Origin of the sequence: Ensifer sp. ENS06 (assembly GCF_014852205.1) — a bacterium.
In the GTDB taxonomy this organism is placed as follows: domain Bacteria; phylum Pseudomonadota; class Alphaproteobacteria; order Rhizobiales; family Rhizobiaceae; genus Ensifer; species Ensifer adhaerens.
Window position 1 is genome coordinate 1 of record NZ_JACVBC010000020.1, and the last position, 57,671, is coordinate 57,671.

Below are 57,671 nucleotides of genomic sequence, written 5' to 3' on the forward strand. Positions count from 1 at the left end.
CAATGGTTATGGACCTATAACAACGAACGCCCCAATATGGGCATCGGCGGCATCACACCCGCACAGAAACTGAAAATGGCCGCGTGAATTCTACAATAGCGCCCCGTTAAAAACGGGAGGATTACCGTAGGATATCCATTTCAGGAGCCGGTTTCTCCCGAAGGGAGTGCCGCCGTGGTGCTCGAGGCAAAATCGCTACTGGGCGACGCGCGCATCTTAGCAAGGGGGCATGCGGTGACGCCAAAACACGCGTCAATGGCGAACGCGTGCTCGGCGATTAGCGCCCGCTCGGTTGAGTGCCAGTGGGCCAGGGGCGATTCAAACGAAGACGGTTGGAAGAACCGGGATGACGTCCTCGTACAACCGGACCACTATCGACAGCAAAGTCTTCACGCCGTCTACTGGAGCGCATTTGCAGCATCGCAGGCACTTGTAAGAGAAGCGCTGATCTCCAAGCTGTCGGAGGATTCACTCACTTCGGCTATGCTTTGGGAACTGCGCGCCCAGCTGCGCGGCCAGGGCGCATTATCTCTGGCATCCCTCGGTTATGTGAATCCCGTTTTTGAGATGGAAGTCTTCGATATGGCCGGAAGGAAGCCGGAGACCTCTACAGGCGCCGATTTCGCTTTGATCATCACCAGCAACTTCGGCGACGGTCTTCGCTGCCGCTACCTCGTTGCTCAGATGAAAAACAGCGACGACGGAACAGCCTCCATCTACCGCGGCGACAAAGCGAGGCAATTTACGAATCTTAGAACGCAAAGGCCGCAGCCTTCTACGGCTTTTTCCAGCGACAAGATTCCGGAGATGGCGGGGCTGCCCGCCCGGCCATAACCTTCCGACCCTATCAGTCGGTTGCAGATGAGATACATTCGCGCCTTCCGCGTGATGAGCGAGGCAAACGGACTGAGCCGTCCGAACTTGCACAGAAAGATTGGAACGTGAACACGTTCGCGGGGGCCTATGATCTCCCCTCGCTGATGGCTTTTGCATTTGTGTCTGATCAAAGTCCATTTTGCGCCTCCGCGGGGGACGCAATCTCGGCTCTCCATGCCATGGCGGGTGGAGACACGGAAACAGCCAAGTCCATGGTGGACCTCGTGGCGGTGTGTTCCCTAGGCCATTCCCTGGATCCGGGGTTGTTCCGCGCCGCGACAAAACTCGCGATTACCCGTCTCTCTCCGCCGCCGCCGCCGGAACCCGAATTGGCCAGCACCGGTCCCCGCCGCTAGGCGTGCGCGCGGACGCCATCGGTCGGCAACCGGGCGATAGTCCAACATTCGGTCTGCGGTTGCGGCTTCGCATGCCTCGGAAAGCCTACTTGGTTTCCCGGTGTTACTTCTAGTTGTTCGCGTAGAAGTTATGTGTTTTAGTGAATTCTGAAAGTAGCTCCGGAGCGGCAGTCCACCACGCCAGCGGAGCGCGTTCCGCTCGCGCGCATACGCTCGTTCGACCGACCGAAGAACAACTCGGGCCTACTCCTGATTTAACGCATCGAACGTAAACACATTGTTGGAGGCAATGATGGGGCCGTTGTTCAAGCATTTCGGACTTCCTGTCTATCACGATGCGATGTTGTTCGTGCAAATGAAACCGCAGCCGCAACATCGAACGTTCGAGTCTGCGCTAGCCGTTGCACGCGCGCCGCTTGGCGCAGGACTCCAGGCCCTCGCTTTTTTTGAACGTGCCGGACTAGTCAAAAGAGTGACGCCCGTTTCGAAGGAGTCGCCACATTATGCCAGCAGGATGCTTGTGAGACCGGCGATCGCGCGGGGAGCAATGCCGGAGCTCGTAGGGGTGGCGGGAGAGAACGTTGACGGGTGGTCAGCACCGACATTGAACCTCAACGCTGCGTTGGACCAGCGGACGCCCGGTGGCGCCACGAGCCTGATAGAACTGGCGAGCGACGCGGACGTGCGGCAACTTCAGCTGTCGCTTGCGGCAGACCCGACGGTCGCCTCAGTTGCGAGGGTGCCCGCACGCTATCTGACAGCGAAGTCTCCAAGCCGATCCTCGTCGTCGCTCAGAAAGAAGGCGCCTGTGGCACCCGGCGGTAGAATTGCCGCCGTGCCCCCGTCAGCCAACACGATGTGGAATCTCCAAAAGATCAAGTGGAACGAGGCACGGGGCCTGCACGGCTTCAAAGAGGCGGATAGCATCAGAGTTGCAGTTCTCGACACAGGTATTGATCACCAACACCCTGATCTCGTCGATCAGATCGGAGGCTACACATATGAGCACCCGGATCTTCCTGGAGCGAGCTCGGCACAGGATCTCATCGGTCATGGGACTCATGTGGCGGGTACCATCGCTGCAGCGATAAACAACGACCTGGGTATCAATGGAGTATCGCGCGCCACGATCCACGCGTGGAAAATCTTCGACGACCGACCAGACCTCCTGAAGTATTCGGACGGTACCGCGGAGTATGCCTACGTAGTCGACCCCGTGATGTATCTTCGTGCGCTCATCGATTGCGCCGACGAAGGCGTCGATGTCATCAACCTGTCGATAGGCGGCGGAGGCCGTCCCGATCCGACGGAAAGCGCGGCGTTCGAGGCTCTCCTCGCCAACGGAACAACAATCGTTGCGGCGATGGGAAACGAGAGGCGCGACGGCAGTCCGATATCCTATCCAGCAGCCATTCCCGGCGTGATCGCGGTCGGTGCAACGAATCTGCAGGATCGCGTGACCAACTTCTCCAATCGCGGGAATCATATAACGATCGCTGCGCCAGGAGATGCAATCTGGTCGACGCTGCCGACCTATCCCGGCCAGATGGGCTGGAGAGCTGAACGCGGACCAGACGGTGGCTGGAGGCAGGGCAAAGCTGACGTTCGCGAAACAGATTACGACGCTTGGCCCGGCACATCCATGGCAACCCCTCATGTTGCAGGCGCCGTTGCGCACTATCTTGCCAATGGCGGCACCAGAAATGCGGCGGCCGTAAGGAATGCATTGGCTGCGAGCGCCGACAAAGTCCCGGCGATGGGTGGTCAAGACTTTACGCCCGATTTCGGTTATGGTCGCTTGAACTTGGAGCAGCTTATCGTCGGCATAGGGCAATGACTGACATAATGTTTACAATTCGGGCAGGTGTCAGCCTCGAGCAACGAGCCCGACTCCTTAGTCGTATCCAAGGTATCCCGGGAGTCGAGCTCGCAGCCCCGCTTAAGCGTGACACGAGCAACGAGGCGCTCCAGCGCATTCACTTCGCCAGGTTGACGGAAGCGTCGGAAGTCACCAACTGCCTGTCCGCCATCAAGGAAATGCCCGAAGTAGAGAATGCGAGCTTACCTGCGCGACGGAGCATATGAACCGGCGTCTAGACGCTCGACTACCCGTGCCATCACCACGTGACGTCTCCGTCCACCCCTCTGCATCTGCATTCGTGCGCAATTTAAGCGATTGGAAAAACAGACAGCCCTACTTCTCCTCTGGATTGCATTCACCGGATGTGCAATTATCCAGGCAGGCTCGGCCGGCTGCCTGCGCAAAGACAGTCGGGGCAGGTCAGAGGTATTGTTTTCCAAGCTTGGCAAGGTTCAAGCGCTTCACTCGGTGGGGCGTCGCGGGGGGGCTGTGCGCAGATGCTCGCGTCGCAAATCGATTTAGCTGCGTCTGAAAAAGGGCGACGAAAACCGAACCTGTAGTGGCGATAAGTTCATGCATTCCGCCCTGCACACGTGGCTGGGCGATCTGGCGAGGAGGGGGCAAACGGTGAATCGCGAGAACCGAATAAAATCCTACCTTGAATTGATCGGCGGCACTGACGACGTGGAAACCATCGCTGCCGGCTCGGCGCCCGGCGTTCAGCGCAATGATGGTCCTGAGTCCGGTCGCAGCCTCGCGGCCGAAGCAATCCGAAAGCTGGCTCGCAGCAGGCCGCTGAGCGCCGATGAGCAATTCAACGTCGAGGCGATTATCATACCGGACCTCAGGCCAGCGGTTCGCATTCACAACAGCACCTACAAAATCGATCATCACGCATGGATGCATTTGAACGAGGAAGCCACCAAGTCTGTCATCTCGAAGGCGATCCCGTCCGTCGGGCGGGTGGAACTCCCTGAGCATCCCAGTCTTCCATATGGGGGAACCGGTTTCGTCGTTGGCGACAACCTTCTGATGACCAACCGCCATGTAGCGGAGATCTTCGCTGCAGGATTGGGAAACAAAGGGCTGAGCTTCATCCCCGGTCGGCGTGCAGGCGTCGATTTTCGCAGGGAAGACGAAGACGACGCTCCCGACTACCTCGACGTTCGCGCGGTCGTCCTGATACACCCGTACTGGGACATGGCGCTCCTTTCGGTGGAAGGACTCAGTCCACACCGCCGGCCTATTCCATTGAGCCTCGTTCACATGGACGACCTTAGGGGCAGGGACATCGTCGCCGTCGGGTATCCGGCCTTTGATCCAAGGAATTCCGCCTCGGTCCAACAGAAGGTGTTCGGTGGAATCTACAACGTAAAACGACTGCAGCCTGGCATCGTACGGTCAGGAAGATCGATCAACAGTTTCGAGCACGACGTCCTTGCCATGACGCATGACAGTTCTACCCTCGGGGGGAACTCCGGTACGGGAATAATCGATCCCGAGACCGGCCACGTCGTTGGTCTCCACTTTGGAGGACGCTACCTGGATGCCAACTTCGCCGTTTCTTCCTACGACCTCAGCCGCGACAAGCGCGTCGTCGATGCGGGAGTCGTTTTCGCTGGCACGCCTTCGACGGGGGCTAGCGCCACGGACAGAGCGTGGAAAGAGCTCGAGGAAGCCACGCAAAGGTCCTTCCGGAGGGATGGTGCGGCTGGCGCGGAACCCGTCGCCCGCGTTTCGCTCGAAATCCCGATCCGCATCAGTATCGAAGCGGGGCAGGCCGTCCGTGTGGACGCGGTAGGCGCACCGAACGCGCCGGACCAGGTCGCCGCTGCTGCGGGTCGGTCCCGAGCTGGCACGGAAGCGATGGTCGAGCCTTATCACGAACGCGTGTACACCAAGCGATCGGGATACGACGCCAATTTCCTCGGTATCCACATTCCCCTTCCGAAGGCGAAGAACGACCTTCTAGTCGCTCGGGCCGATAACGGCGAAGTCGAGTTGCGCTATCATCACTTTTCGATCGTCATGCATGCCGATAGGCGCCTCGCGCTTGTCACTGGGGCCAACGTGAATGCGAATCCTTCTGAAAAGCGACCGGAACCGCGTCCGGCGAAGGACTACACTCGAGATGGGCTTGGAGGGCTACGGGAGAACGACCGGGAGCGCTGGTTTACGGACCCGCGCGTAGCACCGCAGCGGCAATTGCCGGATCGGTTCTTCGAACGCGACAGAAAGGCATTCGACAAGGGGCACTTAGTAAGGCGTGAAGACGTGTCGTGGGGCCGTTCGTACGAGGAAGTGCGAGCGGCGAACGGAGACACGTTTCATGTCACCAATTGCTCCCCGCAGGTGGCGGGTTTCAATCGCGCCAGGGAGACCAATTGGGGCGCTCTTGAAAACCTAATCCTGGAACAGGCGGCAACCGAACGTCTGTGCGTGTTCTCCGCTCCGGTACTCTCCGACAACGACGAGCTGTTCACAGGAGTGGATGAAGATGGCCAGGTGCAAGTCCAGATCCCGTCGAAGTTCTGGAAGGTGGTCAGCGCGGTTGCCAACGGAAGAGTACGAAGCTTCGGATTCTTGCTTGAACAAGATTTGCGAGCTGTCCCCTGGGAGTTCGTGGTCCCGGACGCCTGGGTATCCAAGACGGTGTCCATCAGGGAGATCGAGGATCTGGCGGGAATCGTGTTTCCTGAGGTGGTGCGCGAGAGCGATCAAAAGGGGCAGTCGGACGAAGGACTATTGACAGCCACACACCCCTCCTCGCCAGCGCTGTCAAGTCTGGTTGACGACCTCGCTCCCATCCTTGAAGGGTGGCGAAACCAACAGAGCGTCAAGCAAGTCGAGAATACCGTCCGCTTCACACTCAACTTTGCGGGTTCCCCGCCGGGCGACGGGACGACACGCAAGCGCATCTCAGACGCCTTTAAGCTGGAGGTTGGAGTATCCCCCCTTTTCGAAGGCGAGGACGACCTCCAGCTTTTTCGGCTGGTCACCATTCCGAATGTTGACCGGATCGATCGACCAGACATGTTTGACCTCGCAAGAGCGCTCCGGGAGATTACCGGGGCGAAGTCCGTCGACCCTGATTTGGGGTCCGACTACTATGGTGCGGATCCACCGCCGGACCACGAAGCGGAGGCAGGCCCGGAAAGCGGCAACTTGGCGTTCTGGTGTTGGGCCAGCGATAAAAAGGACGCGCCGATCGACCGGGATTGGGCAGTTACGACGACCAACGTACCGGATGCGTGGCAGCGTTCGGTCGATGCCGGAAAGCCGTCCAAGGGGAAGGGTATTCGCATTTTTCAACCCGACACGGGTGTAGTCGCCAATCACGGCGAACTTGGCGACAGCCTTCACAAGCACCTCGATGCCGCGAATTTTGTAGAGCCTGGAATGCCTCCTCTCGATACGATGAAGGACGGCAGCAACCCCGGCCATGGGACCGGGACTGCCAGCGTCGTAGTCAGCGCGATCGAGGGCACGATGCGCGGTGTGGCGCCCGAAGCAACGCTAGTCCCCGTTCGTTGCATCACCTCGGTTGCTGTTTTCGACCAAAGTCCCGTTGCCCAGGCCATCGATCATGCCCGCCGGAAGGGCGCCGATGTGATAACAATGAGTCTTGGGGGCGTGTTCAGCGAAGCTCTTCGCGCTGCGGTTCAAAAGGCGGTGGCGGCAAACGTCATCGTCCTGGCTGCGGCCGGCAATTGTGTAGGCGAGGTCGTATGGCCTGCCAGATATGAGGAGACGATTGCCGTCGGTGGGATCAACGAAGCAAGCAGGCCTTGGCGCGGATCCTCGCGGGGTCCCAGCGTCGCAATTTCTGGCCCGGCGGAGTTCGTCTTGAGAGCGGATGCGCGCGACGCAGCGAACCCGAATGCGGTCAGCGGCGGGCAGGGTACGTCGTTTGCAACCGCGCACCTGGCTGGCGTCGCGGCGCTGTGGCTGGCCCATCATGGTCGCGACAACCTAATTTCTCTGCTACCTGCGGGATCCACGCTGCAGGAAATGTTTCGGGCCGTGATCCGAAGGACAGCTCGGGTGCCAAACGGCTTCGACACCCAGCGCTACGGGGCGGGAATTGTCAATGCCGGGGCGGTGCTTCAGGCGGATCCTGCAGCCGCTCTGAAGGAGGCTGCAGGTGCCCGAAAATCAGGCATGCTGGACCAGCTGACGTCGCTTCTGGATAGGGTTTTCGGCGGCGGATCGGCCGAGGCAGCCGGAGCGGCGCTCAGGGATCCGCAGAACTATCCTGAACTCGCGGCCGCGGCGTTCGAGATGTTGCGCGCAGGCCGGTCACCTGTGGCCAAAACCGAGGCGATGCCTCCCATTGGTTTGTCTACGGGATTGCGCGCGGCGCTTGGTGCTCGCGCTGCTCATTTCGTGACCGTTTCAGCTGATCGAGGGTTCTAAATGAACGAGGATTTGGACCCATCGATTACGGGAAGTCGCGCACTACGCTTTTTCGCGGCGAGCGGTGCCAGGCAGGTCTCAGCTCACGAAAGCGGTGGGCGGGCCACCGGCGGTTTGCCTGGGGACTATGATGCTCGGGCAATCGCCGCCAACCTCAAGGCGCGGCTTGGAAGTGGGCTGTCTGTGGACGGCGTGACCGAAGCTGTCAACCAAACCGAGGTGGCGGATGCGCTCGCCAAGACGCTAGTCGCTCGTGCAGAGCGAGCCGTCCAGGCTTTAAGTGAGGGAACGCCGAGTCACAGCTTGTCTCGAAACGATGTTCTCGCAATTGAGTCTGTCATCAATGCCCGGGAGCGCCCGGCAATTCCGTTGGATGGCGATGACCTCGCAAGCCTTGTTGGCATATCGGGTATCGCGACCTGGCGCTCAGTCGTCGACACCTACCGGCAGGCCATCCTGTCAGCGTGCGCGGCTACTGCCGCGATCAAAGTCACTGACTTGTTAGCGGGCGGCATGACGTGGGTGCAGGGCTCGGCTTGGCTCATCGCCCGCGATCTCGCGATTACAAACCGCCATGTGCTCTTCCCACCATTTATGGGTGTGCGACTGGCGCGTCGCGTACCAGGATCATTTTCGGCCCGGCTGCGCAAGGATCTCGAAGTCACTCTGGATTTCGCCTTCCAAAACCAATCGACGGCTGCAGTTCCGTACAAGATTATAGAGATCTTGTCGGTTGCCGAGGACAGCGACCCGATCGACGCGGCGGTCCTAAAGGTCGAACCCTTAGGCCGCGTGGCCCGGTGCCTGGCGTTTGGACGCGTGCAAGTCAAAGAAGAGGATCAGATCTATGTTGTCGGGCATCCCGGGCTGATGGCGGACGTGCCGGACGATGTCCGGTTGGTGTTCGGAGACCCCGACGAGAAAAAGCGTGTTAGCGTCGGAAAAGTGATGAAGCCACCTACCGAAACAGCACTGGTGCATGATGCCTCGACCATCGGAGGATACTCGGGAGCATGCGTGATGCCGTTTCTTTCCGAAGGGGCTATCGGTCTCCACTACTGGGGCGACGTTGAGTATGGCAATCGGGCCCTGTCGGCAGCGGCGGTGATGCGCCACCCAAGGTTTGCCCGGTTCTTCGCCGGCACAGGGCAGTGAGATGCCGCACACGGCTGAACAGATCGATGAACTGGCACAGGTGATCGCGCAGTATGTGCCAGAGGATCTGCTGGCGCTCATCGTGCGCAGGCACGGGCTGGTCTCCAACTTCGATGAATGGCAGAAGACAAAGTATGACGAGCAGCGTGGCAGGTTGTTCGCCTTGTCGAGATCGGTGGTGGAGGCTTACGACCAGGCCGGTCATTTGGCGATGTTGGCAGAGACGCTCGTGCGGCAGGTTTATTGGAGCCCGGATTTTCTGAGGGCGCTTGCACCGATTTCGAAACCTCAGACCCTCGAAGCATTCCACAAAAGACGCGACAATCTCATTCGTCTTCGCCTTGTCGAGAAGCTGGTGCGAGAGATTGAGCCTCGCGTTTGTTGTATCGTCGTAGAGTATCTCGACGCCGATCAGAGGCTACAGACCGGGTTTGGCACGGGATTTCTTGTCGGCCCGGATCTGATTCTCACGGCTCACCACGTAATCGCACCTATCCTCAACGGTGATGGCACTTCGAAACCGAAAACGAGTCACGCAGTCTACTTCGACTATCGCGACGAGCCCAAAATCACCGGAACGGCAGCCCAGGCCGATCACTATCGGAGAGTCACGTTTGCGGAGAAGTGGTACGTGCATGGAAGCCCGTACTACCCTGACGATGGCTTGCAGGAGCCAACTGACGCAAATGGCCTCATGGAGATCTTGGGAGAGCACTTGGATTTCGCCTTGGTTCAGCTGGCGGCACCTGTTGGAAACGAGGCCGTTTCCGCAGGGGGAGGCCCTGTGCGCGGCTGGATCGAGATACCTAAAGACAGTCCCATTCTGGGCGTCGAAAGCCGAGTCATTATCGTTCAGCATGCCGGCGGAGATCCACAGCAACTCGATTTCGGGCGCCTCACAAAATTGAGCGCCCCTCGATTCTGGTATGATACGGAGACAGACGACGGAACATCTGGAGCACCGTGCCTCAGCCGGGAGCTAGCGCTGATCGGCGTTCACAATGCTGAACTGGTTCCCTTGCGGATCAACCAAGGCATACCGATTTCAGCAATCCTAGGGGAGGTGCAAGCCCGGATCGCGATTCCTGAACGAAGCACCGTCGAGCCCGCCGAGATACGCCTATGGAACCTGGCTCCTGAGGGTGAAAGGCCACGCCTGCTGTTTGGACGATCAGTCTTCCTGCAGTGGATCAAGAAAGCCCGGCAAGAGCCAGTGACTCGTCGCTCCGACAGATTGTACGCCGCCGATGCCCCGGATGAGGGAGTGGGGAAGTCATTTTCCATTGAGATACTGCGACGAGTGATCCTGGGTGAAACCGACCAGAGACTGGTCGCGTTCGGGACGTCGGACGAAATGCTGCCAGCCAGAGTCGAAGACATGATAAGGGTGCTTGCCGATCATCTTGGCGTGCCCGCAATGCGATTGAGAGAGATTCCGGAACGGCCGAATGTGCTGTTGCCGTCCGGTGCGCCCGACGGCGACAAATTGAAACGCTGGGCGTCTGAAACCGTTCCGGGGTGGTTCGCCGGGGTTCTGGAGGAATATCGACCGAAGATATTCGATCTCCGTCAAGACGCCATCGAACAACGGGAACGTCTGATTGGCAGCGGTTTGCCTGTTTCAGCGCAGCTGAACGAAGAGGCGGACAGCCCCGAGCCGATCCTAGTCGACCGCGGATGGAAAGTCGGCTGGATTGCATTCAATCGAATAACCAACACCAAACTTCCGGCCGAAATTGTTGATCTCATTGCCGGGCTTGCGGGTACCGCGCAGAACGAAGCCGACGTTCCTTCCTCGCTGAGGCGTTTGCGGTGGCTCTTTCTCGGATATCGGCCAGACTTCATTCAGACAGGGGATGTCACACTCGAGCAACTCAGATACACCAGTGTAACAGTGGACGACACCGACCGGCTCCTAGCTGCTGCGTGGGCATCGCGCGGAGTTTCTGTTGCCGACGGCAAGCTAACGGCATGGCGAGAAGCAGTCCAGATTCTTCTTGAGACGCTTGATGAGACGCCGGGCGCAGCGCCGATGCGCTTACGACAGCTCCAGACGTTTGGGGCCAAGATCATCAGAACGTTCCTGCCGTGAGAGGGACAAAGCAAATGGTGAGCCCCAAAGATCTCGTCCAGCAATTGTCGTCAAACTCGAAGTTGAGGACACTGCTTGCCGATGCAGGTGGAAGCGATGCCCTGGCCGGGCTCGACGAGTGGGTGTCTGAGAACCTCGCCGATGCGCGGCCCTCGGCTATCGACGTGCCTGGTCCCGCCACGATTGAAGCTGCAGTCTCGTACGCGCAGCCAACCACCGGCGAACGAGACCGTTCGCTCGTCGAGCATTCCGAGGCAGTGACGATCGACGGGGCGCGTTGGTTGAAATTGAAAGACAAGGGTCGTGCGGAGATATTGAGATCGGCGACAGAAAGTGTCCTGGACACCCTGTTGGGCGAACACGCAGCTGACGATTTGGATCTGCTGGCGACGAGTTCGCCCGACGCGGGCCTCGACGTCCCGCTTGCTTCTGCGTGGCTGCGCCAGATTCTGCGCGGAGCGGAGTTGCATTTAGATGCGTTGAACGTACGTCACTTGCGGGCGGTGACCGCAGCAGTTTCGTCCCTGTCAGCCTGTCGAGAATTCAATCCGACGATCCCGGACGAGGCTGAAGTCGAAAGGCGGCTCAGTCTGGCTGAGCTTCGCCAGCCCCTCGAAATCCTAGTCGGTCAGGATGCTCGAGGGCAGGATCGCTTTGTGGGTAGAGCGGACGAGATGCGTCGGCTGAGGACCTTCGTCGATGTCCTAGGGTCCCGCACGGTCTATGAGGCGGTCTCGCGGGGTGTCAAACGCCTCGGGCGTTCGGTCGCAACGCTCACGGGTGAGACGAACGCGCGTGGGCTCACTTTGGTTGCGGGCGGGGGTCTCGGAAAGTCTACCCTGGTCGCCAAGTTCGCTCTCGACCACTTTCTGCAGCCCGAATCCGCTATCCCCTTCATCTATTTTGACTTTGACAGAGCATCGCTTCAGCCCCGCGAACCGAGCCAACTGCTAATAGAGGCTGCCCGCCAAATCTCTCTGGAGTTTCCGTCGCTGTCCGAATCGATGTCGATGATCCGGCGGCGCCTTCGGAGCGATCTGAATGATCGAGATCGTGTTTACGATGAGATCGAGCCACCTAGCCAGGCGACTGTGGTGATGACCACGAGAGATTCGTTGTCTGATCCATACATTGAGTTCGGGGACCTTCTACGGGAAGCGGCGAGGTCCAGCCGGTCGGGCGTGGCACTCGTAGTTCTCGATACTATGGAAATGGTGCAATCGGATCCGGAGGCGATCAGCGGAATCGTTCAGTTCCTGCGGCGGCTATGCGAACGGCCCTTTCCTGAGCTGCGAATTGTGGCCGCCGGCAGAGCTGAGATAACTGAGCTAAATCAGATCCCGGGATTGGATATCGGCTCCGACAAGATCGAACTGGACGCTTTGAACGCTACGGATGCCCGAGAGATGGTGAATCGACTTGGTCGCGCACTCATGGCTGAGGACTGGAACGAAGGTTGGACCGCCATGCTGGTCGGTGGGGACCGTGACCCAAAAGAGCGCCGCGTGCCTTTGACTCTCAGGGTTGCCCTGGAATTACTACGAGACGCCGCTCCAGCCGAGCGCGAGGGCTTGGTTAGGGAGATAGCCGAACTTGGCGCCACTGCAAACAAGGATCTGGTCGGGCGGCTATACGTTCGCCGCATTGTCCGACATGTCCGTGACAAGGATGCGCGAGCCTTGGCCTGGCCTGGCCTGGTTGCGCGTCGCATCACCCGCGATGTCCTCAATAACGTGATCGCGCCCGTCACGGGCCTCGCGGGTGCGAGGGTAGATTCGGCCTTCGAAAAACTGGCACGTGAAGTTTGGATGGTGGAGCGGGACGGAGACGCCCTTGTGCATCGAGCGGATTTGCGTGCCCGCACTCTGCCGTTCATGCAAGCGCACGACAAGGAGACCTTCGGTCGGCTGACGCATTCGCTGAGAGATTACTATCGATCAGCCGGCGACACAGTGGAGTCGAGCTACTATCGGCTTCTCAGCGGGGAGCATCCAGACTTCCTGAGCGACGAGATCGATGGCCGCGATTTTAATCTTCTAGCTCCCGCAGCGGAAGACTTCGAGTCGGATTGGCATCCCAAAAGCATGCCCTACGCCCGTTTGACCTATACCTATCTCCGCAGCCGGAGAGGCCCCTTGATGCAGCGTCGGGCATTCGAGGCCCTCCCACCCGAGCTCGGATACTCGCATCTGCGACGAGCTGGGGCGGGTGTCTGCTCTTTAGACGATGCCAAAGCGCATTTGATCCTTTCCGCGTTTCGCAAAGCGCCTGTCTCTGTATCTCGCATGGGACGCGACGAACTAGTCACCAGGCAAACGGTTCTTATCAAAACGGGCGCATGGTCGAAGCTTCAGAAGGCTGAGTTGCTGTTGCCATCCGAAACCCGGGATGCCGTCGTGCTAGCATTCTATCTCGCGCGGCGAGCTAAGGCGGAACAACAGGATTTGACGAGAGCTCTCGTATCGGAGTTTCAACCGTCGCTGGGAGGAGATGCCTGGCGCGTGAGCGCATACTTGCTTCCCTATCTCTATGCGTTCGAGCCCGACCTGTTCTTAACCTCCGACGCGGATCTCGCGCGAATGCCACCTGAAAGGATATCAGACAAGCCTGCAAGCCTCGGCGCGATAAGGTCAGCCTTGTCGGTGGCGCAAGGAAGCTTCCCAATTCTGATCCAGAGATGGGCGGAATTTAATGCCCAACAGCCCGGACGGACCGCAACGCTTTCAGGCGGTGAGGCCTCGGCTCTTCAGGAACTGCTCGCTGACAACAGCTTCCGAGATCGTTTTTTCCTCGAAGAGGGCGAGCAACGGCTTATAGGTGAAGTATCGTCGCACTCGATTCAATCCATGCCGTTTCGAGCAGAATCGCTAGTGGTGCCTCATCTCTCCCAGGGGCTTGTGCGGGATCTGCATTACTGGGAGCCTGCCGGTGGACAGTTGCGGGCGTTTTTCAATGCGCGACACGACGATTGGATTGTCCCGGTCGGATACGCGGTTCAATCGGAATTGTCTCAGCGCGATGTCGTTGCCTCGATACGAGCTCTCTTTGAACGCCACGAACCACCCAAGAGCCTGCATTACCGGGCATGGGCGTTGTTGTCCTCCCGGGCCAGTTTTCCCATCGATGGAATCGAAATCGCGAAGCGCGCGAATGAAGCGGGTGACCTTGCAGGTTTGCTCAAGGCGCTGCGACAGCATGGATCAATAGAGGGTGCCGTCGACATCGACCTTTTGCAAGATTCGTTAGAAGCGTGGAACCGCCTGCTCGACCTGGGCGTGCGCGGCCAATACAGGGCATAGCTTGTCTCAGGTCGTCTGGGTCTCCAGCTCCAGGCTCGCTTGATCCCCCGCGTCAAGCCTCGTTGGATGCGTCGGGGACGTGGAGATCTGGTTCTGAGTTTCCTTCGACAGCTATATGCATCGCGGATGTCAACGGCAGGTGTTGGCCAAAGAAGCCAGACTTGATTGCACCGCTTCTATGCGCGGGGCCGCCCGCGACAGGGCCGCCAAGCTTTGGGAACCCCGCATAGAACATGTAGCGGCGTCGCTCGAATTGTCGCGGGCCGCCGAAGAATATTGAAGGCCTTCGTTTAGGTCGGCATGCATTGACTGCAGCAATAGTTCAATCTGTCGAACCAAATCCTTTGCGGTGCTTGCCCGAGCAGCACTCTCCTCCGAGGCGGAACCATTTTTACTTATCATGATTCTGAGGGTTTCGAGCTCTTGATCCTTGGCGTCTATGATTTCTTTCAGTGAAGTTATCTGGGAATCAGCACTAAGCTTGTTCTTGAGATAGTCTTTTTCCGTGAACGCCATGGTCATGAACAGGCAAAATCCAAAGATTGCGGCGGTACCTCCAGCCCTGAATACAGTTTTGTATTCGAATCTGGCGTCGTAGGGGAGAAATGCGAAAACCATGGAACAGGACAATGAGAGAACGACTAAGTACAATATATTGGTCTGAATTTCAGTTTGTCTGAAGCCGGCCGCCAGAATTCCAAGAAGAAACAGCACCGCAACAAAAAAAATAACATAATCGGCTACTCGATAGTCTCGATCAGCCGTCCCCCCCCCCCCCTATGTCGCCATCCGTCATCGCGCCGTCACCTTTAAGTTGATGCGCTAGAGTATCACGACGGCGGATGGTGATAAGATATCAATCTGGATTATGGTTGGCTGGCCGCAAGCCTTCCGCGGGCTCACGCCTCTTACCGCAGGCCTTTGTTGTTGGCGCGAGGCAGCAGCCAGTGCGAAGCTGATTGAGTGTTGGCTCTGAACGGCAAGACGTTCGGCCGCCCTCTACAAGAGGGCGCGCGGTAGTCCGCTTGCGAGATACAGCATGAGCGCCGCCCAACCCACTTCGGCGAATTCGAAGGGTCTCCCGGCAACGCGGGCGTAACCCAGCAGGAGCGATTGTTACTACTTCCGGGAGAGTTTTCGCCGTGGTATGAGCCCGTGGAACGCTAGCCTATTCTTTCAGAGGAAATGCCGCTTTGGCCTTGAGCGTATCCATAGCAAATATACTTCGAGCGTCGTATATACCTTCTATGGCGCTTATTTTTCTCAGAAGTGTATCGCTGTAATTCTTCACGCTTTTCACGTTTATTTCAACCATTGGGTCGTATTCGGATTACACTCAGAGTCTTTACTTGTGAGGCGGGAAACGGGTCATGTAAAATCTGGCCGCCGTCGGCGCCGCGCTAGAGCGTTTCCCTGACTGATTGAATCATTTGGGCTTTGCAAATCAGATGGGTTCTGATTCAAACTTTCTGCCGATGGAGGTCGGCAGATAAAGTCGAAAGCCCTTTCCGTTGATCTTCGCGCACGTGTTCTTGCCGCCGTCTCAGCCGGAGCGTCGCACCGGGAGGCTGCCGAGCGCTTTGGCGTCAGTGCGGCCAGCGTGAGCCGGTGGCGAAACCTGCAAGTCCGTCAGGGCCATGTTCGACCGGGTCCGCTGGGTGGAGACCGTCATTCGTACAAAACCGAAGCCAACGCCGACGCGATCATGTCGTGGCTTGAGGAACACCGGGACGGCACCTTGTTCGAACTTCGTGATGCCCTTGCAGCTCAGGGCATCGCCATCAGCAAGTCGGCGCTGCACCGTTTCCTTGTCCGGCACAATCAGACGCGCAAAAAAAGACTGGCCACGCGATAGAGCAAGCACGCCCAGACGTCTTGGAACTCCGTCAGCGGTGGTTCGACGAGCAACTTGATCTTGATCCGTCGCGGCTCGTGTTCATCGACGAAACATGGACCGCGACCAACATGGCCCGCACTCATGGAAGATGCACCAGAGGTGAGCGGCTGCGGATGGGTTTCCCGCATGGCCATCGCAAGACGACGACGCTTGTCGCCGGTCTACGAAACACCGGAATGGTCGCGCCTTTGGTCATCGACGGTCCGATCAATGGCGAGTGGTTCGAGGCCTATGTCGCTCAGGTCCTGGTCCCGACATTGAAACCCGGTGACGTCGTGATCCTCGACAATCTTTCCAGCCACAAACGGCCAGCAGCAAGAGCGTTAATCGAAGCGGCGGGCGCAACGATGGTGTTCCTGCCGCCCTACAGTCCCGACTTCAACCCCATCGAAAAGGCCTTCTCCAAGCTCAAGGCACATCTGAGGAAGGCGGCTGAGCGGACCGTGTCTGGTCTGTGGGGCATGATTGGCAAGCTCGTCCATCTCGTCGCGCCAAAAGAATGCAGAAACTACTTCAACTCATGCGGATACGATCCAGCATGAAAGGGAAATGCTCTAGTCATCAAACAAAAAGGTCGCCCTGTGCCGAGTGGTTGTTGTTCCGGTCTGTTCGATCTGGGATTCGTGCGCCGCTGAAGGCGCCTGCCTGCATCAGAAGCTCTAGCGTCTCGTCGTCCGCGAAATCGGCAAGTAATTCGTACGCGTATTCTGGATCGCAGACGTAGCATTCGGCCCTGGTTTCGCGGAGAACTTGACCGCCGCGCGACAAGTAGAGGACCTCCTTGTCGTCGTCCGACCAATGGCCGCAAATCGCGACAGCGTCCTGAAACAAGATCTTGCGTTCTTGCCAGATGAGCGGCCGGATACCCTCGGCCTCCACTTTTGGGGCATCTCGGTCTATCAAAAAGGGATTGCTGTCCATGTCTACGCTCCGGCCGGTGAATTCTATTGATCAAGGATCGTCTCAATTCGGTGATCCGGGCAAGCTCTTAATTCAGTTACTGGCTTTGCGTCGCACACAGGTCGAAATACCTCCCTAGGCCGTGGGGCATTGCTGCCAATTGCCATCGCGCTCGTTATACCAGCGAGCGCTGATTGCGACTCGTTTGGGATTCCCAAATCGGCTGATTTCTGACTCATTGTGTCAAACGGAGATTTGGCATGACGAGAGCGATTTCGTTGCGTGGAGACTTTGACGGGCCTGCGCTGAGGCGGCTGGCGAAGGAGGCAAAGGATGCGGCCCAGGTTCGGCGGCTGTTGGCGCTGGCTTCGATTTATGATGGCGGCTCGCGGCAGTATGCATCCGAGATCGGCGGCGTGACGGTGCAGATCGTCCGCGATTGGGTCATGCGCTTCAACGAACGCGGCCCCGATGGTTTGATCAATGGGAAAGCGCCGGGCAGCCGGGCGAAGTTGAACGATGCGCAGCGCCAGGCGCTTTCGAAGATTGTCGAAAGCGGCCCGATCCCTGCCGTGCACGGCGTCGTGCGCTGGCGCAGAAAAGACCTCGTGCAGTGGCTCTTCCAGGAATTCAGAATATCCGTCGACGAGACGACGATCGGTCGGGAGTTGAAGGCGCTGGGCTTTGCCAAGCTTTCCGCCCGTCCGCGCCACTACGCCCAGAACGAACTGGAGGGCGAGCTTTTTAAAAAGACTTCCCAACCGCGCTGGCAGATATCCGGGCAAAATGCCCGCCCGGTACGGATCTCGAAATCTGGTGGGCCGACGAAGCCAGAATAGGCCAGAAGAACAAGATCACTCGGCGATGGGCGCGGCGAGGAACCCGACCGTCTGCCCCGCATGATCAGCGCACCATGTGGGCCTACATCTTCGGTGCGATCTGCCCGAAAAAGGGCAAGGGGGCTGGCCTCGTCCTTCCCTATTGCGACACCGAGGCGATGCAGGAGCACCTTGCCGAAATCAGCAACGCCGTCGATCCCGGTGCGCACGCCGTGCTCATTCTCGACCAGGCCGGCTGGCACGTCACGCCGAAGCTGAAGGTGCCGGACAACATCACCTTGATGTTCCTGCCACCGCGGTCGCCGGAATTGAACCCAGTCGAGAACCTCTGGCAGTTCATGCGGGACAACTGGTTGTCGAACCGCATCTTCACGGACTACGACGACATCGTCGATCACTGCTGCCGCGCCTGGAACAGCTCATTGATCAGCCGTGGAAGATCATGTCCATCGGAATGCGCGAATGGGCCCACAGGTCATGATTAGCGCACGTTGGTAGTAGACCCAGTCAGCATCGGCAATGCGGTAGCCAAGCAATCAATCTTCAATACTTTGACCTTAAGGGGTCGGTTAAAGGAGCAGCCATGCCAATTGACCTCTATAGAATGCCACAGCGGGGTGGTAACCATCTCCGGCTTTTCATCAACGGCTCACTCTACGACTCGAGCTTCATCGATTATCGGGAAATGAGAAGATGGTTCATCCGGAACCCGAAGCACCTTGCCGGACACCCCCTCCCAGACGTCCCTCTCGACACAGAAGTCGTCCTCGAGGTCGGGATAAGCAAGAGCCATGCAGTGTTAAAGGTGAGATCCAAGCCTCAGTATTTGGTGATGGGGCCGACCAGTCTGCTATGGGATATCAGATTTGATGATGAGAAGGCTGCGGTCGACTTCGCCGTGCATAAAGCGAAAAAGTTCGATCAGCTTTGACTGGGGCTTTCCTCCGCATCCAAGACCCCCCACTCGATGTTTGCGGATGAGGTGCGGCTGAGCAGCGATCCCTCGCCGTACTTTGCTTCGTAGTTCCAAGGCTCAATAGCACGGACTAGGAGCATGACGAAGCTGTTAAGAATCCGAGTGTCCTGGCTGGCAGCTAAAAGCATGCCGTGATAGCGCACATGTCCGCGAAGCGTTGGGTAATCGCCACGTCCTTCGCAGTGGAGCATCGCTCCAAGAAGCGCGTCCTCAATATTTTTATCCGCTCGATGTTTGGTGGTGTCTATTTCGGCATCCTGTTCAAAAGTGGTTCGGTTGGTCCGCTGGTTTGATGGGTCGATCACACGTGTCCTCCTCGCCTCCGCATCTGTAGTCTCGTCCAATTTTCGGCCGGCGAAAACGATCAATCTTTCAACGTATGCCCAATGAATTGCTCGCCTTCGTGGTAGGTTCGCTCTCCTGCTTCGAGGCCCCCCATCGGGAGTGGTCTACCCACCCGATGATCGTTTCGAGCCCGTACTTCACACCCTTTTTTAACGGGGGCGTAGACTCGTCGTGCAACCAGGTGTCGGAAACGGATCCTCAGTGGCAGGTCAAGCCCGATCGACCGGACGTGGCCATGTTGGGGCATGCTCGCGACCGGCGCTGCGGCGCGGCGCAATCTTGGTGCGCATCTGCTATCCATTTCGTCGATCCGGCACTCCACCGCTTTCGATTGCTCGGCACTTGCCGCTGCGATCCGATTTTCAATCGCAAGCTCAAACGCTCTGAAGTATTGGGCTTCTTTGCGGGGCAGCCGCCCTGAGTCGTTGGGATGGAGGCTTGTGGCACATCGCACCATTGGGCGCGTTGTATCGCAGAGCTTGGACATTATGTCCGCCTGATCCACGCCAGCTACGTAATAGCGATCGTGAAACGCGGGAAGACAGACGCAAACGACGCGTCAGAGGCTGTGGCATGCGCGGCGGCAATCACGGTGAGATTCGTCTCATCCTGATCGCCGCGCTATCTTGTGGCACGAAAAACAATGCGTTTCGTGCCTGTCAAATCGGCTGACCACCAGGCCGCAATGATGACCTTTAACCCGCACTCTATTCGTCCGTCAGAGAGCGCAGGCCACGAAGGCGCTTCGGGCCCATCTGGCGGCACTTGGGACATCGCGGAACCCGGGCATGCGAGCTTTGAAATCCTCGCCGCTGCTGTCCGGGACTTGGAGGGCGCACACCTGCCGGATGCTGCTCGGGCTGCTCTTGAGGAAATCGTGCAGCAGGTTGAACGTCTCTCGGAGCGTGCCGAAAGGCTTGATCGCGCTATTCACGCTCGCATGAAAGAGGACGAGCACGCGGGGCGACTGGTGACGATTCCTGGAGTTGGTCCCATGGCCGCCGCAGCCGTGAGTGCGGGTTTCGGCAGTGGCGAAGCTTGGGGCGCTGCCAGAAGCGAGGCAACGGCTAACTCTTTGAAGGTTCCCGAAAAATCGGCGGGAGCCGTTTTGGCTTGCTGCCAAGTCCATTTTCGCTGCCAAGAGCCAAACCTCCTTGCTTCCAACAAACGTGATCAACCACGCCCGACTGTGCCATTGACGCACACCTCGTTTCGATTTACGACTGACGAAATACGAAATTCGTCAGTCGTAAATCGAAAGGCCAGCGATGCCGGTGAGCAACGATATCGTCGTCGACCAGACACGGCAGGACAACATCACGCGCATCCTCGATGCAGCGGAGGGGCTGTTCCGGCACTTCGGCTACAGCAAGACCAATGTTGCCGACATCGCCCGCGAGCTCGGCATGTCGCCGGCAAACATCTACCGTTTCTTTGCCTCGAAGACCGAGATCCACCAGGCGCTTTGCGCGCGCATGCTCGCGGCCAGCTACCAGATGGCGCAGGAGATCTGCCAGTTGCCGCTGAGCGCGAGCGAGCGCCTGCACCGCTACGTCCACGCACAGCACAAAATGACGGTCGAACTGATGCTCGACGACACGAAGGTGCACGAGATGGTGATCGTTGCCATCGAACGCGAGTGGCACGTCATCGACAAGCACATCGACAGGATCGACGCGCTCCTCGCCGACGTCATCCGCGAGGGGATTGCCGCGGGCGAGTTTCGCGACCAGGACGCCGATGCCGCGTCCCGTTGCTTTGGGGCGGCGACCGTCACGCTTTGCCACCCGCAAATGGTCGCCCAGTGTCTGAGCAAGACGAACCGCGCAAGCCCGGAAGAGCTGGTCGAGTTCGCGATCAACGCATTGAAAATTTAGCAGAAATATTTCCGGCGCGGCTTCGGCCTGCGCCAGCCTGTTTTGGGAGTGCGAACATGTTTAAGCTCATAGAATTTCGCCGCCGTACTTCATTTTTTGCCACTGCTGCACTCCTCTCGATGCTCGCGGCGACACTGGCCGGCTGCTCGCAGGAAAAGACCGAAGCCACTGCGGTGGTGCGCCCGGTCAAGGTCGTCGAGATTGCTGAGGCCGACACGGCCCGCCAGCTCAGCTATTCCGGCTCCGTGCGGGCACGGACCGAAATGAACCTCGGCTTCCGCGTCAGCGGCAAGATCGTCGAGCGGGTCGTCAATGTCGGCGACCGCGTAAAGGTCGGCGATCTGCTCGCCCGCGTCGACGCCACCGATTATGAGCTCGCCGTGCGCAGCGCTTCGGCCAATCTGGAAGCGGCCGAGCGTCAGGTCGAGACAGTCAAGCTGGTGCGCGATCGCGCCGAACAACTGCTCGCCCGAAAATTTGCCTCGCAGGCCCAATTCGATCAGTCGGTGCTGAGCTACAATCAGGCCGTGGCGACGCGCGACGCTGCGAAGTCGGCGCTGTCGCAGGTGGAGAACCAGGTGACCTATACGAACCTCGTCTCCGACCGGCCGGGCATCGTCACCACGATCAATGCCGATGTCGGCCAGGTCGTCGGTTCGGGCACGCCTGTCGCGACTGTCGCCGTCGAAGGCGAAAAGGAAGTGCAGGTCGCCGTGCCCGAGACGGAGATCGCCAATTTCAAGACCGGCCTGCCGGTCAAGGTCGGGCTCTGGTCCGACACCGGGTTGTCGCTTGACGGCACGGTACGCGAGGTGGCGGGCAGCGCCGACCCGCAGTCGCGGACCTTTTCCGTGCGGGTAAGCCTGCCGAACGATCCGCGGGTTCTGCTCGGCATGACCGCGACCGTCGAGGCGTCGGCCGGCAACGGCAAGCCTTACGTCTCGGTCCCTTTGAGCGCGCTTGCACAGAAGGACGGCTACACTATCGTCTGGGTTGTCGATCGCGGCACCGAAACCGTCAGCAGCCGTCCCGTCACGCTTTCCGACTTCACCGCTGACGGCGCGCGCGTCACCGATGGGCTTGAGGTCGGCGACCTTGTCGTTGCTGCCGGGACGCAGTTCATGGCCGACGATCTCAAGGTGACGATCTCGAACGCGACGACGCAGCACTCCGCTTCGGCCCAGGCCGAAGTCCCGCTCCTGCGCTGACACTCGAAAACCGCGGAACCGAGCCGATGACCACCTCCTCTTCCGACGAAAAGCGGCCCTTCAACCTTTCGCGCTGGGCGATCGCGCACCCGAGCATGGCGCGCTTCCTGTTCGGCCTCATCATCCTTGCCGGCGTCTTCGGCCTGATGCGCATGGGGCAGAAGGAAGACCCGGACTTCACCTTCCGCGTGATGGTCGTGCAGGCCTTCTGGCCGGGGGCCTCGATCGAGGAGATGCAGGACCAGGTCGTCAACAAGATCGAACGCAAGCTGCAGGAAACGCCGCATCTCGATTTCGTGCGCTCCTATACGCGTGCCGGCAGCGCGATCATCACGTTGCAGGTCGAAGGCGACACCAATGCCGAACAGGTGGCGGATGCCTTCTACCAGGTCCGCAAGAAGGTCGGTGACATCTCCAACGAACTGCCCGAAGGTTTGCTCGGTCCCTATTTCAACGACGAGTTCGGCGACACCTTCATCACGCTGCATTCGCTGAGCGGCGAAGGCTACAGCTATCCGGAGCTGAAGAAGTTCGCGATCCAGGCGCGTGACATGCTTTTGACGACGCCCGGCGTCGAGAAGGCCGTCATCATCGGCGACCAGCCGGAGAAGATCTATATCGACGTCTCATCCAATGCGCTGGCCGAGCGCGGGCTGACGCTCAACGACCTGCGCAGCACGATTGCCGGCCAGAACAACATCGACCCGGCCGGCGCGGTCGATACCGGCACGCGCTCGGTGCGCATCTCGGTCGAAGGCAGCCTTGACAAGGTGGAGGACCTGAAGAACCTGAGGCTTCGCGCCGGCGGCCAGATCACCCGACTTGGCGATATCGCCACGGTCAGCTCCGGTCTCGAAGATCCCTATTCGCGCAAATTCCGTTTCAACGGTGAAGACAGCGTCCAGATCGGCGTCGTCATGGCCAAGGGCTTCAAGGTGACCGATGTCGGCAACGCGGTGGAGGCGACCTATCAGCACTTCGAGGCGTCGCTGCCCTATGGCGTCAAGGTCGACCAGGTCTCCAACCAGCCTGAAGTGGTCAAGGAAGCCGTCGGCGAATTCATGAAGGCGCTCGGCGAGGCGCTGGCGATCGTGCTCGTCGTGTCGTTCCTGTCGATCGGCTGGCGCTCGGGCCTGGTGATCGCGATCACCATTCCGCTGGTGCTGGCTGCAACCTTCGCCATCATGTACGAGCTCGGCATCGACCTGCAGCGCATCTCGCTCGGTGCACTGATCATTGCGCTCGGCCTTCTGGTCGACGACGCCATGATCGTGGTCGAGATGATGGAACGAAAGCTGGAAGAGGGCTTGGTGAAGGTCGAGGCTGCGAGCTTCGCCTATACCTCCACTGCCTTCCCGATGCTGACCGGAACGCTGATCACCACGGCCGGCTTCATTCCCGTTGGTTTTGCCGCTTCGACCGCCGGGGAGTATGTGCGCTCGCTATTCTACGTGGTCGGCATCGCGCTCGTCGTCTCGTGGTTCGTTGCCGTCTATTTCACCCCCTGGCTCGGCAACATGCTCCTGAAGCAGCGCAGCCACGCCGGCAATCATCACGACGTCTTCGACACGCGCTTCTACCGTCGCCTGCGCACGACGGTCACCTGGGCCGTGCGCCACCGCATCATCGTGCTGTCGACGACGCTCGCCCTCTTCTTCGTCAGCCTCTGGGCCTTCCAGTTCATTCCGAAGAACTTCTTCCCGCAGTCGTCGCGGCCGGAGATCCTCGTCGATCTCTGGCTGCCCGAGGGCACCAGCATCAAGGAAGTCGAGAAGCAGGCCAAGGCACTCGAAGCCCGCATGATGGACGACGAGGACAAGCGCTTCATCGCCACCTATATCGGCGAGGGCGCGCCGCGCTTCTTCCTGCCGCTCGACCAGCAGCTTCGCAATCCGAACTTTGCCCAGCTTCTCGTGATGGCCAAGGACGAGCCGGCGCGCGAACGGTTGATCGCCAAGATGCGCGGAATTCTAGCTGCCGACTTCCCCTCGATCCGCGCCAAGGTCGATCGCCTGTTCCTGGGCCCGCCAACCGGCTGGCCGGTGCAGATGCGCATCATGGGGCCGGATCGCGACGAAGTCAGGCGTATTGCCGATCGCGTCAAGGCGAAGTTCCACGAGAACCCGCTGCTCGGCGCCGTGCACGACGACTGGCTGGAGCCGGTGCCGGGCATGAAGCTGGTGATCGACCAGGACCGCGCCCGCGCGCTCGGGGTCACCTCGCAGCGCATTCGCCAGATACTGCAGGCAAGCGTCACGGGTGCGCCGCTCGACAATTTCCGCGATGGCGAGGAGACGGTGGCGATCGTTGCCCGCGAGCCCGCGGAAAGCCGCAAGCTGTTGAGCTCGGTCGACTCCATATACATCCCGACCGACTTCGGTGGCTTCGTACCGCTTTCGCAGGTCGCCAAGGTCGTGCCGGTGCTCGAGCAGGGCATCGAATGGCGCCGCGACCGCCTGCCGACAATCACCGTGCGCGGCACCCTGCCGGATGGTGTGCAGCCGAACGACGTGGCGATGAAGATGTTTGGCGAAATGCAGCCGCTGCGCGACAGCCTGCCCGCCGGCTACTCGATCGCCATCCAGGGGGGCGCGGAGGACTCTGCCGAAAGCCAGGCCTCGATCGCCGCCAAGGCGCCGATCATGCTCGGCGTCATCGTTATCCTGCTGATGATCCAGCTGCAGCATTTCGGCAAGGCGATGCTGGTTCTCGCGACCGGTCCGCTCGGCATCATCGGTGCGGCTGCTGCCCTTTTGATCAGCGGTGCGCCTTTCGGCTTCGTTGCGATCCTGGGCGTCATTGCGCTGCTCGGCATCATCATGCGCAACTCGATCATCCTCGTCGACCAGATCGACCAGGATATCGCCGCGGGCATGGACCGCGCCGAGGCGATCATCGGCTCCGCCGTCAGGCGTTTCCGGCCGATCACGCTTACCGCCTTGACGGCCGTGCTGGCGCTGATCCCGATCTCGCGCGGTGTCTTCTGGGGGCCGCTCGCCTACGCCATGATGGGCGGCATTCTGGTCGCGACCGTGCTGACCATCCTGGTTCTGCCGGCGGGCTATGCGCTCTTCTTCGGTCGCGAACCGAAGAAGAGCTCCGTCGAGCCTGAGACGCCGGAAAGCCTCGAGGCCGAGGACACGAAGACCGTAGCCTATCCCGCAGCCGTGGCGGCGGAGTAGGGCCACGGCTCCGTTCAGGGATGGTAGATCGGGCGGCGGGCAAGCCGCCCGACGTCAGCCGGTGATGTACATCGCCTGGCCCTGGGCGAGGCATTGGAACAGCTCGTAACCCATCCAGATGTAGCCGCGACGCCCGTTCCATTCGCAGCCCCAATTCTCACCGAAGCTGTTCTGGATGAGAATGGCCTGCTGCTCGTCGTCATAGCCGATGATCAACATGCAATGGCCGGTGTTCGGCAACTTTTCCAGAGGCCTTCTCAATGGGCCCGGCCCTTCATATTGCATGAAGCCCTTGTTCAGTGACGTGCCGTAGCAGAGCGCTCCGCCCGCGACGATGACGGCCTTGATCGCGTCGAGATCGCTGGTCTCGACCGTCGCCCAGCCGGGTATCTGGAAGCTGTCGTCGGGAAGGGCGCCGGGATCGTAGCGCGACCACAGCTCGGGACAATTCGGAAAATAGGGAGCCGTCTTCCAGTTCGGGGTGCCGCGCTGCTTGAGCAGGTTGAGATAGGAGGCCAGTTGTGATCCCGCGCAGCCCGTCTTCCCGTAGCTCTTCATCACTTCGATGTAGATATGGGCCGGACTTGCCTGCCGCAGGGGCTGCAACGGCGCTTCGCCGGTCGAAACGGCCGCCCAATAGGTGGCAAGCCCGTAGGTCGTGGCCCAGGCGGCGCAACTGCCGGGGCTGCCGACATGGCTCGGTGTGCCCTGCGCCTTGGGCGGCGGCAGGTAGAGCGCGTTCACGGTTGCCGCGCTCGGCAGTGATGCGGGTATCGGCGGCCGGAGCGTCGGGCCATCTTCCTTGATCGTGGGATCATAGCCGAAGTTGAGGATTGCTTCCTGTACGGTCATCGGGATCTCCTGCCGACAGCGAGGGTTGCGTGGGTTAAAGGCGTGATGTCACAGGCGTCGCGCGCCGCCGGCGTTTCCGGTGAGACACAGCCGAAAGCGGCTCCCTCGTTTCCCGAAGGCGCAGTCGAAATCTCCCCGGGAAACGCGGCGCTCGTATCAAGATGATGCACTCATAGGTAGATCTTATCAGGATTTTGCATGCCGAAAATCCCGAGTTTCGCGGGGTTTCGATCATTCCATTGAAAGTCAATAATGAAACGCATGTTTCATTATTGACTTTCAATGGACCATGTATTCCGTTTATGACTCACAGGTCATCTGTTCCTTTGGGAGGTTTCGAATGAGGAAGTTGCTGTTTGCCGCCATGTCGGTTCTGCTGGCTGGTACCGCTCACGCCGAAAACATCGGCATCACCATTGCCCGTTCCGATAGCGCGTTCCTGACGATCCTGCGTCAGGGCATGGAAGACCGCGCCGCCAAGCTCGATGGCGTTTCGGTTCAGGTCGAGGACGCCCAGAACGATCCGAGCAAGCAGCTGGACCAGGTACAGAACTTCATATCCTCCGGCGTCGACGCGATCGTCGTGGTTGCCGTCGATGGCGACGGCACGCCGGCGCTCACGAAAATGGCGAGTGCCGCCGGTATTCCGATCGTCTACGCCAACCACCCGCCGGCCGATGCAGATGCGCTCCCGGCGACTGCCGCCTTCGTCGGTTCGAACGAGATCGATTCCGGCACGCTGGAAACGAAGGAAGTGTGCCGGCTGCTTGGCGGCAAGGGTTCCGTTTATGTGCTGATGGGGCCGCTCAACAATCATTCGTCGCTGACCCGGACGAAGGATGTTCACGACGTCATCGCTACCGATGACTGCAAGGGCATGAGCGTGATCGAGGAACAGAGCGCCAACTGGGATCGCCTCGAGGCGAGCAACATCATGACCAACTGGCTCTCGACAGGACGGGAATTCGATGCCGTCATCGCCAACAATGATGAGATGGCGATCGGCGCGATCCAGGCGATGAAAGCGGCGGGCACCGACATGTCGAAGGTGGTGGTCGGTGGCATCGACGCGACGCCGGACGGGCTTGCCGCCATGGCCGCAGGCGATCTCGACGTTACCGTCTTCCAGAACGCAATCGCGCAGGGCGCGACCGCGATGGATGCCGCCATCGCCCTGGCGCGGGAGGAAAAGACCGAACGGCAGATCTGGGTTCCGTTCGAACTGGTGACACCTGAGAACATGAAGGACTACGCCAAGGCGAACCAGTAGACGGCCGTTCTTGTCACAATCCGAACAATCACTGGTAGATCTCGGTTTTAACCGACAGAGAAGCCGGCAGGCCGCTCGCTACGGCCTTTCGGCTTCTCTGGTATCCAACAGATGACCCCTGATCGTTCCGCCCAGCCCCCTTCCCAGCCGATTGCCGATCTGCAGATCGCGATCGCGGCCTTTGTGGCGGGCGCCGGATGGCTGTTTTCGATCCACGCTCTTGCCGAGTTTCCGCCGCTGCTCTTCCTCGGCAGCCGTTTTGTCATCGTCGGTCTGCTGATCGGTCTCTTGGCGAGGTTCGCATCCTTTGCCGAACTCGGCAGGGCGGTGCGCCTGCTGCTTCCCGCCGCGCTCGCCCTTGCGGTCGCCATGATGGCCTGGATTTTCGGCCTGAAACAGACGACGAACCCGGGCGTTGCGGCCTTCATCACCTCGACCGGCATCCTGCTGGTGCCGGTTTTCGGCCTGCTGTTCTTCGGCTGGCCGGTCGGGCGAGCGCTCTGGATCTCGATCGCCGTCGCGCTTGCCGGGATGGGCTTGCTGTTTCTTGGCCCCGGCGCTCGGGTCGAGGTGGCTCACCTCTATTTTGTGGTCTCGGCCCTGCTTTGGGCGGCGAGCATTGCGTTGGTCAAACGCAATTCCACCGAAGTAGGCGCGGTGGCCACAGCCGCGATCCAGCTGGTGGTCGCAGGAGTGGTCATCCTCGCGGTCTCGCTGCCTGTCGAACAGATGCCTGCGGCAGTCCCTTCGATCGCGATCTGGGGCTGGTTTCTGGCAAGCATCCTGATCTCGACCTGCCTGCGCTTCGTCCTGCAGTTTCGCGGCCAGCAGATGATCTCTGCGGCGCGGGCATCGGCAATCATGTGCTGCGAACCGGTATGGGTTCTCGTCTTCGCGCTGGCGTTTCTGGGGTCACCCTTGAGCCTTTCCCAGATCCTGGGCTGCGCAGTGATTCTGCTCGCGATGCTTGGCCAAGTCGTTTTCCGACCAAATTTCGCCGCCTGAAAGAGCCGCCAAATCGCGAGATTTCGGAAGTGGTATTCTCGTTCGAAATACCACTTGGCGGTTCGGACCATAACTTTAGTCTCGGCGAAAATACCCCGATTGACAGCGCGACTTTGACGGACTTATCGTTAAGTCAAATTACTTGACTTAATAGTTCGATCAACGAAACCTGAGGGGGAATTCGTCATGACGGCAGTCGAGGAAATGCGGCCTTTGCGCAACGCGCCGGGGGTCGGAAGGAGCGGAACGACACGGCGTTTTGTTGGCGTCGCGACCGTGCTGATGATGATCGGCGCCGCTGAGGCCCGCGCTGAATCCGTGCTCACCATGCACATCGAGGAGCAGACGAGCTGGGTGCAGAATTTCAACCCGTTCGACCTCGGCGGTCGGCGGCAGAGCACCATGGATTTCGTCTACGAGCCGCTGGTGATCTTCAATGATTACGACGGCGGCAAGCCGGTCTTTCGGCTTGCGACTGCCTACAAATTTGCCGACGACCTGAAGTCGATCACCTATACATTGCGCGACGGCGTGAAATGGTCGGACGGCAAGCCGCTGACCTCGGCAGATATGAAATTCACGCTCGAGCTGATGCTGAAGAACCCGGCGGTCGATACCGTCGGCGTTGGCGAAACCGTCGCTTCGGTGGAGGCGCCGTCGCCGGCCGAGGTGAAGATCAACCTCAAGGATGTCGACACGCATTTTCCGGAGTCGCTTGCCGATTTCCCGGTGGTGCCCGAGCACATCTGGAAGGACGTGAAGGATCCGCTGGCCTTCAAGAACGAGACGCCCGTCGGCTCCGGTCCGATGACCGAAATCCGCCGCTTCACGCCCCAGGTCTACGAGCAGTGCCGCAACCCCAACTATTGGGACGCGGCGACGCTGAAGGTCGATTGCCTGAAGCTGCCGCAGATTTCCGGCAACGACCAGATGCTGGCGCTCCTGCCGGAGGGCTCGATCGACTGGTTCGGCTCGTTCCTGCCGCAGATCGACAAGACCTATGTCGGCCTCGACCCTGACCATAATGGCTACTGGCAGCCTCCGGCCGAAACCGTTTCGTTCCAGATGAACTTCAAGTCGTCGAATCCGGGCAACGCCGAGGCCTTCAACGATATGACGTTCCGGCGCGCTTTCAGCCTTTCCATGGATCGCACCGCGATGGTCGATATCGCCGGTTTCGGCTATCCCGTCGTCAACACCCATGCGAGCGGTCTGCCGCCGCGCTTCGACAGCTGGCGCAACAAGGCCGCCGAGGGTGCTCAGGACGAGTGGCTCGCCTATGACATCGACAAGGCCAACAAGCTGCTTGACGATGCCGGCTACAAGAAGGACGGCGAGGGCTTCCGCACCACGCCGAGCGGCAAACCGATCGCCTTTCCGATCATCGTGCCGAACGGCTGGACCGACTGGATCGACGCGGTGCAGATCGCGGCCGAAGGCTTGCGCAAGATTGGCATCAACGCCTCTGTCGCAACGCCCGAATACGAGCAGTGGCAGAAACAGATCCTCGACGGCAGCTTCGAGGCGGTGATGAATTCGCGTGCCGACGGCCCGACGCCTTTCCGCGGCTACTTCCAGTCGCTGTCGACCGGCTTCGGTGGGCGTATCACCAGCGCGCCGTCACGCTATTCCAACCCCGAACTCGACAAGGTCTTCGATAATTACCGCCGGGCGGCGACGGACGACGACCGCAAGAAGCTGTTCGATCAGGTGCAAGTGATCGTCGCCGACAACCTGCCCGTCGTTCCCGTCTTCAACGGTCCGACCTGGTATCAGTTCTCGACCAAGCGCTTTACCGGCTGGGTGACGAAGGACGAGCCTGTCATGAACCCCGAGGATCACGACAACAACCGGATGCGGCTGGTGCATCTGCTCCGCCTGAAGCCCGTACAATAAGCGGCAGCGGGTTCCAGCGATGCGACTTTCCCGTCGACGGCTTACCGTCTACTGCGTGGCGTTCCTCTTCGCGATCGTCATGAACTTCGCGGTTCCCCGGCTGATGCCGGGGTCCCCCGTCGACAGCATGATCGCCCAACTCGGACCGCGGGCAACGCCCGCGGGCATCGAGGCGATCAAGGCGCGTTTCGGTGCGATCGAGCAACCGATCTGGCAGCAGTTCGTCGACTATGTCGTCGGGCTCGCCCATTTCGATCTCGGCGTCTCGGTCAAGTATTATCCGCAGACGGTGCTTGAAGTTCTCGGCCGCTCGGCCGGGTGGACGGCGTTTCTCGTGGTCACCGCCATAACCTTCTCTCTTTGCATCGGTGTGCTGCTCGGCGCCGTCGCCGCCTGGCGCCGTGGCGGGCGTTTCGACAGTTTCGTCTCGCCGTTCTCGGTGGTGCTGATTGCCGTTCCGCCCGTCATCATCGCGCTTGCGACGCTTTTCACTTTCGGCGTGACGCTCCGGCTGCTGCCGGTCGGCTACGCCTATGATCCGAGCCTCGACCCGGGGCTGAACTTCACCTTCTTCGGCAGCGTCTTCCTGCATGCGATCATGCCGGTGCTGACGCTCTCGCCCTATCTGATTGGCGAGTTTCAGACGACGATGCGCTCCAGCATGATCTCGGTGCTCGGTGAGGACTACGTCACCATGGGGCGAGCCAAGGGCCTCTCGGAAGCAGCCGTCATGTTCGGCTACGCGGCGCGCAACGCCATGCTGCCGGTGCTCACCAACCTGGCGCTGATGCTGGGGGCGGTCTTTGGCGGCTCGATCGTGACCGAGATCGTCTTCAACTATCCGGGTCTCGGACTGACGCTCTATACGGCAAGCGTTGCCCGCGACTATCCCGTGATCCAGGGGCAACTGCTGCTGATGACGATCGCCACGCTCGGCGCCAATCTTCTGGTCGACATCATCTATGGCGTGGTCGATCCGCGCATAAGGGAGGGCAGGGCATGAATGCGGGCGTCTCCTTGTTCTGGCGGCAGAAAAAAGCCGTCGCCGGCCTTGTCATCATTCTCACGCTCTGCCTGATGGCGCTGCTCGCGCCGGTTCTCGCACCGGGTGATCCGAGCGAGCGCGTCGGTCGTTCGCATCAGCCACCAACCGTCGAGCATGTCTTCGGCACCACGAAGATGGGCCGCGACGTCTTCTCGCAATTCGTCTGGGGTGCCAGGCCGTCGCTTGCCGTCGGCTTTGCCACCGGCCTTGCGATTACCGCGCTCGGCACCATCGTCGGCCTCGTCGCCGGTTACTTCGGCGGCCGCACGGATGCGACGCTTGATCTCGCCACCAATGCCGTCCTTGTCATACCGAATATTCCGCTGCTGATCCTGCTTGCGTCTTTTGCCGGCACGGTCGGGCCGATGGCGATCATGGCGATCATCGCGCTCACCTCCTGGCCCTGGGGCGCGCGCATGACGCGGTCGCAGACCATGGCGCTCCGGCAGCGTGAATTCGTGGTGGCGGCGCGCATGGTCGGCGAGCCGCATTGGCGGGTCATCTTCGTCGAGATCCTGCCCAATCTGGTGCCGCTGATCGGCATCAACGTGGTCGGCAGCATCATCTATGCGATCGTCGCGCAGACGACGCTCGAATATCTCGGCTTCGGCGATCCGCTCCGGGTGACCTGGGGCACCATGCTCTACAATGCGCAAAACTCCTCGGCGATCATCGTCGGCGCCTGGTGGGACATCGCCGTTCCGGCCGCGGGCATCGCGCTCGTCGGTCTTGGTCTCGCGCTCATCAACTTCACCTTCGACGAGATCGCCAATCCGCAGCTTCGCTCCGGTCCGGCGCTCAGCCGCTGGCTGCGTCTCACGCGGCTGCGCCGTCGCGAACTGGAGGCGGCCCGATGAGCGATGCACTCCTGGAAATCCGCAACCTGAACGTCGATTACCTGCTTGACGACGGCGCTTTCCGCGCGGTTAACGATGTCTCCTTCGAGGTGCGCCGCGGCGAACTCTTCGGCCTTGCCGGCGAATCCGGCTGCGGCAAGAGCACGACCGCCTATGCGATCACGCGGCTGTCAAAACCGCCGGCCTGGGTCGCCGGCGGCGAGATCCTGCTCGATGGTCAAAACCTCCTGAAGATGCCGGAAGCGTCGCTTCAAAACGTGCGCTGGCGGCGGATCGGCATGGTGTTCCAGAGCGCAATGAACTCGCTCAACCCGCTGATGCGGGTCGAGGCGCAGTTTTTCGACGTCTTGCGCAAGCACACCGGCGCGACCAGGCCGCAGGCCCGTGCACGGGCCGAAGAAATGTTCCGGCTCGTTGGAATCCCGATCAACCGCCTCGACGACTATCCGCACCAGTTCAGCGGCGGCATGCGCCAGCGCATCGTTATCGCAATCTGCCTGGCGCTGAAGCCGGAACTGATCATCATGGACGAGCCGACGACGGCGCTCGACGTCGTCGTGCAGCGGGAAATCCTGGAGCAACTCGTCGACCTGCAGCGCAACCTCGGTTTTTCGGTGCTGTTCATCACCCACGACCTGCACCTGATGGCGCAGCTCTGCCATCGCATCGGTGTTATGCTCAAAGGGCAACTGGTTGAGGTCGGCGACACGCAGCAGATCAGCCGTGCGCCGGAACACGACTACACGCGGAAACTCTGGGGCGCGATCCCGCAACTGCCCTCATCCGTCCGCAGCCTGGGGGTCGTCGAATGAACGTGATGCCGCTAACGACGACCATGGCTGATGAAGACGACGCGATCGTGCGCCTCAAGGACATCAGGCGCAGCTTCGGTACCGTCGAGGCTTTGCGCGGCATTTCGCTCGCCTTGAAGCCCGGCCGGGCGCTGGCGCTCGTCGGCGAATCCGGTTGCGGCAAGACCACCTGCGCCCGCATCGTCGCGCGGCTCGATGCGCCGACATCGGGGACGATGGCGTTTCGCGGCGCCGACGTTACCCAGGCCGGAGGAAGGGCCGACGAAAAGACGCGTCGGCGGGCGATCCAGATGGTGTTTCAGGATCCCTTCGCCTCACTCAACCCGGTGTTCTCCGTCTACCATCACCTCGCGCGGCCACTGCTTTTGCATGGTCACGCCAAGAACGGGGGCGAGGCGAAAGCTGCCGTCGCGCGTCTGCTCGCCGATGTCGGTCTGGACGCCGATGTGACGGCACGAAAGTTTCCGCACGAACTGTCCGGTGGCCAACGCCAGCGCGTCAACATTGCTCGGGCGCTTGCCGTCGGGCCGGATGTGCTCGTTGCCGACGAGCCGACATCGATGCTCGACGTGTCGATCCGCCTCGACATCCTGGAACTGCTCGCGCGCATCAAGCGCGAGCGGAACCTCGCCATGCTCTACATCACCCACGATATAGCCACGGCCGCCCACATCGCCGAGGAGGTCGTGGTGATGTTTGCCGGGCAGATGGTCGAGTGGGGCGAGACCAGCGCCGTCATCTGCAATCCCCGCCATCCCTATACGCAACTGCTTCTTTCCGCGGTCCCCGACCCCGATCGCCCCTTTGTGCCAGGGCAAAGCGCCCGCTTCCTTGCCCATGCCGACGACGTGCGGCGAAAGAGCCGTCCGGCCTCCGACAACGTGGAAGAAGTTACCGTCAATCACTTCGTCCGTGCCCTTGGCCAAACGCCGGCGTGAGCTATGTGAACCGAGGACCTGCATTCCCCAAGAAACGCGCTGGCCGCCCGGGCGGCCGTAGAGACCAATCACTCATGGAGCCATTTGATGACGTTTGCCGCCAAATCTGACTATCTTCTGGAAACGCTCTGGGTGCCCGTCGGCACCGCCGACAGGTCGGTCTATGCGCTGACGCTCACCAACAATTCGGACCGGCCGATCAAGGGCTTTCGCCTCGGCGTCTCGGGCCCGGCGCGCATCGATCCTGCCGCTGAGGTCGAGGGCGGGCAGCTTCTGGTCCGGCTCTCCAACTATGCGGAATTCGCGCCGCCGGAAGGTTTTGAGCTGAAGCCCGGCGCGACCTGGACGCTCAAGGCTCACGGCATGAGCTTCGAGCCGCGCCACTGGACCGATGGCGCCAACGCCGCCTTCCTCGTCCTGTCCGATGGCACGAATGCGCCGGTTGCCGTGCTTGCCTCGCGGGCGCACGGTGACAACGCCGAGCTGAAGCGTGGCGCCGCCGTCTATCCGGTGCCGAAGGTGGCCCCGGTGCCAGTCTCGATCGTGCCGTGGCCGCAAGCGGTTGCGGTCTCCGGTCAGCTATTGGCGCCTCCGGGCCTCGATCTGAAGGCCGAAGGCAGTGAAGTGTCCGCCGCGGCGAAGGCGTTTGCCGATCTCACGGCCAGCCTGTTTCCGGTCGAGGGCATTGTCCGGCCGGCGGCGGAGGGCGGTTTCCCGGTCGAATTGTCAAAGGCGTCGCACCTTGGTCCGGAGGCCTACACGATCCGTTTCTCGCCCGCCGGCGTCGCCATTTCGGGCGGTAGCCAGACGGGTATTCTCTACGGCCTGATCACGCTCGGCCAGGTCCTGCGCGGGGCGCGGTCGCATCCGGGCACCTTCGTGTTTCCGACGGGCGGGGAGATCAAGGACGAGCCGGCGCTCGCCTGGCGCGGCACCCATCTCGACGTCGCCCGGCAGTTTTATAGCACCGCGGAGGTCGAGCGCTTCCTGCAGTTGATGGCCTGGAACAAACTCAATCGCTTTCACTGGCACCTGACCGACGACGAGGCCTGGCGCGTGGAGATTGACGCCTATCCGGCGCTCACCGAAATCGGCGCCTGGCGCGGCCATGGCCGCAAGATCCCGCCGCTGCTCGGCTCCGGTCCTGAACCGACCGGCGGCTACTACACCAAGGCGGCGGTTCGTCAGATCGTAGCGCTTGCCGCCAGCCTCGGCATCGAGGTGATGCCGGAAATCGACATCCCCGGCCATTCCTATGCGATGCTGCAGGCAATCCCGGAACTGCGCGATCCCGAGGAAAAGGGAAGCTATCATTCGGTCCAGGGCTTCCCGGACAACTGCCTCAACCCGGTGCGCGAGGAGACCTATCGCGTGCTGGAAGTCATCTTCGACGAGTTGATCGAACTCTTCCCGATGCGGGCGATTCATGTCGGCGCCGACGAGGTGCCGCTTGGTGCCTGGTCCGGCTCGCCGGAAGCGCTCACGCGGCTTCGTGCACTTGCCGGCGATGAGGTCGCTGAAACCCACGCCAAGCGCCTGAACGTCGTCACCAACACCCATGGCGCCGACGAGATCGACGGTTCGGGTGCGGCGGTGCTGCAGGGCGAGTTCCTGGCGCGCGTCCAGGCGTTCCTGGCGAGCCGAAACTGCGTTACCGGCGGCTGGCAGGAGGCAGCCCACGGCAACGTCATCGACAAGGCGAAGGCGTTGCTCTTCGGTTGGCGCACGGTCGAGGCGTCGGCCGCGCTTGCCGAGGAAGGTTACGACATCGTCGTCTGCCCGGGCCAAGTCTACTATCTCGACATGGCCAACAGCCCTGCCTGGTCGGAGCCCGGCGGCAGCTGGGCCGGCTGGTCAGACCCGGAAAAGCTCTACACCTTTGACCCGGTCGAAGGCTGGACCGACGCACAGAAAAAGCACCTGCTCGGCGTGCAATGCTGCATCTGGTCCGAACCGATGACCGACCGCGCCGTCTTCGACCGGCTCGTCTTCCCGCGGCTTTCGGCGCTCGCCGAAACCGGATGGACGCGACCCGAACGTAAGTCCTTCAAGCGCTTCGAGGCGCTGGTCGGGCTGATGCCCGTGCTCTACGGCTTTTATGCTGCGGAGTAGGCGCGGTTAAGTTTCCAGTTTTCGTCTGGGCTTGGCCAGGCGATGGATTGGATAGGCAAACGGCGGCGAGAGCCGCCGTTCGTCGTTCGGAGCTAGCCAGGCGTGCGCTTCCGCTTTGCTGGACACGATTTGGATTTTCGTGCTTGTGCGCCGGAGCGTGACACGCAAAGGTGCGCATCGATCCCGCGACGACCCGCGGGATGCAGCGTTTCCTGAGGCCAAGTTATCGATGCGAAGACTTCCTGGATTGTCGGCGATGAAGGTCTTCGAAGTGGTCGGGCAGACCCGCAGCTTCACGCGGGCGGCCGAGCGGCTCAACCTCACGCAAAGTGCGGTCAGCCGCCAGGTTCGCAACCTCGAGGATGAGCTTGGCGAAGACCTGCTCATCCGTCGCCACCACCATCTCGAGCTGACGCCGGCCGGTGCCGAACTGCTGGCGACGATCCAGGAAGCGTTCCATAGCATCGAGGTTTCGCTGCGCAGCATCACCGAGAAGAGCAACCAGAACCGCTTGCGGATCAACGTTCCGCCGACCTTTGCCAAGCGCTGGCTGCTGCCGCGTCTGCCGCGGCTGCGCGAGGCCCTGCCCGACGTCGATATCAGCCTCAGCACCGAAGCCACGGACACGCTTGCCGAGCGCGGTCTTCTCGACTGCGCCATCCGCTTCGGCGATGGCGAGTGGCCGATGCTGGATGCCAGCATCCTGATGACGGAGCGGCATGTCGTCGTCTGTGCGCCATCACTGCTCGAAGGGGTGAAAGTCGAGGGCCCGACGGATCTTCAGCGCTTTACCTTCCTGCACGTGCTTGCCTCGCCCGACCGGCGCTATCTGACCTGGCGGCATTGGCTCGACGCAGCGGGGTTCCAGGATGTCGATACCCGCGGCGGGCTAGAGTTCGACCTGCTCGATCTGGCGATCGAAGCGGCCTGTGCGGGCCTCGGCGTCACGGTCGCCGACCGTTCGATGGTGCGCGGTCAGTTGGAAACTGGCCAGCTCGTGCAGCTTTTCGACGTCGAAGTCGAAGGGCATGAATCCTACTGGTTCGTCACGCGGCCCCAGGCCGGAAACGACCGCAAGGTCGACGCGTTTCGTGCCTGGCTGCTTACGGAAGTTTCGGTCGACCGGGCTGCCTGAGCCAAGCATTCCATTTTGGAATGCTCTCGCTGAAAATTACTCGCTTGTGCCTCCGGCCCTATCGTCGCAACAGTTTCGTGACGGTCTCGGTCGGGGAGAGAGACGGGCCGTCGCTCGTTGTGCTCTCTCCCGCGCAGTCCGCTTGTCCTGCGCGCCTTTGGCGCCGGGAGCTGCGGCCAACACATCCGAGATGCCATGAGCCCCTATCGCAATTTTTCCGGCGGTCGTTTCATCGAAAGCACGTCTGCGGTGACGATCGACGTCCGTAATCCGGCGACAGGCCAGGTCTTCACATCGGTGCCGGCAGCAACGGATGAGGAGGCAACAGCAGCGGTCGAGGCAGCCATGAAGGCGCAGCGCGCCTGGGCGGCACTGCCGGCCATCCAGCGTGGCGATGCGCTGCGTCGACTGGCGACCGTGCTGGAAAGCCGGGCTGAGACCATCGGCGCTGCCCTGGCGAAAGAGTCGGGCAAGAGCCTCGCCGACGCGACCGCGGAAGTCATCTACGGCGCCGAACTGATGCGCTACCACGCCGAATGGGCGCGCCGCATCGAGGGCGAAGTGATCGAGAGCGACAATCCCGGTGAAACCCTGCTCTTGAAGCGTGTTCCGATCGGCGTCGTTGCCGGGCTGATCCCGTTCAACTATCCGATCTACACACTGGTGCGCAAAATCGCCCCGGCGCTGATTGCAGGAAACGCCGTTGTCGTACGGCCGAGCAACAATACGCCGACATCCGCCTTCGTTTTTGCCGAAGCGATCGTCGAGGCCGGCCTGCCGGAAGGTCTCGTCAACATCCTCACGATGTCGCATGACGTCGCGAAAACGCTCTGCACCCATCCCGGCGTCGGCATGATCACGCTGACCGGCAGCGTTTCGGCCGGCCGCATCGTGCTCGACTACTGCAAGGAAAACATCGCCAAGCCCTCTCTCGAACTCGGCGGCAAGACCCCCGTCATCGTCGAGCCGGATGCGGATCTCGATGCTGTGGCACAGGCGATCGTCGCCGCCAAGACGGCCCATTGCGGCCAGGTCTGCACCAGTGCCGAGCGGCTCTATGTACACGAAAGCGTGCATGACACGCTGCTCGCCAAGCTGCGCGAAGGTTTCGCTGCCCGCGCCTTCGGCGACCGCGCCGAGGATGCGACCCGCATGGGCCCGCTCGCCAACGCCGCCGCGCAGAAACGCGTGCATGAAATGGTCGAGCAGGCGCGGGCGGAAGGCGGAACGGTCGAGACCGGCGGTTACCTGCCGGAAGGACCGGGCTACTTCTATCCGCCGACGCTGATTTCCGGCTGCCGCCAGGAGATGGAGATCGTGCGCGAGGAGGTCTTCGGGCCTGTTCTCGCGGTGATCCGCTACTCGACCTTCGAGGAAGCGCTGGCGCTGGCGAGCGACCATCAGTTCGGCCTGAGCTCGGTACTCTTCACCGAGAACTATCGCACCGTAATGCGCACCAGCGACGCCATCGAGGCCGGCGAACTCTACGTCAACCGTTTCCCGGCGGACCCCTATCAGGGCTTCCACGCCGGTTGGAAACGCTCGGGCCTCGGCGGCGACGACGGCAAGCACGGCATGCTGGAATTCACCCAGACGCGCCTCGTCGTCCTGAAACACTGATCATTTGAAATGACGCAATTCCGGACGGGAACCGGAATTGTTCGGACATCAACATCAAGACCGGGCCGATGGCATGCTCCCGCCATCGGTCGGGGAGGAGACTACCCTTGAGCTCAATTTCCGAAACAGAAATCGCTGCGCCGTCCGTGTCGGCCCGCAGCCGTTACCTGCAACTGGCGCTGATCGTGATCGCCGCCGGCGCGATCTATCCGATCCTCTACCTGCGCCAGTCCTACCAGACGACGATGCTGGAGGTGCTTAAGCTCACCAACACCGAGCTTGGCGTTCTCTATTCCATTCTCGGCACCAGCTTCCTGGTCGGCTACCTGCCGAGCGGCTGGCTCGCCGACCGCGTCCAGCCGCGCATCCTGATCCTCGTTTCCATGGTCGGCACGGGACTGCTCGGCCTCTGGTACGCGACGCTGCCCGGCTACTCATCGCTTCTCGTCATCTATTGCGGCTTCGGCGTCACGACGGGCCTGACGTTCTGGGCCGCCACGCTGAAGCAGGTGAACCTGATCGCCGGCGCCAATGAGCAGGGACGCTTCTTCGGCATTCTCGACGGCGGCCGTGGCCTGGTCGAGGCGCTGCTTGCCAGCGTCGCCATCGCGCTCTTCGTCTTCACGACGGAAACGCGCGGTGCCGGGCTTGCCATGGGTTTCCGTGATGTCGTGCTGCTCTATGCCGTTTTCTGCATCGTCGTCGGCATCGCCTATTTCGCCGTGTCGCAGCCCGTCGCTGTCGAGAAAGGCGCGCGCAAGCGCGAAGGCAACCTGCTTGCCGACATCAAGACGCTGCTCCGTATCCCCGAGGTCTGGCTCGTCGCCGCCATCATCTTCTGCGGCTATCACGTGTTCCTCGCGACCTACAGCTTCTCGGCCTATCTGCAGGAAGGCGGCTTCGGCATTTCCGCCGCGATGGCCGGCCTGATCGTCACGATCAAGCTCTGGCTGCGCCCGGTCGGGGGCATCGGCGGCGGCCTGCTCGGTGACCGCTACGGCAAGACGGGCATCCTGCTCCTGAGCTTCCTCGTCGCAGCCGCCAGCCTTGTGGCGATGATCGCCCTGCCGGGCATCGGCTCGACGGTCCTCTTCGTCGGGCTGGTGCTGCTCGTCGGCCTCATCACCTATACGATCCGTGGCCTCTACTGGGCGATCCTCGACGATTGCCACGTGCCGGCCAACATCACCGGCCTTGCGATCGGCATCATCTCGCTCGTCGGCTACGCGCCCGACACCTACCTGCCGCTCGTCAACGGATACCTCTCAGACCGTTATCCGGGCATCGCCGGCTACCAGTTCTATTTCGGCTACATCGCCGCCATCTGCGTCCTCGGCGCCATCGCCACCCTGGTGCTGATGGCCCGCCTCAAGAAAAGGGGATGACACAAATGAAGATCGCGTCTCTCAAGACCTATGCCGTCGCCGTCCCGCCGCCGCATGTGGGCGGAATGTACTGGATCTTCGTGCGCCTCACGACCGCCTGCGGCATCGAGGGCATCGGCGAGATCTACGCGACCTCGTTCCATCCAAAGGCGCTGACGCCGCTGATCGAAGACGTCTTCGAGCGGCATCTGCTCGGCCATGATCCGCACCAGATCGAGCGCTTCTGGCGCTCGGCCTATTCGAGCGGCTTCACCCAGCGCCCCGACCCGACGATGATGGGCATCGTCTCGGGTCTCGAAATCGCCTGCTGGGATATCATCGGCAAGGCCGCCGGCCGGCCCGTCGCGGACCTGCTCGGCGGCACCGTGCACGAGAAGCTCCGCGCCTACACCTATCTCTACCCGAAGAACGCGGCTGGAGAGTTCGACTTCAACGATCCGGATCTCGCCGCCGGATGCGCCGTCGAAATGGTCGAGATGGGCTTCACCGCCGTCAAGTTCGACCCGGCCGGTCCCTACACCAACTATTCCGGCCACCAGCTTTCGCTCGGCGTGATGGACCGCTCGGAGGAATTCTGCCGCAAGATCCGTGACGCCGTTGGAAGCAGCGCCGATCTGCTCTTCGGCACGCACGGCCAGATGGTGCCGTCCTCGGCGATCCGGCTGGCGCGGCGTCTCGAAAAATACGACCCGCTCTGGTTCGAAGAACCGGTTCCTCCCGGACAGGAAGCGGCGATGGCAGAGGTGGCGCGCGCGACCTCGATCCCGATTTCGACCGGCGAGCGCCTGACGACCAAGTACGAGTTCCAGCGCGTCCTCGAACTGAAGGCTGCCTCGATCCTGCAGATGAACGTCGCACGCGTCGGCGGGCTTCTCGAGGCGAAGAAGATCGCCGGCATGGCAGAAGCCTATTACGCCCAGATCGCCCCGCATCTCTATAACGGCCCGGTCGGGGCTGCGGCCAGTATCCAGCTGTCAGCTGCGTCGCCGAACTTCCTCATCCATGAGGCGATCCTCGATTTCAGCGGATTTCATGCGGATGTGCTGAAGACCAAGCTCGCCGTCGAGGATGGCTACATCATCCCGTCGCGCGAGCCTGGCCTTGGCATCGAGCTCAACATGGACGTCGTCGAAAAGCACACGCCGTACACCGGCGAGCGCCTGCACCTGCAGATGGACAGCCGGCCGGCGGACGTGAAGGCCTTCGCGCCGGCACGCGGATAACAGCGACGATAGGACATGCAGATGATCTACGACTATATCATCGTCGGCGCCGGGTCGGCCGGCTGCATTCTTGCGAGCCGGCTCAGCGAAAATGGTCGCCACAGGGTGCTTTTGATCGAGGCCGGCGGCAACGACAATTCCTTCTGGTTCAAGATCCCGGTCGGCTACGCCCGCAGCTACTACAACCCCCAGGTCAACTGGATGTATTCGAGCGAGCCGGAGGCCGAGCTTCAGGATCGCAGCATTTACGTGCCGCGTGGCAAGGTCCAGGGCGGATCCGGCTCGATCAATGCGATGATCTATGTGCGCGGCGCGCGCGACGACTTCGACGACTGGAAAAACGCCGGCAATACGGGCTGGGGCTATGACGATGTCCTGCCCTATTTCCGCCGGCTCGAAACCCATGCGCGCGGATCGTCCGAATGGCACGGCGGCGAAGGCCCGATCCACATCACCCCGATGCGCGGCATGACGCACCCGATCACCGACGCTTTCCTCGAAAGCTGCGGATCGTTGCAGCTGCCGCTGAACGAGGATTTCAACGGCGCCTCGATCGAGGGCGCCGGCGTCTACGACGTCAACACCAACAACGGCCGCCGCTCGCATTCGAGCGCGGAGTATCTGAGGCCCGCCCTCAAGCGTCCCAATCTCACGATCGAACGCTACGCGCAGGCAGAAAAGCTGGTCTTCGGCGAAGACGGACGCGTGACCGGTGTCGATGTCATCCAGAATGGGACGCGGCGCCGCTTCACGGCGGGGCGCGAGGTCATCCTGGCCGCCGGTGCGGTCGGTAGCCCGCAGCTGCTGCAGGTCTCGGGCATTGGCGACGGCAAGGCGCTGTCGTCGCTCGGGGTCGAAGCGCGCCGGCATCTGCCGTCCGTCGGCCTGAACCTGCAGGATCATCTCTGCGCCAGCTTCTATTATCGCGCGACGATCCCCACGCTCAACGACGAGTTCGGCAGTCTGTTCGGCCAGATGCGTCTCGGTCTGCAGTATCTCTTGACCGGCAAAGGACCGTTCTCGATGAGCGTCAACCAGGCGGGCGGTTTCTTCCGCGGCCGGCCCGACGAAGACCGGCCGAACATCCAGCTCTATTTCAACCCGCTCTCCTACCGCATCCCGACGGATCCGAAGGCCGGGCTGAAGCCGGAGCCCTATCCCGGCTACCTGATCTGCTTCAATTCCTGCCGGCCGACGAGCCGCGGCAGCATCTCGATTGCGTCCGGCGACCCCTCGGTGAAACCGCTGATCCGGCCGAACTACCTGACGACCGATCGCGACATCGACGAAGTGCTGCAGGGAAGCCGGCTTGTCCGCCGGATCGCGTCGGCCTCGGCACTCTCATCGTTGACGGCGGAAGAGATTTCGCCGGCGCCGCGCGTGGAAAGCGACGAAGCGCTGATGGACTATTTCCGCGAAAACTCCGGCTCGATCTATCATCTTTGCGGCACCTGCGCGATGGGGCCGGACCAGGAGAGTTCGGTGGTCGACAGCCGCCTGAAGGTTCACGGTGTGCCCGGTCTTCGCGTCGTCGACGCCTCGATCTTCCCCAACATCACCGCGGGCAACATCAACGCGCCGACGATGATGGTTGCGGAGAAAGGTGCCGATCTGATCCTTGCCGATGCCGCCTGAGCGGCACGGCTTTCCTGTCGACTGGGGGACCCGACGCGGTCGCCGGTCAGGCATAGGGGTGTCTTCGAACGTCAGGCGTGATTTGCCATCGCCGATTGAGCGTGACTATACTTCCCGCACTTCATAGCCGTCCATATCAGGTGCTTGCCCCTACCGAACGATCGTTGCCACCGCGCTCGACGCGGCGAGACCACGGTCAGTGAAATCTGGCAATGCGCCGCGAGCCTGCGAGGGAGAGACGCATGCCGAGTTTCCGCTTGAAGACCCTGTCGATTACGTTGCTCTTTGCATCGAGCCTGACGCCCTGGGCGGTACAGGCGGCTTCACCCGAGCCCGTGAAGGCGGAGCACGGCATGGTGGTCACGGCCCAACACCTGGCATCCGATATCGGTGTTGCCGTGCTGAAAAGCGGTGGCAATGCCGTGGATGCAGCCGTTGCCGTCGGTTATGCGCTTGCCGTCACCTATCCGACCGCCGGCAATATCGGCGGCGGCGGTTTCATGACCATCCGCTTCAAGGACGGCAAGACGACGTTCCTCGATTTCCGCGAGCGGGCGCCTCAAGCTGCGACCAAGACCATGTATCTCGACGCCAAGGGCAATGTCGTCGACGGCCTGAGTACCGAGGGCTATCTCGCCGTCGGCGTTCCCGGCCCGGTCATGGGCTTCGAAATGGCGCGCAGCCGCTATGGCACCAAGCCGCTTGCCGAATTGATCGCTCCGGCGATCGCGCTTGCCAAAGACGGCTTCGTGCTGGAGCAGGGCGATATCGATTCCTTCGAGGGCGAGACGGACAGGCTCGCCAAGGACCCGGCCGCAGCCGCGATCTTCCTGAAGGACGGCAAGCCGTTCGTCGCTGGCGAGAAGCTGATCCAGGCCGATCTTGCCGCATCGCTTTCGAGCATCGCCGAGAAGGGCACCGACGCCTTCTACAAGGGCGCGATCGCCGACCAGATTGTCAAGGCGAGCGCGGAGAAAGGCGGCGTGCTCGCCAAGGCAGATTTCGAGCGCTACGCCGTGCGCGAACTGGAGCCGGTCAAGTGCAACTACCGCGGCTATGACATCGTCTCCTCGCCGCCGCCATCCTCCGGTGGCGTGATCATCTGCGAAATCCTCAACGTTCTCGAAGGCTACCCCATTTCCTACATGGGCTATGGCGCCGCCGACACCGTGCATGTCATGATCGAGGCCATGCGCCACGCCTATGTCGACCGCAACACGTCGCTCGGCGATCCTGATTTCGTCGAGAACCCCGTCGCCAAGCTTACCGACAAGGCCTATGCCAAGGACATCCGCGACAAGATCGATCCGTTCCGCGCCGGCGTTTCCGCCACGCTGATCCCCAAGGGTTTCGGCGAAAGCAAGGAGACGACGCACTATTCGATCATCGACGACGAGGGCAATGCGGTTGCCGTCACCTATACGCTGAACGGCTCCTTCGGCGCCGGCGTCGTGGCGCCCGGAACCGGCATCCTGCTCAACAACGAGATGGATGATTTCACCGCCAAGCCAGGCGTGCCCAATCTCTACGGTCTGGTGCAGGGCGAGGCCAATGCGATCGCGCCCGGAAAGACGCCGCTGTCATCGATGAGCCCGACGATCATCTCCAAGGACGGCAAGCCCTTCATGGTGATCGGCAGCCCCGGCGGTGCACGCATCATCACCATCACGCTCGAAGCGATACTCAACGTTATCGACCACGGCATGAACATCCAGGAAGCGGTCGACGCGCCGCGCGTCCATCACCAGTGGCTGCCGGACAAGGTGTTCATGGAGCCCTATGCGCTCTCGCCAGATACCCGCAAGCTGCTGTCGGCCATGGGCCACAATGTCCAGATCGATGAAAGCTGGACGATCTGGGGACAGGCGACCGGCATCCTCGTCGGCGGCGAGAGCCTTTCGGACATCGAGGCCGGCGGCGGCGCCCGCTACAATGGCGCAGTCGACAGCCGCATCGGCGCGGGTGCTGCGCGCGGTTACTAGACGCACGCGAATCGGCGCAAAGCTGCGCCCTCGACACCCATTCAGAGCGGCGGATCGTCGGTTCGCCGCCTGATTTCGCGCATGCGACCACCGCGTGCTCACGCGAAAAAGATTTGAAAGCGGTTCCGGTTGAATTTATTATGTTTTCAGAGCGTGCGACCGCACGCGATCGTACGCTTTGGCCAAGCTTCATTCGTGGAGGTTGTCATGGCACTGATGGAAGGAAAGAAAGCACAGGACTGGGTCAATCTGGTTCTTGCCGTCTGCCTGTTCGTCTCCCCCTGGATCATGGGTTTCGTTGTCGAAAGCGTTCCGGCCTGGAACGCTTGGGGCGCCGGCGTCGTGCTCGGCGTTCTGGCTATCGCGACGCTTGCCATGTTTGCGGAATGGGAAGAATGGGCAAGCCTCATCGTCGGGCTCTGGCTGATCGCTTCACCCTGGCTGCTCGGTTTCTCGACCAGTTCCAACCCCATGTGGACGCATGTCGTCCTTGGGGTGTTGGTGACCGCGCTCGCGATCTGGGCCGTCTGGGACGAACGGCAGCATCCGCATGCACATGCATGACGATGAGTAGAGAAGATTGCGGCCCGGCGCCGCAGCGCCGGGCCGCAATCGGTTTGCATCACTCGTTGCAATTTTGCATTTGCGGCTGGCCGGATCGAGAGCGAAATCTGAAAAACCGTGCGGAACCGTCCTCTTCGGATTTGCGTGAGTTCAAAGGTCAGATCCCTTCGAACAATCCAAACGGGCCAGCGCACCGATTCACCTTACGGTGTCTTCGACAGCACGGCGCGCAACGACCGCCCCGAACTCCCGAGCGCCGGAGTAGGTTTTCGGCTACCCATCGGCAGCGAGGTCGTTCAAGCAGGCTTTGCTCTTGCCGAACCATGGAAATCACTGCCGGCAAGCCAATGTTCATGACATCCTGGTCATTCAGCGATTGCGCACGCCCGCTGCGCGGGCGATGGCGTGCAATTGGATAATACCAATATAACGCCAATCAGCGACTGTTTCGGAACGTGAACGCAACTTGTATGCGCTATCTGTAAGAAATGTAACACGAATTATTCCGGCTTCAGTCGCCATTACGGATAGTTGCGCCGCCGCGATCTGGACAGGTGGTCATGTTTTGGTATTTCTAATACTGGCCTCAAGGAGATGGGCCAAATCGGAAGTGAATACGGAACGCTATCGGCCCGAGGGCGAGCAAGCCGGCGGGCAACCGGAAAACTGGGAGATTTAAATGAAGCCGAGTTCCATTTTTGCCCCGTTGGGGTCGACCGTGACAGCATCGGGCACCCCGCGTTCGGTAAAGGCGGGTAGCGCACGGCGCCGCCTCCTTGGACTGTTGACAGCGACAGCGTGTCTCATTTCAGCGGTTCCAGCCGGCGCCTTCGACCAGGCAAACGCTGCCCGTATAAAACAGCTGGTCGACACCGGCATGCAGTATTACTGGTCGGGCGGCGACGTCAAAAAGGCGGAAGCCGAAGTCTTCAAGGGCATTACGCTGCATGGCAAATATGATGTCGTGGAGGAAGCCTTCAAGGAAGCGTCGACGCTCGCGCCTGAGCGGTTGGATTTCCAATATGCCGTTGCTGCGACCCAGATCATCCAGAAGAAGCTCGACGACGCGCAGGCGACCTTCCAGAGCATCCTTGGCAAGGACCCGACCGCTTTTGATGCGCAAAGCTGGCTTGAGGCAATTGCCCGCATCCGTGGCGATGAGACCGGCGCGGCGCTTGCCCACCAGGCGCTGGCCGGTCTCGATCGCGAGAGAGCCGAAGAGTATCGCAAGCGGTTTGTTCGCGCAGAACAGATCATGGCTGAAAAGCCGAACTTCGACGTCCCGACTGTGCCAGGGAAAGTCGTGATCGTCGCGCTGGGCTACGCGCTCGCCGATGACGGCAAGGCGCAGCAAACCTTGCTCGACCGTCTCGAGGTGACGTTGAAGGTCGCCGAGGCCAACCCGACAGCGCTCGTCATGGTGAGTGGCGGCGTGCCGAAAAATGGCGTTACGGAAGGTGACGTCATGTCCAAGTGGCTGGTCGACAAGGGTATCAGTCGCGATCGCATCATGATTGAGGACAAGTCGAAAGATACGATCGGCAATGTGATCAATGCCGCCAATCTCCTGGTGCGGCATCAGGCCGACACGGTAATCCTGGTGACCAGTTCGAGCCACATGCGCCGCGCGCGCACGGTCATGGAGGATGCCTTGAAGCAGCGCGACCTGCCATCGGCAGTGGTGCCGCTGAATGCACTGGACGCGCCAAACCAGGATGAAGCGGCAAAGATCGGGGCCGACGAGCGGTTGGTCATTTACCGTGATCTGATGCGGGTTTCGGGCGTATGGGCCTATCCGGGGCTGCAGCAGTAGTCATCGGAACATCCCCGAAAGCGCCTGATGCTTGCGCGTCCCACCCTTGCACTTAAGGGTGGGACGCGTGCGTTTCTGGCTCAGTTTGAGAATGCGCCGGTCGCGTGTATGGCACGCAGGAAGAGGCTGCGTACTCCCGCACTTCAACATAATGCTTCCCATCCGTCCTGCTTTGCCCTAGAAGGCGCGCCGTAATCCGGTCGCAGCCTACCCGGTCAAAACAAGGACACCTATCATGAAGACAATCGTCATCTGCTCCGGCGGATTGGACTCGGTATCGCTTGCCCAAAAGGTCGCAGCCGAACACGAACTCATTGGCCTGCTCTCCTTCGATTACGGCCAGCGACACCGCAAGGAACTGGACTTTGCCGCCGCCTGTGCCAAGCGGCTCGGCGTTCCGCATCAGGTCATCGACATCAGCGCGATCGGCGCCCATCTCACGGGATCGGCATTGACGGACGATGTCGACGTGCCCGACGGCCACTACGCCGAGGAAACGATGAAAGCGACGGTGGTTCCGAACCGCAACGCCATCATGCTCGCCATCGCCTTCGGGTTGGCAGCAGCGCAGAAGGCGGATGCGGTGGCCGTCGCCGTGCATGGCGGCGACCATTTCATCTATCCCGACTGCCGTCCCGGCTTCATCGACGCGTTTCAGGCGATGCAGAACCACGCGCTCGACGGCTACGCCGACGTCACGCTCTACGCGCCCTATGTGACGATTTCGAAGGCGGATATCGTCACCGACGGCGCGAGCCACCAGACGCCCTTCGAAGCGACCTGGTCCTGCTACAAGGGCGGCGCGCGCCATTGCGGGCGCTGCGGCACCTGCGTCGAGCGGCGCGAGGCCTTCCATATGGCCGGCGTTGCGGATCCGACCGACTACGAAGATCCGGATTTCTGGGTGGCGGCGACGTCGGCCTTTGCGGCCGAGGAGGTGAAGTGATGTTCCGGATCACCAAGGAATTCCATTTCTCCGCCTCGCATCAGTTGAAGAGCCTGCCGGCAGACCATCAATGTGCGCGGCTGCACGGCCACAACTACATCGTCGAAGTCGAGCTTGCCGGCGCGGAGCTCAACGAGCACGGCTTCGTGCGCGACTATCACGAGCTTTCGCCACTGAAGCGCTACATCGACGAGAGTTTCGATCACCGCCATCTGAACGACGTTCTCGGCCACGACCGGGTGACGGCCGAATGTCTGGCGAAGCACTTTTACGACTGGTGCAAGGCGAGGCTGCCGGAAACCTCCGCCGTGCGTGTCAGCGAGACGCCGAAGACCTGGGCGGAATACCGGCCATGAGCGGGCCCGGCGAAACGCGCATCCGTGTCAGCGAAATCTTCGGGCCGACGATCCAGGGCGAGGGCATCCTGATCGGGCTTCCGACCGTGTTCGTGCGAACCGGCGGCTGCGACTATCGCTGCAGTTGGTGCGACACGCTGCACGCGGTCGACAGCGAGTATCGCGACCAATGGCTGCCGATGGGCGTCGAAGAGATCTGGAGCGAGGTCGTCACGCTCTCCGGTGGCAAGCCGCTGACGGTCTCGCTTTCCGGCGGCAATCCGGCGATCCAGCCGCTGGCGCCCCTGATCGCCCGCGGGAAAGCCGATGGCTATCGCTTCGCGCTGGAAACGCAGGGCAGCATCGCCAAGGACTGGTTTGCGGATCTCGACGTGCTGGTGCTGAGCCCGAAGCCGCCGTCGAGCGGCATGGAAACGGACTGGCAGGCCTTCGACGACTGTCTTCGAATGGCAGCGGATGGGCCGCAGGTGGCGCTGAAGATCGTCGTTTTCGACGAGCGCGACTATGCCTATGCCCGGGATACGGCGGCCCGGTACCCCCATCTGCCGCTCTACCTGCAGCCTGGCAACCATACGCCTCCACCCCCTGACGACGACGACGCCAAAGTCGACATCGACGGCATCATCGATCGCATGCTCTGGCTTGTCGGCAAGGTGACGGAAGATCGTTGGTTCGAGGCCCGCGTCCTGCCGCAGCTGCACGTCCTGCTCTGGGGCAACAGGCGCGGGGTGTAGGCGGCAGGCGCGCCCTTACCGCTTGCCGGCAAGCGCCTTCGCGCTTGGATCGCCAATCGGCGGCAGCTATGGTCCTCAAATCAAGACCAATGAGGGGCGTTCATGCAGCTGAAGACGAAACGTGTCTATGAGCCGAAGGCCGATGGCGACGGGATGCGCGTCCTCGTCGATCGCCTCTGGCCGCGCGGTTTGACCAAGGCGGAAGCCGCGGTCGATCTCTGGCTGAAGGACATAGCGCCGACCACGGAGCTGCGCCGCTGGTTCCATGCGGATGAAGGCACGTGGGAAGAGTTTCGCGAGCGCTACCTTGCCGAGCTCGACGGCAATCCGGTGGCAGTTGACCTGTTGCGACAGCGCATTGCTGAGGGCCCGGTGACTTTGCTTTACAGCGTGAAGGATGAGGCCCGCAATCATGCGGAGATCCTCAAAGGCTACATCCTCACCCATCGATAGACGAGGCGCCGGGTTCACGTCATGTCGTTGGAATGGATGCCTCGAATGCGCCGCCGGCGCGCGCAGCGATCCGGCGCCAGTCGCCGTCGAGGGGTAATCCGAAGACGTTGATAAGGGCAGATTCGATTGCCGGTGCATCGAATTCTTGGCGCGTCACGGTGCCGTTCCTGTCACGGATCGTCAGCCGGTTTCCGAGCAGGATGTTACGTGTCTCCTCGGTGGTCAACGTCACCAGCAGGGTCTGTCGGAAAAGCGAATGCGGATCCGTGTATGTCGCGATGTTTGCGATCCGATACGCGTCCTCTCCACAAATGCTCGGCGATACCTCGTAGACCGGTACCCAGTCACGACCAAGTAATGCCTCCAGCACGTAGCCATCGAGCGTTCGGCTGAGACGGAACGGCTCATGCGGCGTCGGTTGCGGCGTGGTCCGGTCGAAACGCAGCGGCGCGGTCGGCACGCAACTGCCGAAGCCGACATCGACCAGATAGCCGACATCGTTCACGAAGACGCGGAGCGCCATGTGCGACCAGGCCGGCGGCGGCGCGCCCGGGGCGCGCATCCACAGGACGCGGGCAATCAAGGGATCCACCCGGTAGCCGAGCGACGTGAGCACGCGCTGCAACAGGCCGTTCTGCTCGAAGCAATAGCCGCCACGCCGGCGGTCGATGAGCTTGGCGTCGACCGCCGCCGGCGAAAGGTCGATCCGACGGCCGAGAAGCACGTCGATGGCCTCGAAGGGGATCGACGCGGCATGGCGGGCGACGATCCTGCCAAGGGTTGTGAGATCGGGCGACAGCGGCCCGACATGACCGATGCGGGCGAAGTAGCGGCCGAGGTCGACGGGAAATGGGGCACTCCGCATGGCTAGAGGCTCCGATAGATGGCGTCGCGAAGATCGTCCGGGAAGCGTCCGTTCATGCCCTCAAAAGCGGTGTTGGTGAGCGCAACGACTGTCAGGCCGCGGGCCGGGTCGATGAACCACTTGTGCCCGTAGGCGCCGTCCCATTGCAGCGTGCCGCGCGACTGCGGTGTTCCCGCCATCTCGGGTTCGACAAGCACGGCGCCGCCGAAACCGAACTCCCACCCGGCGCCGGCGGCCAATCCGCCCGTCCTTGCCTGAATGTCGAACATCGAGCGGGTGCTGGCGGCGTCGAGCACCGGCGAGTGTCTGGTCCTGAGGCTTTCGAGAAGGCGGATCACGTCGCCGGCCGTGCCTGCCATGCCGGCTCCTCCGGAGGGAAAGGCTCGAGGATTGAAGATCCGGCCGGGCGAGAGGCGCACGGGATTGCCAAAGAAGGGGACCGCGTCATCGCCAACGAGCCGCCGTGGCCGCGGCGAGGCATCGCCATAGTGGACCACCAGCCTGCGTTTATCGGTCACGGAAAAGGCGGTGTCGTTCATCCCCATCGGGCGTGTGACGAGCGCAGCAATCGCCTCCGGCAGCTTTGATCCCGTCGCCTCTTCGATAACGGCCCCAAGCACGTCGAGACTCATCGAATAGCCCCAGCCGTGTCCGGGCGGATAGGATAACGGAATGGCGGTGAGCTTGCCGATGAGGGCGGTGAGATCATCGTCGGTGTCGTCGAGGCCGCTGCTGATGGCGTGCCGGCGATAAGGGCCGTCGCCTTGCTCCATGAACACGTAGCTCAAACCGGCACTGTGCGTCAGGAGTTGGCGGATGGTTATCCGAGGCTCGCTGCCGTCCGGCAGCTGCGGCCTGAACGCGGGCAGCCATTCCGACACGATATCGTCGAGACCGATGGTGCCGCTTTGCGCCAGGTTGAGAGCGGCGACCGTGACGATCGGCTTTGCGACCGAGGAGAGCAGGAAGATGCTGTCCTCGGTCATCGGCCGGTCGGCCTCGCGGTCCGCAAGCCCGGCGGCATGTCGGTAGCCGGGCTCGCCGTCGATAAGGATCTCGACGACTGTGCCGACGATGCGCTGTTCATCCAGGGCTTCCGCAATCACCCGGTCGAGTTCGGCCTTCAGCCGCGTTCTGCGCTCCGATCTTCCTTGTCTTGTCGCATCCATGATCGTCTCCTGTGCGTCTCGAAACTGCGGCCCGGTCGACGCTTCAGGGCGAAATTCGGGCTCCCGGACAAAGGCAAAGCCCGTTCGCAGCGAAAGTCGATCGTCTGTTCCCGTATGGGAGGCATACGCGCCTGCACGAGGCAGCCGTTGTCGTCCGGCGCTAAAAACGGTGCGACAACGTCAGATGGAGTCGGGTTGATGAACACAAACAATCTGGGATTTGCAGGCAAAGTCGCCTTAATCGCAGGCGCCAGCAAGGGTATCGGCGCGGCCACCGCCCGCGCCTTTGCGCAGGCCGGCGCATCCGTTGTCCTTCTTTCCCGCTCGCAGCCGGCGGTCGAGGCGTTGGCGGTTTCCATCCGCCAGGCCGGCGGCGACGCACTGGCGATCGCGGCCGATGTCGGCGACGAGAGTGCCATGAAGCAGGCGCTTGCAAGCGTGATGCAGCACTATGGCCGACTCGACGCCGCCTTCAACAATGCGACGGATGGAACCATGCCGGCCCCGCTTGCCGATCTCGACATCGAAGGGTTCGATCGCGGCGTCCGCACCAACATTCGCGGCACCTTTCTCGGCATGCGTTACCAGATCGAGGCGATGGCGAGGGCTGGTGGCGGCGCGATCGTCAACATGGCCTCCGTCGCCGGCATCAACGGCACCTCCGGGCTTTCCGCCTATGTCGGTGCGAAGGCCGGGATCATCGGGCTGACAAAGGCGGCGGCGCTGGACTATGCCGACCAGGGCATCCGGATCAATGTCGTTGCGCCCGGGCCGATCCTCACCCACCATCTCGAGGCCGCCGGCGCGGAAATCCAGCGGCACGCAGCACTTTCGACGCCGATGCGCCGGCTTGGCCGGATGGAGGAGGTGGCCGCAAGTGTCCTCTGGCTCTGTTCCGATGCGGCGAGTTACATCACCGGCGTGGTGCTGCCGATCGACGGGGGCATGACGGCGGGCACGAAAGTGCCTATGAATTACCGTCGAGGCGAGCCGCCTCGGCCGGCTGAACCCTGAGGTGCCCGTGGACTGGGAAGAACTCCATCTTGTTCAGCACTTGGTCCGCCACGGCTCGCTGAGTGCAGCGGCCCGTGCGATGGGCACCACGCAACCGACGCTCAGCCGTCGCCTCGAGGCTTTCGAGCAGAAGACGCGCAAAACACTGTTCGAGCGGCAACCGGGCGGCCTCGTGCCGACCGCCGTGTGCCTCTCCATCCTTTCGGCGCTCGAACACATGGAGGCGAATGCGCTTGCGGTGGAGCGGCGCCTTGCGGTGCAGGACGACGCACTAGAAGGCACCATCACCGTGACCAGCCTCGACTGGATCGGAGACTACCTCCTGGCGCCGATCCTGACCAAGTTTGCAGCAATGCATCCCGGCGTCAGCATTCACCTTTTGAACGATGGCAGGCGCTTCAACCTGTCCCGGCGGGACGCGGACATTGCCTTGCGTTTCGGCAGTTTCGACCAAAACGATATCGTCGAGCGCAAGGTTGCCGATGTCGCCTACGGCCTGTTTGCAACAGAGGCCTACCTTGATCGTTTCGGCCATCCGGATGTTGCGGGCGAAGGCAGGAACCAGACGATTGTCGAGCTGGTGGAGGTGCCTGTGCGGGTATCGCTCTCGACCTGGCTGAAAGATCTTTTGCCGGAGGCGAGAGTGCTGCTGCGCACGAATTCGATCCGCTCGCAATTGAGTGCGGTTGAGACCGGACAGGCACTTGCCACGCTGCCGCACTTTATCGCCGCCGGCCGGAATGGCCTCGTGGCCCTTGACCTCGGCGTTGCCGCGCCGGTTCTGCCGCTGAAGCTCGGTGTTCACCCGGAATTACGTGAATTGCCGCGGGTGCGAAAGCTCATGGATTTTGCCGTATCGCAGTTCGCGCCCCTGCGGGTGAGCCTCAACCCGTCAGGCTGAAGCGCAGGCGGACCACGGCGCGACGCGTTTGCTGGGCACTGCAACGAATGCGCGAAATTTTCTTGGCTGTCGATGTCGGGAGATGACGACGTCATGCGTCTTAATCTCGAAGGCGGTGCTCAACCGCGCTGACAACAAGGAGATTGAGAATGTTTCGTACCGCTTTGATCGCTGGCGCCCTGCTCATGTCCGGCACGGCCTTTGCCGAGGCTGAGACCGTCGAAGTCAACGGCATGAAGATGTATTACGAGGTCTCGGGCGAGGGCGAGCCGCTGGTCGTGCTACACGGCGCCTACATGAACATTCCCTCGATGGGTGCGATCATCCCGAAGCTGGCCGAGACCCACAAGGTCTATGCAATCGAGTTCCAGGGCCATGGCCGCACCACCGATATCGATCGCCCGGTCACCTATCCGAACCTCGCGGACGACGTCGCCGCCTTCATGGATGCGGTGAAGCTGGAGAAGGCCGATGTCTTCGGCTACTCAATGGGTGCGGCTGCCGGCCTGCAGCTGGCAATCCGCCATCCGGACAAGGTGAACAAGCTAGCCGCCGCGTCCGTCGGCTACGATGCCGAGGGCTGGCAGCCGGAATTCAAAGCATTCATCCCGCAGATGACTGTCGAGATGTTCGTCGGCATGCCCTTTGCCGAAGACTACCGCAAGCTCGCCGCCAATCCGGATGGGTTTCCCGATCTGGTCAAGAAGCTGATCCAGCTCGAAAAAGAACCGATGGCCTGGGAGGCGGATGTCAAGGCACTGAAGATCCCGGTTCTCGTCATCGCCGGCGATGCCGATGTGGCGACGTTGGAGCACACGGTGGCACTGTTCCGCCTGCTTGGTGGCGGCGCCATGGGCGACATGGGAAAGCCGCTGTCGCCTTCGCGGCTCGCGATCCTGCCGGCGACGTCGCACACCGCCGTCATCAACCAGACGGAACTGTTGGAGGCTTTCATCGAGCCCTTTCTGAAGGGTGAGACACCGAAGGGCATGTTCCCGTGACAACGACGAACGGCGCCATCTTCGCAGGTGGCGCCGCCCTCCTATGGTGGATAGCTTCTAGCGCAAGCGCCTGCCGTCTGCGTCGAACACCAGAGCGGCTGTGGGTTCGAAACGGGCGGCGGTGCTGTCGCCGGACTTCAGGCCGCGGCCGTTTTTTGTTTCGATGATGATCAGTTCGCCGTCGCCGTGCCGGGCATAGGCAAAGGTCTCGCCGCCCAGATGCTCCAGCATGTCGATCGTCAAATCGAGGCACGCCGAGCCGCTGTCGCCGAAATGCTCGGGGCGAATGCCAATGGTCACGGTGCTGCCGGGCGTTACGCCCTTGACCGCAATCGGCAGCGTCGCATTGCCGAAATCCGCCAGGCGGACATGTTTCTCCCCGCCCGCGTTTGTTTCGACGATCCCCTTCAAAAAGTTCATCTTCGGCGAACCGATGAAACCGGCGACGAAGAGATTGGCCGGATCGTCGTAGAGGTCGAGCGGCGAGCCTACCTGCTCGACCACGCCGCCGCGCATGACGACGATCTTGTCGGCAAGCGTCATCGCCTCGACCTGATCGTGGGTGACGTAGATGATTGTCGTCGCAAGCTTCTTGTGCAGCCTGGCGATCTCGATACGCATGTGCACGCGCAGTTCCGCATCGAGGTTCGAGAGCGGCTCGTCGAAGAGAAAGATCTTCGGGTGCCGCACGATCGCCCGGCCGATCGCCACGCGCTGGCGCTGGCCGCCCGAAAGCTGTTTCGGCTTGCGGTCGAGCAGCGGCCCGAGTTCCAGGATGTTCGCGGCTTCGCCGACGCGTTGTGCGATCTCGGCCTTCGGCACGCCGGCAAATCGCAGCGCGAAACCCATGTTCTCACGTACTGTCATATGCGGATAGAGCGCATAGGACTGGAACACCATGGCGATGCCGCGTTTCGACGGATCGACATCGTTCATGCGCTCGCCGCCGATCGTGAGATCACCTGACGTGATCTCCTCCAGTCCGGCGATCATCCGAAGCAGGGTCGACTTGCCGCAGCCGGATGGCCCGACGAAGACGACGAACTCACCGGTCTTGATGTCGAGGTCTACACCCTTGATGACCTCGAAGTTGCCATAGGACTTTCTGACGTGCTTAAGTTGGAGTTCGCTCATGCAGCCGCCGCCTCGTCCGACACTGCCGAAAGCTCCAGCCTCACGGTTCCAAGCCGCGTCGAGGTCACCGCGACGGCGATGCCGCCGGCAGCACCCGTCGTTTCCAGCCAGAAGCCGGTCGAACCGCCCTGGAAGATCAGGCGATCGGGGCCGAGCAGGCGGGCAGGGCCGGTGACTGTCACGTCGACCGCGTCATTGAGGAAGGGCAGGATGTTGCCGGCCTGATCGAGCGCGCGCACGATCACCCGCACGCTGTCGCGCCCTTCGGCCCGAAGCGCCGTGCTGTCGGGGACGACTTCCAGCGCCGTCGGCACCGGATCGGCGATCATGCGGAGGTTGGCGACGGGCTCGCCGTCGATAAAGCCGGTGAAGGCTGCGTCTTCCCACTTCATGCCCCAGACGCCGAGTTCGTCCTTGGTGAAGTGGCGATGGTCGATGACGACGGGCGGGTGCGGCAGATGCGGGAAGTTCTCGCGGTCGGGGCCGACGCGCTTGACGAGCGATCCGTATTTCAGCTCGACCTCGTCGCAGTTGGTGAGCACGATCAAGGGCAGCACGCCGCCGATGTTACGCTCGCCGCGTGCCCAGAAGGTGACCGGCTTCATCACCACGCCCTCCGACGGTTCGCATTGGCTGGCATAGACATAAGCCGCGAATTTCGGCTGGCGGAACATGTCCATGACACCGTGATAGCAGATCCGGTCGCCGGAGCCGAAGTCCTTGTGGGTGTTGTAGTCGAACATGCACCAGCCGACGGCGCCTGAAATGCTTGGGTCGCCATAGGCCGCGTTCAGCACTTCCAGGTGCCGGCGCACATGCTCTGCCTGCCGTTGCTCCTGGTCGTAGATCTTCGTCGGAAACATGTGGCCGCCGAATTCGGTGATGAGATAGGGCACCTTGCGGGTGAGCCCGGTGCATTCCTGCTGCGGACGTAGCGCCGTGCGCGGGCGGTTTGCGCCCGGCAGTTCCTCGTTGCCGAGGATAAAGTCGTTCATGGTGTAGACGTCTTCGAGGTATTCGCTGTCGGTAATGTAGCGCACGCCGCCGGTCTGGCGCGTGGGGTCGAGTTCGCGTGCGAGCCGGTTGGTCTCGACGTAGAAATCATGCGAGTCCTGGGATTCGTTGATGCGCACGCCCCAGATGATGATCGACGGGTGGTTCCAGTCGCGCTCGATCATGCGGCGGACGTTTTGGATCGCCTCCTGTTTCCAGCCCTCGCCGCCGATATGCTGCCAGCCGGGGATTTCCTCGAAGACGAGCAGGCCGATGCGGTCGCAATGGTCGAGGAACCACTTGGATTGCGGATAATGCGAGGTGCGCACGAGGTTGCAATGCAGCGTGTTCTTCAGGATCTCGGCATCGCGCTCCTGCGCCGTGCGGCCCATGGCGTAGCCGACATAGGGGAAAGCCTGATGGCGGTTGAGGCCGCGGATTTTCAGCGGCCGTCCGTTGAGCTTGAAACCATCCGTGGTGAACTCGGCGGTGCGGAAGCCGAAGCGTGACGACAGCCGGTCGCTGCCGCGATCGCTGCGCAGCTGCGCTTCCACTTCATAGAGAACGGGGCTGTCGATATCCCAGAGCGAGAGGCCCCTCAGACCCGTGATCTCAAGGGTGACGCTCTCGCCGCGGCTTTCACCGGCTGCTTCCGCCAGCACCTTGCCGTTCGCGTCCTTGA

The 57,671-nt window shown here is 61.5% G+C and carries 44 protein-coding genes and 1 pseudogene (1 of these 45 running past the window's edge); 37 read left to right on the forward strand and 8 right to left on the reverse strand.

Going from position 1 to position 57,671, the window contains the following annotated elements; genetic code table 11:
* The first annotated feature begins 174 nt into the window (after positions 1-174).
* The 7 genes from IB279_RS34320 (at position 175) to IB279_RS34345 (ending at position 14,055) form a co-directional block, all read left to right on the forward strand.
* Complete coding sequence (locus IB279_RS34320) at positions 175-834, forward strand: hypothetical protein (protein WP_192340817.1); 660 nt, start codon at positions 175-177, stop codon at positions 832-834.
* A gap of 690 nt (positions 835-1,524) precedes the next feature.
* Positions 1,525-3,069: a S8 family serine peptidase gene (locus IB279_RS34325; protein ID WP_192340818.1), complete on the forward strand. Its 1,545-nt coding sequence runs from the start codon at positions 1,525-1,527 to the stop codon at positions 3,067-3,069.
* Positions 3,066-3,317, forward strand: a complete 252-nt coding sequence (locus IB279_RS37535; protein WP_246802240.1) for a hypothetical protein — start codon at positions 3,066-3,068, stop codon at positions 3,315-3,317. Before IB279_RS34325 ends, IB279_RS37535 begins: the two co-directional genes overlap by 4 nt.
* Positions 3,318-3,666: 349 nt before the next feature.
* The gene (locus IB279_RS34330) at positions 3,667-7,509 is read left to right on the forward strand and encodes a DNA/RNA non-specific endonuclease (protein WP_192340819.1); all 3,843 of its coding nucleotides are present in this window, start codon (positions 3,667-3,669) and stop codon (positions 7,507-7,509) included.
* Positions 7,510-8,664 (forward strand): serine protease, encoded by a 1,155-nt coding sequence (locus IB279_RS34335; protein ID WP_192340821.1) that lies wholly within the window; start codon positions 7,510-7,512, stop codon positions 8,662-8,664.
* 1 nt (position 8,665) lies between these two features.
* Positions 8,666-10,756, forward strand: coding sequence for a serine protease (locus tag IB279_RS34340; protein WP_192340823.1), 2,091 nt, complete (start codon positions 8,666-8,668; stop codon positions 10,754-10,756).
* 14 nt (positions 10,757-10,770) lie between these two features.
* A complete protein-coding gene (locus tag IB279_RS34345; RefSeq protein WP_192340826.1) occupies positions 10,771-14,055 on the forward strand; it encodes a hypothetical protein in 3,285 nt (1,094 codons plus the stop codon).
* A 129-nt stretch (positions 14,056-14,184) separates the two neighbouring features.
* Here IB279_RS34345 and IB279_RS34350 read toward each other — a convergent pair whose 3' ends face one another.
* Positions 14,185-14,577 carry a hypothetical protein gene (locus IB279_RS34350; protein WP_192340828.1) on the reverse strand — a complete coding sequence of 131 codons (393 nt, stop codon included), beginning with the start codon at positions 14,575-14,577 and terminating at the stop codon, positions 14,185-14,187.
* Between the two features lie 967 nt (positions 14,578-15,544).
* Between IB279_RS34350 and IB279_RS34355 the strand changes: the two genes are divergently transcribed.
* Positions 15,545-16,494 (forward strand): IS630 family transposase gene (locus tag IB279_RS34355; RefSeq protein ID WP_192340871.1). Its coding sequence is split into 2 segments (ribosomal slippage): positions 15,545-15,896 and positions 15,896-16,494, totalling 951 coding nucleotides; the frame shifts between segments, so codons are not numbered across the junction.
* Between the two features lie 19 nt (positions 16,495-16,513).
* Here IB279_RS34355 and IB279_RS34360 read toward each other — a convergent pair.
* The gene (locus IB279_RS34360; RefSeq protein ID WP_192340830.1) at positions 16,514-16,873 is read right to left on the reverse strand and encodes a hypothetical protein; all 360 of its coding nucleotides are present in this window, start codon (positions 16,871-16,873) and stop codon (positions 16,514-16,516) included.
* Positions 16,874-17,112: 239 nt separating this feature from the next.
* Here IB279_RS34360 and IB279_RS34365 point away from each other — a divergent pair.
* Positions 17,113-18,172: pseudogene (locus IB279_RS34365) on the forward strand (IS630 family transposase).
* A gap of 102 nt (positions 18,173-18,274) precedes the next feature.
* Entirely contained in the window at positions 18,275-18,622 is a 348-nt protein-coding gene (locus IB279_RS34370) for a hypothetical protein (RefSeq protein WP_192340832.1), read from the forward strand.
* On the opposite strand, the gene IB279_RS34375 is transcribed toward IB279_RS34370, so the two are convergent.
* Positions 18,613-18,972 (reverse strand): hypothetical protein, encoded by a 360-nt coding sequence (locus IB279_RS34375; RefSeq protein ID WP_192340834.1) that lies wholly within the window; start codon positions 18,970-18,972, stop codon positions 18,613-18,615. The genes IB279_RS34370 and IB279_RS34375 overlap by 10 nt on opposite strands.
* A gap of 155 nt (positions 18,973-19,127) precedes the next feature.
* Between IB279_RS34375 and IB279_RS34380 the strand changes: the two genes are divergently transcribed.
* The 4 genes from IB279_RS34380 (at position 19,128) to IB279_RS34395 (ending at position 25,279) form a co-directional block, all read left to right on the forward strand.
* Complete coding sequence (locus IB279_RS34380; protein WP_192340836.1) at positions 19,128-19,433, forward strand: hypothetical protein; 306 nt, start codon at positions 19,128-19,130, stop codon at positions 19,431-19,433.
* 847 nt (positions 19,434-20,280) lie between these two features.
* Positions 20,281-20,889, forward strand: a complete 609-nt coding sequence (locus IB279_RS34385) for a TetR family transcriptional regulator (protein WP_034789660.1) — start codon at positions 20,281-20,283, stop codon at positions 20,887-20,889.
* 56 nt (positions 20,890-20,945) lie between these two features.
* Complete coding sequence (locus IB279_RS34390) at positions 20,946-22,097, forward strand: efflux RND transporter periplasmic adaptor subunit (protein WP_192340838.1); 1,152 nt, start codon at positions 20,946-20,948, stop codon at positions 22,095-22,097.
* A gap of 26 nt (positions 22,098-22,123) precedes the next feature.
* Positions 22,124-25,279, forward strand: coding sequence for an efflux RND transporter permease subunit (locus IB279_RS34395; RefSeq protein ID WP_060606074.1), 3,156 nt, complete (start codon positions 22,124-22,126; stop codon positions 25,277-25,279).
* 54 nt (positions 25,280-25,333) lie between these two features.
* Here IB279_RS34395 and IB279_RS34400 read toward each other — a convergent pair whose 3' ends face one another.
* Positions 25,334-26,131 carry a C1 family peptidase gene (locus tag IB279_RS34400; protein WP_192340840.1) on the reverse strand — a complete coding sequence of 266 codons (798 nt, stop codon included), beginning with the start codon at positions 26,129-26,131 and terminating at the stop codon, positions 25,334-25,336.
* Between the two features lie 340 nt (positions 26,132-26,471).
* On the opposite strand from IB279_RS34400, the gene IB279_RS34405 reads away from it, so the two are divergent.
* From IB279_RS34405 to IB279_RS34500, 20 genes are all read left to right on the forward strand, one after another.
* Entirely contained in the window at positions 26,472-27,401 is a 930-nt protein-coding gene (locus tag IB279_RS34405) for a sugar ABC transporter substrate-binding protein (protein WP_060606068.1), read from the forward strand.
* Positions 27,402-27,512: 111 nt separating this feature from the next.
* A complete protein-coding gene (locus IB279_RS34410; protein WP_060606065.1) occupies positions 27,513-28,406 on the forward strand; it encodes a DMT family transporter in 894 nt (297 codons plus the stop codon).
* Positions 28,407-28,688: 282 nt separating this feature from the next.
* Positions 28,689-30,302 (forward strand): ABC transporter substrate-binding protein, encoded by a 1,614-nt coding sequence (locus IB279_RS34415; RefSeq protein WP_246802242.1) that lies wholly within the window; start codon positions 28,689-28,691, stop codon positions 30,300-30,302.
* A gap of 19 nt (positions 30,303-30,321) precedes the next feature.
* Positions 30,322-31,305 carry an ABC transporter permease gene (locus IB279_RS34420; RefSeq protein ID WP_192340842.1) on the forward strand — a complete coding sequence of 328 codons (984 nt, stop codon included), beginning with the start codon at positions 30,322-30,324 and terminating at the stop codon, positions 31,303-31,305.
* Positions 31,302-32,204, forward strand: a complete 903-nt coding sequence (locus IB279_RS34425) for an ABC transporter permease (protein WP_060606064.1) — start codon at positions 31,302-31,304, stop codon at positions 32,202-32,204. Before IB279_RS34420 ends, IB279_RS34425 begins: the two co-directional genes overlap by 4 nt.
* Complete coding sequence (locus IB279_RS34430; protein ID WP_192340844.1) at positions 32,201-33,016, forward strand: ABC transporter ATP-binding protein; 816 nt, start codon at positions 32,201-32,203, stop codon at positions 33,014-33,016. The genes IB279_RS34425 and IB279_RS34430 overlap by 4 nt, the downstream gene beginning before the upstream one ends.
* Positions 33,013-33,954, forward strand: a complete 942-nt coding sequence (locus IB279_RS34435; RefSeq protein WP_060606060.1) for an ABC transporter ATP-binding protein — start codon at positions 33,013-33,015, stop codon at positions 33,952-33,954. The genes IB279_RS34430 and IB279_RS34435 overlap by 4 nt, the downstream gene beginning before the upstream one ends.
* An 87-nt stretch (positions 33,955-34,041) precedes the next feature.
* On the forward strand, positions 34,042-36,066 hold the full coding sequence (locus tag IB279_RS34440; RefSeq protein ID WP_060606057.1) for a beta-N-acetylhexosaminidase: 2,025 nt from the start codon (positions 34,042-34,044) through the stop codon (positions 36,064-36,066).
* 256 nt (positions 36,067-36,322) lie between these two features.
* On the forward strand, positions 36,323-37,201 hold the full coding sequence (locus IB279_RS34445; protein WP_089043002.1) for a LysR substrate-binding domain-containing protein: 879 nt from the start codon (positions 36,323-36,325) through the stop codon (positions 37,199-37,201).
* 195 nt (positions 37,202-37,396) lie between these two features.
* Positions 37,397-38,821: an aldehyde dehydrogenase gene (gene aldA, locus IB279_RS34450; RefSeq protein ID WP_060606052.1), complete on the forward strand. Its 1,425-nt coding sequence runs from the start codon at positions 37,397-37,399 to the stop codon at positions 38,819-38,821.
* Between the two features lie 107 nt (positions 38,822-38,928).
* Positions 38,929-40,206 carry a nitrate/nitrite transporter gene (locus IB279_RS34455; RefSeq protein ID WP_206615367.1) on the forward strand — a complete coding sequence of 426 codons (1,278 nt, stop codon included), beginning with the start codon at positions 38,929-38,931 and terminating at the stop codon, positions 40,204-40,206.
* Between the two features lie 5 nt (positions 40,207-40,211).
* Positions 40,212-41,429, forward strand: coding sequence for a mandelate racemase/muconate lactonizing enzyme family protein (locus IB279_RS34460; protein ID WP_034789633.1), 1,218 nt, complete (start codon positions 40,212-40,214; stop codon positions 41,427-41,429).
* Positions 41,430-41,450: 21 nt separating this feature from the next.
* Positions 41,451-43,064: a GMC family oxidoreductase gene (locus IB279_RS34465; RefSeq protein ID WP_089043049.1), complete on the forward strand. Its 1,614-nt coding sequence runs from the start codon at positions 41,451-41,453 to the stop codon at positions 43,062-43,064.
* A 242-nt stretch (positions 43,065-43,306) separates the two neighbouring features.
* Positions 43,307-45,046, forward strand: a complete 1,740-nt coding sequence (gene ggt, locus IB279_RS34470; RefSeq protein WP_034789631.1) for a gamma-glutamyltransferase — start codon at positions 43,307-43,309, stop codon at positions 45,044-45,046.
* Between the two features lie 207 nt (positions 45,047-45,253).
* Complete coding sequence (locus tag IB279_RS34475) at positions 45,254-45,610, forward strand: SPW repeat protein (RefSeq protein WP_060606044.1); 357 nt, start codon at positions 45,254-45,256, stop codon at positions 45,608-45,610.
* 679 nt (positions 45,611-46,289) lie between these two features.
* Positions 46,290-47,423, forward strand: a complete 1,134-nt coding sequence (locus IB279_RS34480) for a YdcF family protein (RefSeq protein ID WP_192340846.1) — start codon at positions 46,290-46,292, stop codon at positions 47,421-47,423.
* A 235-nt stretch (positions 47,424-47,658) separates the two neighbouring features.
* Positions 47,659-48,369, forward strand: a complete 711-nt coding sequence (queC, locus tag IB279_RS34485; protein WP_089043004.1) for a 7-cyano-7-deazaguanine synthase QueC — start codon at positions 47,659-47,661, stop codon at positions 48,367-48,369.
* Positions 48,369-48,725, forward strand: a complete 357-nt coding sequence (gene queD, locus IB279_RS34490) for a 6-carboxytetrahydropterin synthase QueD (protein WP_060519321.1) — start codon at positions 48,369-48,371, stop codon at positions 48,723-48,725. Before queC ends, queD begins: the two co-directional genes overlap by 1 nt.
* Positions 48,722-49,459, forward strand: coding sequence for a 7-carboxy-7-deazaguanine synthase QueE (gene queE / locus IB279_RS34495; protein ID WP_060528951.1), 738 nt, complete (start codon positions 48,722-48,724; stop codon positions 49,457-49,459). Before queD ends, queE begins: the two co-directional genes overlap by 4 nt.
* A gap of 102 nt (positions 49,460-49,561) precedes the next feature.
* Positions 49,562-49,912, forward strand: coding sequence for a DUF488 domain-containing protein (locus IB279_RS34500; RefSeq protein WP_060528950.1), 351 nt, complete (start codon positions 49,562-49,564; stop codon positions 49,910-49,912).
* A gap of 19 nt (positions 49,913-49,931) precedes the next feature.
* Here the strand turns inward: IB279_RS34500 and IB279_RS34505 are convergent, their stop codons facing one another.
* Both IB279_RS34505 and IB279_RS34510 read right to left on the reverse strand, forming a co-directional pair.
* Positions 49,932-50,777 carry an arylamine N-acetyltransferase gene (locus tag IB279_RS34505; RefSeq protein WP_060585679.1) on the reverse strand — a complete coding sequence of 282 codons (846 nt, stop codon included), beginning with the start codon at positions 50,775-50,777 and terminating at the stop codon, positions 49,932-49,934.
* A 2-nt stretch (positions 50,778-50,779) separates the two neighbouring features.
* Positions 50,780-51,946, reverse strand: coding sequence for a serine hydrolase (locus IB279_RS34510; RefSeq protein ID WP_089043005.1), 1,167 nt, complete (start codon positions 51,944-51,946; stop codon positions 50,780-50,782).
* 198 nt (positions 51,947-52,144) lie between these two features.
* Between IB279_RS34510 and IB279_RS34515 the strand changes: the two genes are divergently transcribed.
* From IB279_RS34515 to IB279_RS34525, 3 genes are all read left to right on the forward strand, one after another.
* The gene (locus IB279_RS34515) at positions 52,145-52,960 is read left to right on the forward strand and encodes an SDR family NAD(P)-dependent oxidoreductase (RefSeq protein WP_060606034.1); all 816 of its coding nucleotides are present in this window, start codon (positions 52,145-52,147) and stop codon (positions 52,958-52,960) included.
* Between the two features lie 7 nt (positions 52,961-52,967).
* Positions 52,968-53,861 (forward strand): LysR family transcriptional regulator, encoded by an 894-nt coding sequence (locus IB279_RS34520; RefSeq protein WP_143556298.1) that lies wholly within the window; start codon positions 52,968-52,970, stop codon positions 53,859-53,861.
* Positions 53,862-54,010: 149 nt separating this feature from the next.
* Complete coding sequence (locus tag IB279_RS34525) at positions 54,011-54,862, forward strand: alpha/beta fold hydrolase (RefSeq protein ID WP_060606028.1); 852 nt, start codon at positions 54,011-54,013, stop codon at positions 54,860-54,862.
* A gap of 57 nt (positions 54,863-54,919) precedes the next feature.
* On the opposite strand, the gene IB279_RS34530 is transcribed toward IB279_RS34525, so the two are convergent.
* Entirely contained in the window at positions 54,920-55,996 is a 1,077-nt protein-coding gene (locus IB279_RS34530) for an ABC transporter ATP-binding protein (protein WP_192340848.1), read from the reverse strand.
* Positions 55,993-57,671, reverse strand: partial view of a glycoside hydrolase family 2 protein gene (locus IB279_RS34535; RefSeq protein ID WP_192340851.1) — the 3' portion only. 586 nt of this gene lie beyond the right edge of the window; the window shows 1,679 of its 2,265 coding nt (coding positions 587-2,265); its start codon lies off the right edge, out of view — the gene reads right to left on this strand; it ends in the stop codon at positions 55,993-55,995. The genes IB279_RS34530 and IB279_RS34535 overlap by 4 nt, the downstream gene beginning before the upstream one ends.

Bases quoted from the DNA above. Each gene is read 5' to 3' on its own strand.
- IB279_RS34525 (WP_060606028.1), top strand. From the start codon at position 54,011: ATGTTTCGTACCGCTTTGATCGCTGGCGCCCTGCTCATGTCCGGCACG.
- IB279_RS34440 (WP_060606057.1), top strand. From the start codon at position 34,042: ATGACGTTTGCCGCCAAATCTGACTATCTTCTGGAAACGCTCTGGGTG.
- IB279_RS34410 (WP_060606065.1), top strand. From the start codon at position 27,513: ATGACCCCTGATCGTTCCGCCCAGCCCCCTTCCCAGCCGATTGCCGAT.
- IB279_RS34395 (WP_060606074.1), top strand. From the start codon at position 22,124: ATGACCACCTCCTCTTCCGACGAAAAGCGGCCCTTCAACCTTTCGCGC.
- IB279_RS34530 (WP_192340848.1), bottom strand. From the start codon at position 55,996: ATGAGCGAACTCCAACTTAAGCACGTCAGAAAGTCCTATGGCAACTTC.
- IB279_RS34360 (WP_192340830.1), bottom strand. From the start codon at position 16,873: ATGGACAGCAATCCCTTTTTGATAGACCGAGATGCCCCAAAAGTGGAG.
- IB279_RS34510 (WP_089043005.1), bottom strand. From the start codon at position 51,946: ATGGATGCGACAAGACAAGGAAGATCGGAGCGCAGAACGCGGCTGAAG.
- IB279_RS34385 (WP_034789660.1), top strand. From the start codon at position 20,281: ATGCCGGTGAGCAACGATATCGTCGTCGACCAGACACGGCAGGACAAC.
- IB279_RS34420 (WP_192340842.1), top strand. From the start codon at position 30,322: ATGCGACTTTCCCGTCGACGGCTTACCGTCTACTGCGTGGCGTTCCTC.
- IB279_RS34475 (WP_060606044.1), top strand. From the start codon at position 45,254: ATGGCACTGATGGAAGGAAAGAAAGCACAGGACTGGGTCAATCTGGTT.
- IB279_RS34415 (WP_246802242.1), top strand. From the start codon at position 28,689: ATGATGATCGGCGCCGCTGAGGCCCGCGCTGAATCCGTGCTCACCATG.
- IB279_RS34500 (WP_060528950.1), top strand. From the start codon at position 49,562: ATGCAGCTGAAGACGAAACGTGTCTATGAGCCGAAGGCCGATGGCGAC.
- IB279_RS34445 (WP_089043002.1), top strand. From the start codon at position 36,323: ATGAAGGTCTTCGAAGTGGTCGGGCAGACCCGCAGCTTCACGCGGGCG.
- IB279_RS34465 (WP_089043049.1), top strand. From the start codon at position 41,451: ATGATCTACGACTATATCATCGTCGGCGCCGGGTCGGCCGGCTGCATT.
- IB279_RS34380 (WP_192340836.1), top strand. From the start codon at position 19,128: ATGATCGTTTCGAGCCCGTACTTCACACCCTTTTTTAACGGGGGCGTA.
- IB279_RS34460 (WP_034789633.1), top strand. From the start codon at position 40,212: ATGAAGATCGCGTCTCTCAAGACCTATGCCGTCGCCGTCCCGCCGCCG.
- queE (WP_060528951.1), top strand. From the start codon at position 48,722: ATGAGCGGGCCCGGCGAAACGCGCATCCGTGTCAGCGAAATCTTCGGG.
- IB279_RS34430 (WP_192340844.1), top strand. From the start codon at position 32,201: ATGAGCGATGCACTCCTGGAAATCCGCAACCTGAACGTCGATTACCTG.
- IB279_RS34345 (WP_192340826.1), top strand. From the start codon at position 10,771: ATGGTGAGCCCCAAAGATCTCGTCCAGCAATTGTCGTCAAACTCGAAG.
- IB279_RS34515 (WP_060606034.1), top strand. From the start codon at position 52,145: ATGAACACAAACAATCTGGGATTTGCAGGCAAAGTCGCCTTAATCGCA.
- IB279_RS34435 (WP_060606060.1), top strand. From the start codon at position 33,013: ATGAACGTGATGCCGCTAACGACGACCATGGCTGATGAAGACGACGCG.
- aldA (WP_060606052.1), top strand. From the start codon at position 37,397: ATGAGCCCCTATCGCAATTTTTCCGGCGGTCGTTTCATCGAAAGCACG.
- IB279_RS34405 (WP_060606068.1), top strand. From the start codon at position 26,472: ATGAGGAAGTTGCTGTTTGCCGCCATGTCGGTTCTGCTGGCTGGTACC.
- IB279_RS34350 (WP_192340828.1), bottom strand. From the start codon at position 14,577: ATGACCATGGCGTTCACGGAAAAAGACTATCTCAAGAACAAGCTTAGT.
- IB279_RS34390 (WP_192340838.1), top strand. From the start codon at position 20,946: ATGTTTAAGCTCATAGAATTTCGCCGCCGTACTTCATTTTTTGCCACT.
- ggt (WP_034789631.1), top strand. From the start codon at position 43,307: ATGCCGAGTTTCCGCTTGAAGACCCTGTCGATTACGTTGCTCTTTGCA.
- IB279_RS34425 (WP_060606064.1), top strand. From the start codon at position 31,302: ATGAATGCGGGCGTCTCCTTGTTCTGGCGGCAGAAAAAAGCCGTCGCC.
- IB279_RS34325 (WP_192340818.1), top strand. From the start codon at position 1,525: ATGGGGCCGTTGTTCAAGCATTTCGGACTTCCTGTCTATCACGATGCG.
- IB279_RS34335 (WP_192340821.1), top strand. From the start codon at position 7,510: ATGAACGAGGATTTGGACCCATCGATTACGGGAAGTCGCGCACTACGC.
- IB279_RS34400 (WP_192340840.1), bottom strand. From the start codon at position 26,131: ATGACCGTACAGGAAGCAATCCTCAACTTCGGCTATGATCCCACGATC.
- IB279_RS34340 (WP_192340823.1), top strand. From the start codon at position 8,666: ATGCCGCACACGGCTGAACAGATCGATGAACTGGCACAGGTGATCGCG.
- IB279_RS37535 (WP_246802240.1), top strand. From the start codon at position 3,066: ATGACTGACATAATGTTTACAATTCGGGCAGGTGTCAGCCTCGAGCAA.
- queC (WP_089043004.1), top strand. From the start codon at position 47,659: ATGAAGACAATCGTCATCTGCTCCGGCGGATTGGACTCGGTATCGCTT.
- IB279_RS34505 (WP_060585679.1), bottom strand. From the start codon at position 50,777: ATGCGGAGTGCCCCATTTCCCGTCGACCTCGGCCGCTACTTCGCCCGC.
- IB279_RS34480 (WP_192340846.1), top strand. From the start codon at position 46,290: ATGAAGCCGAGTTCCATTTTTGCCCCGTTGGGGTCGACCGTGACAGCA.
- IB279_RS34330 (WP_192340819.1), top strand. From the start codon at position 3,667: ATGCATTCCGCCCTGCACACGTGGCTGGGCGATCTGGCGAGGAGGGGG.
- queD (WP_060519321.1), top strand. From the start codon at position 48,369: ATGTTCCGGATCACCAAGGAATTCCATTTCTCCGCCTCGCATCAGTTG.
- IB279_RS34370 (WP_192340832.1), top strand. From the start codon at position 18,275: ATGCCAATTGACCTCTATAGAATGCCACAGCGGGGTGGTAACCATCTC.